This window comes from Nitrosomonas ureae (assembly GCF_001455205.1).
GTDB lineage: Bacteria > Pseudomonadota > Gammaproteobacteria > Burkholderiales > Nitrosomonadaceae > Nitrosomonas > Nitrosomonas ureae.
The window spans coordinates 863,378-921,048 of sequence record NZ_CP013341.1 but is presented as its reverse complement, the minus strand read 5'-3'; the positions used below and the strand labels follow the sequence as shown (position 1 = coordinate 921,048).

Annotated in this window: 47 protein-coding genes (1 of these 47 cut by a window edge); 24 read left to right on the top strand and 23 right to left on the bottom strand. The window is 46.1% G+C overall.

The features are described from left to right. Positions 1 to 961, top strand: partial view of a methyl-accepting chemotaxis protein gene (locus ATY38_RS04345; protein WP_062558226.1) — the 3' portion only. Its footprint begins 758 nt before the window's first position; only the last 961 of its 1,719 coding nucleotides appear in the window; its start codon lies off the left edge, out of view; it ends in the stop codon at positions 959 to 961. A 464-nt stretch (positions 962 to 1,425) separates the two neighbouring features. Here the strand turns inward: ATY38_RS04345 and ATY38_RS04340 are convergent, their stop codons facing one another. The 6 genes from ATY38_RS04340 to ATY38_RS04315 all read right to left on the bottom strand — a co-directional run bounded on the left by ATY38_RS04340 (position 1,426) and on the right by ATY38_RS04315 (position 8,006). Further along, on the bottom strand, positions 1,426 to 2,322 hold the full coding sequence (locus ATY38_RS04340) for a septal ring lytic transglycosylase RlpA family protein (RefSeq protein ID WP_418006991.1): 897 nt from the start codon (positions 2,320 to 2,322) through the stop codon (positions 1,426 to 1,428). Positions 2,323 to 2,390: 68 nt separating this feature from the next. After that, complete coding sequence (rodA, locus tag ATY38_RS04335; protein ID WP_062558224.1) at positions 2,391 to 3,491, bottom strand: rod shape-determining protein RodA; 1,101 nt, start codon at positions 3,489 to 3,491, stop codon at positions 2,391 to 2,393. 48 nt (positions 3,492 to 3,539) lie between these two features. Continuing rightward, positions 3,540 to 5,453 (bottom strand): penicillin-binding protein 2, encoded by a 1,914-nt coding sequence (gene mrdA / locus ATY38_RS04330; RefSeq protein WP_062558223.1) that lies wholly within the window; start codon positions 5,451 to 5,453, stop codon positions 3,540 to 3,542. Then, positions 5,450 to 6,025, bottom strand: coding sequence for a rod shape-determining protein MreD (gene mreD / locus ATY38_RS04325; RefSeq protein ID WP_062558222.1), 576 nt, complete (start codon positions 6,023 to 6,025; stop codon positions 5,450 to 5,452). The genes mrdA and mreD overlap by 4 nt, the downstream gene beginning before the upstream one ends. Continuing rightward, complete coding sequence (gene mreC, locus ATY38_RS04320) at positions 5,982 to 6,872, bottom strand: rod shape-determining protein MreC (protein WP_062558221.1); 891 nt, start codon at positions 6,870 to 6,872, stop codon at positions 5,982 to 5,984. Before mreC ends, mreD begins: the two co-directional genes overlap by 44 nt. A 75-nt stretch (positions 6,873 to 6,947) precedes the next feature. Further along, entirely contained in the window at positions 6,948 to 8,006 is a 1,059-nt protein-coding gene (locus ATY38_RS04315) for a rod shape-determining protein (protein WP_013646303.1), read from the bottom strand. A gap of 130 nt (positions 8,007 to 8,136) precedes the next feature. Between ATY38_RS04315 and gatC the strand changes: the two genes are divergently transcribed. From gatC to gatB, 3 genes are all read left to right on the top strand, one after another. After that, positions 8,137 to 8,424, top strand: a complete 288-nt coding sequence (gatC, locus tag ATY38_RS04310; protein WP_062558220.1) for an Asp-tRNA(Asn)/Glu-tRNA(Gln) amidotransferase subunit GatC — start codon at positions 8,137 to 8,139, stop codon at positions 8,422 to 8,424. 89 nt (positions 8,425 to 8,513) lie between these two features. Next, positions 8,514 to 9,962: an Asp-tRNA(Asn)/Glu-tRNA(Gln) amidotransferase subunit GatA gene (gene gatA / locus ATY38_RS04305; protein ID WP_062558219.1), complete on the top strand. Its 1,449-nt coding sequence runs from the start codon at positions 8,514 to 8,516 to the stop codon at positions 9,960 to 9,962. A gap of 45 nt (positions 9,963 to 10,007) precedes the next feature. Further along, on the top strand, positions 10,008 to 11,447 hold the full coding sequence (gatB, locus tag ATY38_RS04300; protein WP_062558218.1) for an Asp-tRNA(Asn)/Glu-tRNA(Gln) amidotransferase subunit GatB: 1,440 nt from the start codon (positions 10,008 to 10,010) through the stop codon (positions 11,445 to 11,447). A 64-nt stretch (positions 11,448 to 11,511) separates the two neighbouring features. Here the strand turns inward: gatB and ATY38_RS04295 are convergent, their stop codons facing one another. Further along, positions 11,512 to 11,883, bottom strand: a complete 372-nt coding sequence (locus ATY38_RS04295) for a thiol-disulfide oxidoreductase DCC family protein (protein WP_062558217.1) — start codon at positions 11,881 to 11,883, stop codon at positions 11,512 to 11,514. 86 nt (positions 11,884 to 11,969) lie between these two features. Here ATY38_RS04295 and ATY38_RS16030 point away from each other — a divergent pair, with 86 nt between their 5' ends. Both ATY38_RS16030 and ATY38_RS04290 read left to right on the top strand, forming a co-directional pair. Further along, positions 11,970 to 12,122, top strand: a complete 153-nt coding sequence (locus tag ATY38_RS16030) for a hypothetical protein (protein ID WP_158441758.1) — start codon at positions 11,970 to 11,972, stop codon at positions 12,120 to 12,122. A gap of 235 nt (positions 12,123 to 12,357) precedes the next feature. Beyond that, on the top strand, positions 12,358 to 21,018 hold the full coding sequence (locus ATY38_RS04290; RefSeq protein ID WP_201011911.1) for a glycoside hydrolase family 94 protein: 8,661 nt from the start codon (positions 12,358 to 12,360) through the stop codon (positions 21,016 to 21,018). 146 nt (positions 21,019 to 21,164) lie between these two features. Here the strand turns inward: ATY38_RS04290 and ATY38_RS04285 are convergent, their stop codons facing one another. The 3 genes from ATY38_RS04285 to ATY38_RS04275 form a co-directional block, all read right to left on the bottom strand. After that, positions 21,165 to 23,939, bottom strand: coding sequence for a multicopper oxidase domain-containing protein (locus tag ATY38_RS04285; protein WP_235590390.1), 2,775 nt, complete (start codon positions 23,937 to 23,939; stop codon positions 21,165 to 21,167). Positions 23,940 to 23,974: 35 nt separating this feature from the next. Then, positions 23,975 to 24,979, bottom strand: a complete 1,005-nt coding sequence (locus ATY38_RS04280) for a multicopper oxidase domain-containing protein (protein ID WP_062558216.1) — start codon at positions 24,977 to 24,979, stop codon at positions 23,975 to 23,977. Between the two features lie 199 nt (positions 24,980 to 25,178). After that, positions 25,179 to 25,910: a response regulator transcription factor gene (locus tag ATY38_RS04275; protein WP_062558215.1), complete on the bottom strand. Its 732-nt coding sequence runs from the start codon at positions 25,908 to 25,910 to the stop codon at positions 25,179 to 25,181. 446 nt (positions 25,911 to 26,356) lie between these two features. On the opposite strand from ATY38_RS04275, the gene ATY38_RS04270 reads away from it, so the two are divergent. Continuing rightward, positions 26,357 to 27,187, top strand: a complete 831-nt coding sequence (locus ATY38_RS04270; RefSeq protein ID WP_062558214.1) for an inositol monophosphatase family protein — start codon at positions 26,357 to 26,359, stop codon at positions 27,185 to 27,187. A gap of 159 nt (positions 27,188 to 27,346) precedes the next feature. Continuing rightward, complete coding sequence (locus tag ATY38_RS04265) at positions 27,347 to 28,627, top strand: dicarboxylate/amino acid:cation symporter (protein ID WP_235590389.1); 1,281 nt, start codon at positions 27,347 to 27,349, stop codon at positions 28,625 to 28,627. A 59-nt stretch (positions 28,628 to 28,686) separates the two neighbouring features. Here the strand turns inward: ATY38_RS04265 and ATY38_RS04260 are convergent, their stop codons facing one another. From ATY38_RS04260 to ATY38_RS04225, 8 genes are read right to left on the bottom strand one after another with little or no spacing between them, the layout of a single operon-like run. Then, positions 28,687 to 28,887 carry a YbdD/YjiX family protein gene (locus ATY38_RS04260; RefSeq protein WP_062558212.1) on the bottom strand — a complete coding sequence of 67 codons (201 nt, stop codon included), beginning with the start codon at positions 28,885 to 28,887 and terminating at the stop codon, positions 28,687 to 28,689. A gap of 18 nt (positions 28,888 to 28,905) precedes the next feature. Then, the gene (locus tag ATY38_RS04255) at positions 28,906 to 30,978 is read right to left on the bottom strand and encodes a carbon starvation CstA family protein (protein WP_062558211.1); all 2,073 of its coding nucleotides are present in this window, start codon (positions 30,976 to 30,978) and stop codon (positions 28,906 to 28,908) included. A gap of 53 nt (positions 30,979 to 31,031) precedes the next feature. Beyond that, on the bottom strand, positions 31,032 to 31,658 hold the full coding sequence (scpB, locus tag ATY38_RS04250) for an SMC-Scp complex subunit ScpB (RefSeq protein WP_062558210.1): 627 nt from the start codon (positions 31,656 to 31,658) through the stop codon (positions 31,032 to 31,034). Further along, positions 31,624 to 32,439: a segregation and condensation protein A gene (locus ATY38_RS04245; RefSeq protein ID WP_062558209.1), complete on the bottom strand. Its 816-nt coding sequence runs from the start codon at positions 32,437 to 32,439 to the stop codon at positions 31,624 to 31,626. Before ATY38_RS04245 ends, scpB begins: the two co-directional genes overlap by 35 nt. Before the next feature lie 35 nt (positions 32,440 to 32,474). Beyond that, positions 32,475 to 33,677, bottom strand: coding sequence for a tryptophan--tRNA ligase (locus ATY38_RS04240; RefSeq protein WP_062558208.1), 1,203 nt, complete (start codon positions 33,675 to 33,677; stop codon positions 32,475 to 32,477). Positions 33,678 to 33,703: 26 nt separating this feature from the next. After that, a complete protein-coding gene (locus ATY38_RS04235) occupies positions 33,704 to 34,369 on the bottom strand; it encodes a site-2 protease family protein (protein ID WP_062558207.1) in 666 nt (221 codons plus the stop codon). Further along, entirely contained in the window at positions 34,362 to 34,994 is a 633-nt protein-coding gene (locus tag ATY38_RS04230; protein WP_062558206.1) for an L-threonylcarbamoyladenylate synthase, read from the bottom strand. Before ATY38_RS04230 ends, ATY38_RS04235 begins: the two co-directional genes overlap by 8 nt. Positions 34,995 to 35,017: 23 nt before the next feature. Then, positions 35,018 to 35,890 (bottom strand): 3',5'-nucleoside bisphosphate phosphatase, encoded by an 873-nt coding sequence (locus ATY38_RS04225; protein ID WP_062558205.1) that lies wholly within the window; start codon positions 35,888 to 35,890, stop codon positions 35,018 to 35,020. Positions 35,891 to 36,017: 127 nt separating this feature from the next. Between ATY38_RS04225 and ATY38_RS04220 the strand changes: the two genes are divergently transcribed. Next, positions 36,018 to 37,241 carry an NnrS family protein gene (locus ATY38_RS04220; RefSeq protein ID WP_062558204.1) on the top strand — a complete coding sequence of 408 codons (1,224 nt, stop codon included), beginning with the start codon at positions 36,018 to 36,020 and terminating at the stop codon, positions 37,239 to 37,241. 187 nt (positions 37,242 to 37,428) lie between these two features. Further along, positions 37,429 to 37,848, top strand: a complete 420-nt coding sequence (locus tag ATY38_RS04215) for a hypothetical protein (protein WP_062558203.1) — start codon at positions 37,429 to 37,431, stop codon at positions 37,846 to 37,848. Between the two features lie 258 nt (positions 37,849 to 38,106). Here ATY38_RS04215 and ATY38_RS04210 read toward each other — a convergent pair whose 3' ends face one another. The 3 genes from ATY38_RS04210 to ATY38_RS04200 all read right to left on the bottom strand — a co-directional run bounded on the left by ATY38_RS04210 (position 38,107) and on the right by ATY38_RS04200 (position 39,317). Continuing rightward, positions 38,107 to 38,391, bottom strand: a complete 285-nt coding sequence (locus ATY38_RS04210; protein ID WP_062558202.1) for a type II toxin-antitoxin system RelE/ParE family toxin — start codon at positions 38,389 to 38,391, stop codon at positions 38,107 to 38,109. Further along, positions 38,388 to 38,636, bottom strand: a complete 249-nt coding sequence (locus ATY38_RS04205) for a hypothetical protein (protein ID WP_062558201.1) — start codon at positions 38,634 to 38,636, stop codon at positions 38,388 to 38,390. Before ATY38_RS04205 ends, ATY38_RS04210 begins: the two co-directional genes overlap by 4 nt. Before the next feature lie 144 nt (positions 38,637 to 38,780). After that, positions 38,781 to 39,317, bottom strand: coding sequence for a hypothetical protein (locus ATY38_RS04200; protein WP_062558200.1), 537 nt, complete (start codon positions 39,315 to 39,317; stop codon positions 38,781 to 38,783). Positions 39,318 to 39,719: 402 nt separating this feature from the next. Between ATY38_RS04200 and ATY38_RS04195 the strand changes: the two genes are divergently transcribed. From ATY38_RS04195 to ATY38_RS04185, 3 genes are all read left to right on the top strand, one after another. Then, positions 39,720 to 40,937, top strand: coding sequence for a pyridoxal-phosphate-dependent aminotransferase family protein (locus tag ATY38_RS04195; RefSeq protein WP_062558199.1), 1,218 nt, complete (start codon positions 39,720 to 39,722; stop codon positions 40,935 to 40,937). 89 nt (positions 40,938 to 41,026) lie between these two features. Further along, positions 41,027 to 42,040 carry an MraY family glycosyltransferase gene (locus ATY38_RS04190; protein WP_062558198.1) on the top strand — a complete coding sequence of 338 codons (1,014 nt, stop codon included), beginning with the start codon at positions 41,027 to 41,029 and terminating at the stop codon, positions 42,038 to 42,040. A 5-nt stretch (positions 42,041 to 42,045) separates the two neighbouring features. Beyond that, positions 42,046 to 43,935 (top strand): polysaccharide biosynthesis protein, encoded by a 1,890-nt coding sequence (locus ATY38_RS04185; protein WP_062558197.1) that lies wholly within the window; start codon positions 42,046 to 42,048, stop codon positions 43,933 to 43,935. A 28-nt stretch (positions 43,936 to 43,963) separates the two neighbouring features. On the opposite strand, the gene ATY38_RS04180 is transcribed toward ATY38_RS04185, so the two are convergent. Further along, complete coding sequence (locus tag ATY38_RS04180) at positions 43,964 to 45,676, bottom strand: ABC transporter transmembrane domain-containing protein (protein ID WP_062558196.1); 1,713 nt, start codon at positions 45,674 to 45,676, stop codon at positions 43,964 to 43,966. Between the two features lie 150 nt (positions 45,677 to 45,826). Here ATY38_RS04180 and rfbA point away from each other — a divergent pair, with 150 nt between their 5' ends. From rfbA to ATY38_RS04135, 9 genes are all read left to right on the top strand, one after another. Continuing rightward, the gene (gene rfbA / locus ATY38_RS04175; RefSeq protein WP_062558195.1) at positions 45,827 to 46,759 is read left to right on the top strand and encodes a glucose-1-phosphate thymidylyltransferase RfbA; all 933 of its coding nucleotides are present in this window, start codon (positions 45,827 to 45,829) and stop codon (positions 46,757 to 46,759) included. Between the two features lie 16 nt (positions 46,760 to 46,775). Beyond that, positions 46,776 to 47,321, top strand: coding sequence for a dTDP-4-dehydrorhamnose 3,5-epimerase (gene rfbC / locus ATY38_RS04170; RefSeq protein WP_062558194.1), 546 nt, complete (start codon positions 46,776 to 46,778; stop codon positions 47,319 to 47,321). 52 nt (positions 47,322 to 47,373) lie between these two features. Further along, a complete protein-coding gene (gene radA / locus ATY38_RS04165; protein WP_062558193.1) occupies positions 47,374 to 48,723 on the top strand; it encodes a DNA repair protein RadA in 1,350 nt (449 codons plus the stop codon). Between the two features lie 81 nt (positions 48,724 to 48,804). Further along, positions 48,805 to 49,557: an alkaline phytoceramidase gene (locus ATY38_RS04160; protein ID WP_062558192.1), complete on the top strand. Its 753-nt coding sequence runs from the start codon at positions 48,805 to 48,807 to the stop codon at positions 49,555 to 49,557. A 504-nt stretch (positions 49,558 to 50,061) separates the two neighbouring features. Then, a complete protein-coding gene (locus tag ATY38_RS04155; protein WP_062558191.1) occupies positions 50,062 to 51,885 on the top strand; it encodes a fatty acyl-AMP ligase in 1,824 nt (607 codons plus the stop codon). Between the two features lie 5 nt (positions 51,886 to 51,890). Then, positions 51,891 to 52,805 carry an NAD-dependent epimerase/dehydratase family protein gene (locus ATY38_RS04150; protein WP_062558190.1) on the top strand — a complete coding sequence of 305 codons (915 nt, stop codon included), beginning with the start codon at positions 51,891 to 51,893 and terminating at the stop codon, positions 52,803 to 52,805. 29 nt (positions 52,806 to 52,834) lie between these two features. Continuing rightward, positions 52,835 to 53,092, top strand: a complete 258-nt coding sequence (locus ATY38_RS04145) for an acyl carrier protein (protein ID WP_013646339.1) — start codon at positions 52,835 to 52,837, stop codon at positions 53,090 to 53,092. Beyond that, positions 53,092 to 54,285 carry a serine palmitoyltransferase gene (gene spt / locus ATY38_RS04140; protein WP_062558189.1) on the top strand — a complete coding sequence of 398 codons (1,194 nt, stop codon included), beginning with the start codon at positions 53,092 to 53,094 and terminating at the stop codon, positions 54,283 to 54,285. The genes ATY38_RS04145 and spt overlap by 1 nt, the downstream gene beginning before the upstream one ends. Positions 54,286 to 54,307: 22 nt before the next feature. Continuing rightward, positions 54,308 to 55,063, top strand: a complete 756-nt coding sequence (locus ATY38_RS04135; protein ID WP_062558188.1) for a hypothetical protein — start codon at positions 54,308 to 54,310, stop codon at positions 55,061 to 55,063. A 140-nt stretch (positions 55,064 to 55,203) separates the two neighbouring features. On the opposite strand, the gene ATY38_RS04130 is transcribed toward ATY38_RS04135, so the two are convergent. Then, a complete protein-coding gene (locus tag ATY38_RS04130) occupies positions 55,204 to 56,538 on the bottom strand; it encodes a PhoH family protein (protein ID WP_062558187.1) in 1,335 nt (444 codons plus the stop codon). Between the two features lie 324 nt (positions 56,539 to 56,862). Here ATY38_RS04130 and ATY38_RS16400 point away from each other — a divergent pair, with 324 nt between their 5' ends. Further along, the gene (locus ATY38_RS16400; protein ID WP_062558186.1) at positions 56,863 to 57,144 is read left to right on the top strand and encodes a hypothetical protein; all 282 of its coding nucleotides are present in this window, start codon (positions 56,863 to 56,865) and stop codon (positions 57,142 to 57,144) included. Beyond that, a complete protein-coding gene (locus ATY38_RS04120; RefSeq protein ID WP_062558185.1) occupies positions 57,137 to 57,619 on the top strand; it encodes a tyrosine-type recombinase/integrase in 483 nt (160 codons plus the stop codon). Before ATY38_RS16400 ends, ATY38_RS04120 begins: the two co-directional genes overlap by 8 nt. Positions 57,620 to 57,671: the final 52 nt, after the last annotated feature.

The following is a 57,671-nucleotide window of genomic DNA, read 5'->3' as shown; positions in this document are numbered from 1 at the left end:
TATGAATGAAAATTTAACAGATCTAGTGAGTAAAGTGCGCACAGGAACCGATCAGATTGCAACGGCTTCTGGTGAGATTGCCTCAGGTAATTCTGACTTGAGTCAACGTACCGAAGAACAGGCATCCAGTCTGGAAGAAACTGCATCCTCAATGGAAGAGTTGACTTCCACCGTGAAGCAGAATGCCGATAATGCGCGCCAAGCCAATCAACTGGCGGCAGGAGCATCTGAAGTTGCGGTAAAAGGTGGAGCTGTAGTTGGCCAGGTAGTGCAGACCATGAGCGCCATTAATGAAAGTTCCAAGAAAATTGTTGACATTATCAGTGTCATCGATGGCATTGCATTTCAGACCAACATTCTGGCGTTGAATGCTGCGGTAGAAGCGGCACGTGCGGGTGAACAGGGGCGTGGTTTTGCGGTAGTCGCGACGGAAGTGCGTACCTTGGCGCAACGCTCAGCGGCGGCGGCGAAAGAAATCAAGGAATTGATCAGTGATTCAGTAGCTAAAGTGGAAGATGGCACGCGTTTGGTGGATGAGGCGGGTGCCACGATGGATGAGATTGTAACTTCGGTTAAGCGAGTAACCGATATCATGAGTGAGATTTCTGCAGCTTCAAATGAACAAAGTTCAGGGATAGAGCAAGTCAATCAGGCTGTAACGCAGATGGATGAAGTTACCCAGCAAAATGCGGCACTGGTCGAAGAAGCTGCAGCAGCGGCGGAATCAATGAATGATCAGGCACAGGCTCTGACTCAGGCAGTCAGTATTTTTAAAGTATCTGGTGGAGCTGGCCGTGTACAAGGTATGCCAGTTAAAAGAAGCAATCGTACTGCATCAATCGCCAAGTTGCCGAATCGAGGCCCTGCGAAGAAGACAGTGGTGAAATCCAACGATGATTCGGGATCAACTCAGCCACGCAAAGTGGCGTCGGGTGGTGGAGATGATTGGGAAGAGTTTTAGTGTAAAGCTAAACAGGCTAATATAAATTTGGTGGCTACGGCTGAGTAGTCCTACTAAAGGAATCTGGATATGGCACCACTCAATTACTGAGTGGTGCTTTTTTATTCAACCCGAGAACACAATATTGTGTTTTCTCTTAAATCAAAATTTTGCTTGGCAATACACCAATCAAAGTATTTTGAATTTGTGAGTAGGGTTTAACCATATCACCACTGGAGTGTGGCAAAAGTCACAGTCATAGTTTGGATATAAGGGTAAATTCCCTCTCTGTTTTCATCTTCAAAAATACTCAGTAGGTATTACACTTAAAATCAGTTATCGCAATATTGAAATCGGAATGTAAAAATGTATCGATACCTGTACTGAGGAAGATGTTTTACATTTGAACGTTAATTGCGATGGATGATTTTATGACGAGGCCCTTTAATCCCTATTGCTTGCAATAGGGATTTTTTTTACCCGATTTAGTCATTTACCAAGACAGGCGTTATCGCAAGCTGTTGACTAATCGTATTGGCTGCCAACCTGGCAACTGTTGAATCTGGATAAGGGCCAACATGTATTTTGTATAAGCCCTTATTCTTGGTAATATTCACTGTATCTTTGAGTGCCGGAAGTCTCTTATGTATTTGGGAAAGAAAATTCTGTGCATTATCTGATGAGCCGAATGCAGCCAGCTGCAAATAGACCATGTTCATTTCTGCATTACTGTCGGCAACAGGCAGCGAGAGAGATGATTGGGAAGCTGTCAGCACTTTTTGTGCACCATTCGGTATGATGCTCTCAACCTCAACTTGTCCGCTACCACCAGCTAATATTCCCAATTTATATGCAGCAGTATAAGAAAGATCGATAATGCGGTCAGAAAGAAATGGGCCGCGATCATTCAAGCGCACAATCACCGACTTGCCATTCTCCAGATTAGTGACACGGGCATAACTAGGCAACGGCAATGTGGGGTGGGCTGCCGTCATTGCATACATGTCATAAACCTCCCCCACAGCTGTATTGTTACCATGATAGCGACGTCCATACCATGAAGCAATCCCACGTTTCCTGTAAGGCTCCAGGTTAGTCATGGGTTTAAAATGTTTTCCTAATGCGACATAAGGTTGCATATTGGCTGCCCGTAAGGGTTCAGCTTTAGGCACAGCATCCGGAACGAGATGCAGATTGGGAGGGGGATTATCTTCCGGACCATCGTCCAAATAATATCCGCCTCCCCGTCTGGTAATTCCAACTGCGCTAATACCAGATAACTCGGTTGCTATTGTTTTTTTCTGTCCTTGTGCGCTGCTACCACTATATTGTGGTGTGCTGCTGCACGCAGCCAATAATCCAAAAATTAATACAAGCGTCAATCCAAAAATTGATTGGGATAGTACAGAAAAATATTTATACACCTTAAGAAGTGGGGAATCAGAGTTTGTCATGTTTTTACTAGTTTAGGATGTGTGTGAATACTCATCAAAATACCAAAGCCAAGCAACATCGTAACCATGGATGTACCTCCATAACTCATCAGTGGAAGTGGTACACCTACAATCGGAAGAATACCGCTTACCATTCCCATATTAACAAATATATAAGTGCAAAAAGTCAATGTAATCGATCCTGAGATCAAACGTGTAAACTGGGTTGACGCATTTGCCGTAATTGCTATACACCGCCCGATTACTAGCAGATATAATAATAATAATACAGTATTTCCAATTAGCCCAAACTCTTCTGAAAAAACAGCAAAAATAAAGTCGGTGCTTTGTTCTGGCAAAAAATCCAATTGAGTTTGCGTACCATTTTGCCACCCTTTGCCCACCATTCCACCGGAGCCGATTGCAATGGAAGATTGAATGGTATGATAGCCGGCGCCCAAAGGATCCTGTGATGGATCAAGCAATGTCATGATGCGCTGCCGTTGATAATCGTGCATCACCGACCAAAGTACCGGCAAGCTTGCGGCCGCCGCTGTCACTAATCCGACAATAATGCGCCAAGACAATCCGGCTAGAAACAGAACATAAAAGCCGCTGGCAGCAATTAACAAGGCGGTTCCCAAATCCGGTTGTCGCAAGATTAGTAGAACAGGCAATAATAATAATATCGTTGCGCCTAAATAATCTCTCAAACGTAAAGTAATTTCATGCTTATCAAAATACCAGGCCATCATCAACGGTAGCGCGATTTTCATTAGTTCGGATGGCTGAATTCGAGTAACACCGATGCTAAGCCAGCGCCTGGCGCCATTGTTTATTTCTCCGAATAATGCAACGCTGATAAGTAAAATCAACCCCAACATATACATCGGTAATGCCAGACGCATTATTTGTTGCAGGGGAATATTTGCAACCAGCCACATAATTACCAGCGCTATCAATATATTGATCACTTGATTGCTGACTCTGGTTATATTTCCCCCGGTAGCGCTATACAACACAATCAGCCCTATCGCCATCAGTATGAGGATTCCTGCCAACAGAAAGTTATCTATATAGCGCGTAAGGTAGTACCAAATTTTTCTGATTTCAATCATGCATCATGTATGCTGGCCGATTATTAATTGTATATTTATTGATTCTTCTCAGAGATGATCATGCACGTGATTTTTGATCGGATCAATCAGATGTGCAAGATCTGCTTCAGGTAATTTCCCTAATAAAAAATAATCAAATACTTGTCTTGCAATAGGTGCTGCAGTTGAACCGCCGGTACCCGTATTTTCGACTAGAATTGCCAAAGCAATTATGGGGTTTTCTGCTGGTGCATAGGCGATAAACATTGCATGGTCACGGTGACGTTCATTGATCAGTTTTTCATTGTAGCGTTCTCCCTGTTTAATACCGACAACTTGTGATGTGCCGGTCTTGCCGGCAAAAGTATAGTCCGCATTAGCGCCTGCTTTTGCAGCAGTTCCTCCAGGACGGGTAACATCGACAAGCGCACTTTTAACAACTTCAAGATTTTTAGGCTTAAGATTTAAACTATAAAGCAGTTTTGCAGGGATATCCTCAACTTCCCCGGTTTGACTATTCTGAATTTGTTTAACCAAGCGAGGTAAATAGGCTTTACCATTATTTGCGATGATCATCGTGGCGAAAGCGAGCTGAAGGGGTGTAGTCAAATTGTATCCCTGCCCAATGGAAACAGAAATAGTATCCCCGGCATACCATTTTTGTTTATGTTGTCTCATCTTCCAAGCAGAAGAAGGCAATAACCCGGACACCTCTCCTTCAATGTCAATACCTGTTTTCCTTCCTAATCCAAATTGACTGATAAAATTGTGGATATTGTCTATTCCGAGATCGTTGGCAAGACTGTAGTAATAGGTATCGCAAGAAACCACTAAAGACTTGTGCAAATCGACTCTGCCATGTCCCCCCGGTTTCCAGTCCCGGTAGCGTCGACTAACGCCAGGCAAGGAAAAATATCCGGGATCGCTCATGCTATATTCAGCCGTGCGTTTTTCCAGTTCAAGTGCGGCAAGTGCCATAAAGGGCTTAAAGGTTGATCCTGGAGGATATACACCTCGCAGTGCTCGGTTATTGAGAGGGCGATCAATTGAATTGTTAAGCGAATTCCAGCTTTCCTGATCAATGCCGCCGATAAAGAGATTATTGTCATAACCCGGTTTGCTGACGAAAGCAAGCACTTCTCCATTATTGGGATCCAAAGCGACCAGTGCACCGCGGCGATCACCGAATGCCATTTCAGCAATTTCCTGCAGGCCAAGATCTAACGTAAGAATTAAATTATTGCCGGGCGTGGGTGGTGTTCGTGACAAAATTCGAATGGAGCGGCCCGCTGCGTCCGTTTCTACTTCTTCAAATCCTGTGATGCCATGCAGTTGTTTTTCGTAACTCTGCTCAATACCAATTTTGCCAATGTGATGAGAGCCGCGATAATTATGAAGTTCGCCATTACTTTCCAGTTGCTCGAGATCTTGATCATTGATACGGCTGATATAGCCAACCACATGTGAAACCATCTCCTTTTCGGGATATTGACGATATACTTGGGCTTTGATTTCGATACCAGGGAAACGGTAGCGATTGGCTGCAAAAGTTGCAATCTCAACCTCTGTTAAACGATTCCTGATAGGCAGACTCTTGAACCGCTTGCTCTCTTTTAGCAATTTTTTGAACCGCTGACGATCAGTCGGGGTGATTTCAATGATTGCCGCCAATTCATTCAGCGTCGTTTCAAGATCCTGAATTTTACTGGGTACAACTTCCAACGTATATGCTGAATAATTTTGTGCCAATATTCTTCCGTTTCGATCAGAAATCAACCCCCGATAGGGAACCAGTGGTGCAATGGAGATACGATTTGCTTCTGCCAGCGTATGGTAGTGTTCCTGCTGAACAACCTGTAAGAAATAGAAGCGTGCATAAAGCAACAGGAACAGAACAAGAACAAAGCCTGCGCTAACAGTAAGCCGCATACGAAATTTGTGCAGCTCAACCGGATGATTTCTTAGTTCTACACGTTGTCTCATAATGCATTAGAGTCTGGTTTTGGCTTCAATAGCAAGGTCATCAGGAAGGAGGCGGGCGCCCATAGCAAGGCACCTGTCACAGTAGCAAGAAAATATCCCCAGCCAGGCAGTGCTGATCCGTTCGATAATGCTATTAGAATGATGACTATTTGCATTATGAGCAAGAAAAAGCCAATTTGAGGTGCTTGCTTTAGCAAATTGAATAATCGTAAACGCCGACCGAAAATTAGCGTCAGATAAAAAATGACGCAATAGGCCAAAGCATGTTGTCCCAATATCCCGGCATTGCCAACATCCACCATCAATCCCATGCCAAATGCCACGCTCATGCCCAATTTGTAGGGATGATTGACATTCCAGTAGGTTATTGCAAGTGCTACGAAATCAGGGCGCGAGATTAAAAGATCCCCTTGCAATGGCAGAAAATTGAGTATGAGCCCGATTATCAGGCTTGTGGCAATAAACCAATTACCGGCAGGAACATACATATCCTGCCTCAAGTAGTTTTCTTTAATTGAATTGTTCTCTTTAATTCGTTCCGGATCCAATTGTTGACATCTCTTGGGAATCATTAGATTCTGTCTGCGCCAAAGACAAAACTAAAACTTGCCGATTCCGATCCACGCCAGCGATCGGGGTACTGGTAACAAGCGCAAAATCACCCATCGGGTCCTGCTCAATCTTGCGCACAGTTGCAACAGGAATCCCCGGGGGATACACTCCTCCAATTCCTGAGGTAACTAATAAATCATCTTGCTGAATATCCGTATTTACCGACAGATAGCGCAATTCCAGTTCATTGTTTTTGCCAGTTCCGGATATGACTGATCGTAGACCATTGCGAACAACCTGGATCGGAACCGCGTGATCCTTATCTGTCAAGAGTGTTACTTCAGACGACCAGGGATATAACAGGGTAATTTGTCCAATGATACCTTTATCATCAATCACTGCCTGACCCAACTCAATATCATGATAACTACCTTTATTCAAGGTGATTTTATGATTAAACGGATCACGTGGAGTATACTGAATTTCTGCTAATACCACCTTTGTTTTGGTAGTGGTTTCGATTTCCTGTACTGCACCTAACAAGCGGCGTAAGTGCGTATTCTCAGCTTCCAGTGCGTCCAGCCTCAGCAACTGTTCACGACGTTCCAGATAAAGCTGTCTCAATTTGATATTCTCTTCGAGTAAATTGAAACTGGTAATAAATTTTTCAACTTGATCATAGATATCTGCAGGAGTATAAGCGATTCTTTGTAACGGAAATATAATCACGCCAATGGCTTGGCGCAGCTGAGGAAAATATTTGAAATGCGTATCTTCTGCAATCAGCAAGCAGGATAGCATCGCAAATATAAACAATCGTGCAAGCGGGCTTGGACCATGCCTGAAAAACTGTGGCGCTGTTTCCATTAAGTTTCGTCTTCAAGAAAAAGACTTAATTTTGTACTAGAAAGAAAATAAAAGTAAATAATAACTCGACACGAGTTAGTCGCGAGCAAAAATGCCAATGGAGCGATCCATATTTTCCAACGCGATTCCGGCTCCACGTACTACACAGGTCAGTGGATCATCGGCAACGATGACCGATAAACCGGTTTCTTCCATTAATAATCGATCAACATCCCGCAACAAAGCTCCACCCCCGGTCATAACCATGCCTTTATCAGCTATATCCGCGCCCAATTCCGGCGGGGTATGTTCCAAGGCCGATTTAACTGCACTGACAATACTATTGATTGGTTCAGTCAGCGCCTCCAGAATTTCATTACTGGAAATGGTGAAGCTACGCGGTATTCCTTCCGCAAGATTGCGACCTTTTACTTCAATTTCCCGTACTTCGGAGCCGGGAAACGCTGAGCCGATTTCTTTTTTAATGATTTCCGCAGTAACTTCACCGATCAGCATGCCATAATTGCGACGAATATAATTGATGATGGCTTCATCAAACTTATCTCCTCCAACACGTACAGAATTGGAATAAACGATACCGCCCAGAGAAATAACACCCACTTCTGTAGTGCCGCCGCCGATGTCAACCACCATCGAACCCGTCGGAGACTCCACTGGAAGATCAGCTCCCAATGCAGCTGCCATCGGTTCCTCGATCAGCTCAACCTTGCGTGCGCCCGCGCCATAAGCTGCTTCACGAATAGCTCGGCGTTCCACCTGCGTGGAGCCATAGGGTACACAAATTACAATGCGTGGGTTGGCGGAAAATAGGCGTGGCGGATTCACTTTGCGGATAAACATCTTGAGCATCTGCTCCGTCACGGTAAAATCTGCAATCACACCATCTTTCATAGGGCGGATTGCGGTGATGTTGCCCGGAGTACGCCCAAGCATTTGTTTGGCTGCAAGACCCACCTGCTGGATCATTTTTTTTCCGTTGGCTCCACTTTCTTCGCGAATAGCCACTACTGAGGGTTCATCCAGCACAATACCTTGGCCATGGACATATATCAGTGTATTGGCTGTGCCCAAATCAATCGCCATGTCTGTTGAGAAATAGCTTCCAAGAATACTGTTGTTCAAGAAATTAAACATAGTGGCAATATCCAATATTAGTAATTATGATGAGAGCGAATAATAAATAAAACCATCAAAAAATAATACGCCAGTTAAACTGCGGCATGATACCCTAATACTTCTTTGAATATAAGGTTACCTATTTAAAATGACTTTATCTGTTAGTGATGTAAAACGGATTGCTGACCTTGCCTATATTGAGATTAACGATAACGAGGCTAAAGAGGTTTTGGGTCAGTTATCCGGTATTTTTGATCTGATAGAAACCATGCAAGCAGTGGATACTTCAACAGTTGAACCCATGTCTCATGCGCAAAGTGTTTTGCAACGCCTCCGTGATGATGAGGTCACTGAAACTGATCAGCACGAATTATATCAATCGATCGCACCACAAGTCGAAGCCGATCTCTATCTGGTTCCACAAGTCATTGAATAGGCACGTAGCGGGATAAGTCCACAGAATTTCATAGAACTTAAGTACCCCCATTATACGCAACAATTTATTTTTCCTTAATCAATAAATCCATGTTTAATGCCAGTCTTAAACAGCTCTCAAACCAGCTTGCCGAAAAAAAATTTTCCAGCACTGAATTAACCACCCAATTCTTGCGGCGCATTAAACAATTTAATCCTGAATACAACGCTTTTATTACGATCGACGAAGAAATAAGCCTTGCCCAAGCAAAAGCGGCAGACAAAATGATTGCCACGGGGCAGGCCGGTCCATTAACCGGAATTCCAATTGCGCAGAAAGATATTTTTTGCGCCAAAGGCTGGCTGACTACATGCGGCTCAAGGATGCTGTCAAATTTTGTTTCACCGTATGATGCCGGTGTCATTGAACGTTTCAATCAGGCTGGCGCGATCAATATCGGTAAAACCAACATGGATGAGTTCGCCATGGGATCAAGCAATGAAACATCCTATTATGGCATGGTAAAAAACCCCTGGGATATTGCGGCAGTGCCTGGCGGCAGTTCAGGCGGGGCGGCGTGTGCCGTTGCAGCCCGATTAGCACCCGCGGCAACCGGTACCGATACGGGCGGTTCGATTCGCCAACCCGCAGCATTATGCGGTATTTCCGGAATTAAACCGACCTATGGATTGGTGTCGCGCTACGGCATGATCGCCTTTGCCTCCAGTTTGGATCAGGGTGGACCGATGGCTAAGTCAGCCGAAGACCTGGCGTTATTGCTGAATGTCATGACCGGATTCGATCCGCGTGATTCCACCAGCTTGCGGCGGGATGCAGAGGACTACACGCAGGATTTGCAGAAACCTTTAGCCGGTTTGCGCATTGGTCTACCGAAGGAATATTTTGCCGAGGGCATGAGCCAGGATGTCGCAAACGCGATCGAAAAGGCTTTAATCGAGTATCGTAAATTGGGCGCGCAGACTGTCGAAGTTTCATTACCCAATGCACCATTGTCGATTCCGGTTTATTATGTGTTGGCGCCTGCAGAAGCATCGAGCAATTTATCCCGTTTCGATGGGGTGCGCTACGGTTATCGTGCCCCATCATACAGCGATCTGGCGGACATGTACCGCAAAACGCGTGCACAAGGTTTTGGCGCGGAAGTGAAGCGACGAATTCTAATCGGTACTTATGTGTTGTCGCATGGTTATTATGATGCCTACTATATCAAGGCGCAGAAACTGCGCCGCCTGATCGCACAAGATTTTACTGAGGCCTATAAACAATGCGATATCATTATGGGGCCTACCACTCCTACCGTCGCATTTAATCTGGGAGAAAAAAGCGGTGATCCGATCCAAATGTATTTATCGGATATCTATACCAGTGCGGCAAACCTGGCCGGAATGCCGGCGATGTCGATCCCGATCGGTTTTGGTGACAAAAACCGGCCCATCGGTTTACACATCATGGGTAATTATTTTAAGGAAGCACAAATGCTGAATATTGCGCACCAATATCAATTGGTGACAGACTGGCATTTGAAGTTGCCTGTTTAAAGCTATCGTTCATTCATGAAATCAGTCATCTAGCCGGAAATCATCATGCAGTGGGAAATTGTCATCGGTCTGGAAGTACATGCTCAACTTTCAACGCAATCTAAAATCTTCTCGGGCGCATCCACCGCCTATGGCGCCCCGCCGAATACGCAGGCGTGTGTTATTGACTTGGCATTGCCCGGCATTTTGCCGGTACTCAACAAGGGCGCGGTTGAGCGGGCAATCAAGTTTGGCTTGTCGGTGGGTGCCAAAATTAATTCGCCATCTATTTTCGCGCGCAAAAATTATTTTTATCCTGATTTGCCGAAAGGCTATCAAATCAGTCAATACGAATTACCGGTGGTGCAAGGTGGCAACATTCGGATTCCGTCCGATGGCGTAGAAAAAAACATTCGTTTGACTCGAGCGCATCTGGAGGAGGACGCCGGAAAGTCGCTGCACGAGGATTTTCATGGTATGAGTGGGATTGATCTGAATCGGGCTGGTACGCCCTTGCTGGAAATTGTTTCTGAGCCGGATATGCGCAGCAGTGCGGAAGCCGTAACTTATGCGAAAACACTCCATGCTCTGGTGCGTTGGATCGGTATTTGCGATGGCAATATGCAGGAAGGTTCTTTCCGCTGCGATGCCAATGTTTCGGTACGTCCTCGCGGTACAGAAAAACTTGGTACACGCTGCGAAATCAAAAATCTGAATTCATTTCGCTTTCTTGAGAAAGCGATCGATTATGAAGCCAGAAGACAAATTGAAATTCTGGAAGACGGCGGCACTATTCGACAGGAAACTCGTTTGTACGATGCTGGCAAAGATGAAACGCGAACCATGCGTACCAAGGAAGATGCCAACGATTACCGATATTTTCCCGATCCGGATTTATTGCCGCTCGAAATTTCTGCAAGCTGGATTGATCAGGTGCGATCAGCCTTGCCGGAATTGCCTCAAGTGCGACGAGATCGTTATATGTCCGAGTTTGCGCTATCTGCTTATGATGCCTCCGTCTTAACCAGTTCGCGCGAAACTGCAGATTATTTTGAGTCAGCTATCAGGCAATTGCCTGCGCAAGAAAAATTGTGTGCCAACTGGATCATGGGTGAAATCAGCGGACAATTGAATAAAGAAGGACTTGAGATCAGCGCATGTCCAATCACTCCTTCCCAACTCGCTATGCTGCTGGAGCGCATCAGTGATGGCACCATTTCCGGTAAGGCAGCCAAAACGGTATTTGAAAGCATGTGGAATGGTGAGCTGGAAAAGAATGTCGATGCCATTATTGCTGCAAAAGGACTAAAACAAATTTCCGACGATAGCGCTATTGAGAAACTGGTCGATCAAGTACTGGCGGCTAATGCGCAGCAAGTTGCAGACTATCGGAATGGCAAAGAAAAAGCCTTCAACTCACTGGTCGGTCAGATCATGAAAGCAACGCATGGAAAAGCCAATCCAGCACAGGTGAATATTATTCTGAAAAAGAAACTGGAGGAATAACGGCTATATAAAAATATCGATTTAAGCCTGGTCATCGGGCTCAGATCCAGTAGAGGACTATAAGCTACCAACGTTTTTTTACTTTATTCCAGCGATAAAGTGCAGCGGCAAATAAATTATAGCCAAAACTGCATAGCTGCCTGACAATCGGGATTCCAAGCATGCTTGCCTTCCATCGTTCATGGGCGGACGCCCGCCAGATTGCCAGGAAAGCATCGAAGCCGATATGAAGATTGCCCGATTCATCAATAACATGCAGGCGTTCACGAACAAATTCAATATTCGAACTGACTTCGGAAACAAGAGCGCGATGCGTGTGAATATCATTCCACCGAATTTCACAGCGACTTTCTTTGCCCATCTGAGTCTCAATCCCAGCTTTGCATACCGGACAGGCTGAGTTGTAATACACTTTTATTTTCGGCTGACTTGTCATAGTGATTTTCCACGATAAATAGCGAGAAGAATGGGAATCTCCTTTGTGCACAGCATTAAACTTCCGATGGAAGTGTGCTGTCAGAAATGTCGACAGGCCTTCAACGGATTGCCGAATATATAGAAATTTTCTATAACCGGCAGCGTAACATAAAAGATTGGACTATCTATCGCCAGCATAATTTTCGCAGCGATATTATGCAAATCTACACGATACTTAAACCAATGCTTCATTTTTGACAGCACAACTCAAATCTGCTATTGCTGATATTCATACTTATATTGGTTACTATAACACTCAGTGTATTCATGGAACCATATGATGATATAACACCGGTAGAATTTTAAAAACGAATGAATGAAGTATCCGGTTCTATTTGACCTAACAAGTATGCATTAATTTTTGGCAATCAAAGGTTATAAAACCTGTGTGACCCTGATTACCATAAATTCGAACCAGGAGAATGTTATCAACATGAAAGAGTTCGGATTTTCAGCCCGTACACGAGATATACTTCGTGGCGCCCTTGATACGGAATTACTATGCTCCGAGTTGTTCAGCATTGAGCAATTAAAGCGTCATGGGATCATGCTGGCCGGACGATACAAGATCAATCCCAACCCTGGACCCGACCGGTTATTGCCACGATTAGCGGACAATGAGCGGGTTATTTTTGCGGCATATGACATTGTAACTGTGGCAATTGCACCGGGAAAACGAATCATTCCCGCAGAGGCTTGGTTGCTGGATAATTTTTATCTGATCGAACAGCAGATCAATCAAGCGCGGCGACATTTACCACGCGGGTACAGCCGTCAATTGCCGCGGTTGGCGAATAGCTCGTCAGCTGGTTTCCCGCGCATCTATGACTTGGCATTGCAACTCATCTCCCACATGGATGGCCGTATCGATAAGGAAAACGCTACTCAGTTTGTCGCTGCCTACCAGACTGTTGAACCGCTCAAGCTAGGTGAGTTATGGGCATTTCCGATCATGTTGCAATTGGCGCTATTAGAAAATATTCGCCGGGTTGCGCTACGTATTGCCCGGCGACGCGAAGAACTCAATGCAGCCATCAGTTGGGCGGATCGTATGCTCGCGACCGCAGAGAAGGAGCCAAAACAACTGATTCGGTTGCTGGCTGAGTTTGCTAATGCTGACGTGCCTCTGACCGCGCCGTTTGTGGAAGAATTTTATGCTCGACTCCAGGCTCAAGGGCCAGCAATGGCATTTGTTCAAACCTGGGTTGAGCAAAAATTGTTAGAACAAGGGATAACGGCAACTCAATTGTCAGAAGTGGCTGGTCGAACGGCTGCAGCCAATCAGATTTCCATTGCCAACAGTATTGGTAGTCTGCGTTTTATTGGTACCATGGATTGGAGAAATTATGTCGAATCGCTCAGCGTTGTCGAGGAAACATTACGTGAAGATCCTGCGGGGATGCATATTTTCCAGGATTTCGCCACTCGCGATCGCTATCGGCATGTCATTGAGGATGTGGCGAGAAGCAGTTCACGCAGTGAATTGGCGGTGGCACGTGAAGTTATTGCATTGGCGCAGGATGCCGCAGAGCAAGGGGGTATCCAGAACCGTGCAGCGCATGTTGGATATTATCTGATTGATCGCGGCCGGCCAATATTGGAACGCAAAGTCGATTTCCAATTGCCGTGGAAGTTACGCATCAGCCGTGCGAGCCAGCCTCTCAACTTGCTTCTGTATCTTGGTCCGATCTTGTTGCTGACCATTTTGGCAGCATTGGTCGCACTTTTTGCATTCGACGATCTTGGGTCACGAGACTGGCGCTATTGGTTTTTTGCGTTTACTGGCACCATTGGCGCTTCGGCACTGGCAGTTCCACTGGTAAATTTGTTCGTGACGCTTGTTTTGCCGCCACGCCCGTTGCCACGGTTGGATTTTTCCAACGGTATCCCCGCGACTCACCGCACTATGGTGGTCGTTCCCACCTTGCTGAGTACACCGCAGGAGGTTGAAGATCTGCTCGAGGCATTGGAGATCCGCTATCTCGGTAATCGTGATCCCAATCTGTTCTTTGCTCTGCTGACGGATTTCCGTGATGCTGCGCAACGCACGCAGCCGGAGGATGACGCGTTGCTGGTTTATGCCCGTACTGCCGTACAGGCACTCAATGCCACTTACCAAGACGACCGCCCGTGCATTTTCTATTTATTTCATCGCCCACGGGTATGGAATCCACACGAACAAGTATGGATGGGGTATGAACGCAAGCGCGGCAAATTGGAACAATTCAATGCGTTACTTCGCGGCGGCGAAAGAAGCGCATTCTCGGATATTGTCGGAGAGACCTCCATTCTCGCATCAATCCAGTATGTCATCACTTTGGATACCGATACGCAGCTTCCTCGCGATGCAGCACGTTCCTTGATCGGTAACATGGCTCATCCGCTCAATCGCCCGGTATACGACGCTGACCAAGGGCGCATTGTCGAAGGCTACGCGATCCTGCAACCGCGTGTTTCGATCAGCCTGACCAGCGCAAGCCAGTCGTATTTTACAAAATTATTCGCGGGCGAGTCGGGCATTGATCCTTATTCGCGCGAAATATCCGATGTCTACCAGGATATTTTTGGCGAAGGATCATTCATCGGCAAGGGTATTTACGATGTAGATGCCTTTCGGCAGGCCATTGATGGACGTTTTCCCGAGAATCTTATTCTCAGTCATGATTTGCTGGAAAGCGGCTATGCGCGTTGCGCACTGGTGACTGATGTGGATCTCATCGAAGAGCATCCGGCCAGTTATGCTACAGAGGCTAGTCGACGACACCGTTGGATACGCGGTGATTGGCAGCTTGCAGGTTGGTTGCTCCCGCACGTTCCGGGGCCAGCCATTTCCAATAAATCGAAGGCCGAACGGCAACCCAATCCGCTTACCGCATTGTTAATATGGAAAATATTTGACAACCTTCGACGCAGTCTGGTATCGCCGTCTCTGCTGGCATTATTGGCAGGGGGGTGGTTGTTCGGTACTGGGCCCGCATGGTTCTGGATTCTGTTGGTTGCGAGCGTGGTGCTCTTGCCTGTCTTGCTGGGAAGCGTCATCGAATTGATCCGCAAACCACAAGAGCGTGACTGGCTGGTGCATTTGAGTTTGACCAGCAAGTCAGCTGGCCGTCCCATCGTACTTGCTTTGCTGACACTGGTTATGTTGCCTTATGACACCCTGATCAGCTTGAGCGCAATTCTGCGATCGGGTCTGCGTATGTTATTCACGCGACGTAGCCTGATGCTGTGGCATTTACCCTCCTATACGCGCCGCAATGCATGCCGCACATTGTTCGATTTTGTGAAGGAAATGTGGATATCACCTGTTTCGGCAGTTGTTTTAGGGTTGTTATTGTGGAGCAATTCAGTAACAGAAATGTTCTTTTATGCGCCTATCTTGTTAGCCTGGTTGTTGTCACCTATCGTGGGCTGGTGGATCAGCAAACCGCTGATATCTCCGGTACCTCAGCTGACGCTGGATCAGCGCGTGTTCCTGCGTACAGCGGCTCGACGTACGTGGCGCTATTTCGCTCAGTTTGTCGGCCCACAGGACAATTGGTTGCCCCCCGACAATTTTCAGGAATATCCAGCTCAAGTCATTGCCACACGGACATCGCCCACGAATATCGGCATGGCATTGTTAGCCGATCTGGCCGCGTATGATTTTGGTTACATTTCCGCAGGGGAATTTTTACGTCGCATTCAGAACACATTGGAAACAATGGAAAAGTTGGAGCGTTATCTGGGCCATTTTTATAACTGGTATGACACGCGAACATTGAAACCCTTACATCCTCGATATATTTCTTCAGTGGATAGTGGAAATCTAGTCGGCAGTTTGCTCACTTTATTGGCAGGATTGGCTGAGCTGAGAGATCAACCAATCCTGTCACCTAATACATTGCAAGGATTGCAAGATACTTTGCGAGTGCTTGCCGAGCATGTACCCGTCTTACCCGCTTCGGATCTGGCACAGAAAATCAAAGTTCTTGAAGATAACCTGTACAGACTCACATTGAACGAGTCTGTACAAAATCTGGCGATCATCGATAACTTACTGAACGAGATGCAGCGTATTGGCGATGAAATGATGGCTTGTCTGCCCACAGATATCGATATCGACGGCGAATTGTATTACTGGGCACTGGCATTTATTAAGCAAATCAAAGACTTTAAAGATGATCTAAGATATCTGGTACTCGAACCACAATACTTCAAGAATATTCCGACGCTAGCTGAATTGGCTAAAGGCAACACTGCAGGCACAGATACGATGATGCCGGCCGGAGCGTCTAGAGGTGCGCTGGAGCGGATTAAAATGATCAATGTCCTGGCGGACCGTTGTCGCCAACTTGTGGTAATGGATTTTGAATTTCTCTATGATTCAACGCGTGATTTGCTGGCTATCGGCTATGACGTGAGTGAACGGCGGCGCGATCAATCCTGCTATGATTTGCTGGCATCGGAGGCGCGCCTAGCCAGTTTTCTACTCATCGCTCAGGGACAGATCCCGCAGAAGCACTGGTTTGTGCTTGGCCGACTGCTGACTAGTCACGGTGGAGAAATCAGCCTGATCTCCTGGAGTGGTTCGATGTTCGAATACCTCATGCCGTGCTTGATCATGCCGAATTACGAAAACACCTTATTGGAACAAACTTGCAAAGCCGCGGTATTGCGCCAGATTGAATACGGTCGGCAACGCGAAGTACCTTGGGGCATTTCAGAATCTTGCTATAACGCCACCGATATACAACAAATTTATCAATATCGGGCATTTGGTGTGCCGGGACTTGGTTTCAAACGAGGATTGGGAGATGATCTGGTCATCGCACCTTATGCCAGCGCACTGGCATTGATGGTGATGCCGCATGAAGCATGTCGCAACTTGCAGACATTGGCCGCTAATGGCTTGCTCGGTGCTTGTGGGTTCTATGAGGCAGTCGATTACACGCCATCGCGTGTGCCGCGCGGCAAGTCCAGCGCTATTGTACGTACCTACATGGCACATCACCAAGGCATGAGTCTGTTGGCTTTTGAGCAACTATTGCTTAACCGCCCAATGCAGCGCCGTTTTATGTCGGACCCGCTGATTCAAGCGACAAAGTTGTTGCTGCAGGAGCGTATACCGAAGAAAGGGGCAACATTGCATCCGCATGCAGCGGAAGTAAACGCCGCTGCGCGACCAGCGATCGCAGAATCGGGCACGATTATGCGCGTGTTCACCGATTTGAACACACCGATACCGGAAGTCCATTTGTTATCCAATGGCCAGTATCATGTTATGGCGACAAATGCAGGGGGCGGTTACAGTCGATGGCGTGATCTGGCTGTCACTCGTTGGCGCGAAGATGCCACCTCTGATGGCTGGGGCACCTTCATTTACTTGCGTGATCGTGATTCGGGGCATTACTGGTCCACCGCCTATCAGCCCACTCTGCGCGAAGCCGATCATTATGAAGCGATCTTCGTACAGGCACGCGCGGAATACCGTTGCCGTGACCAAGCGATTGAAGCGCACACTGAAATTAGCGTTTCTCCTGAAGATGACGTCGAAATTCGCCGTGTTACCCTCACCAATCAATCGTCGCGTACCCGTCATATTGAAGTAACGAGTTATGCAGAAGTGGTATTGGCACCGTTGAATTCTGATTTGGCTCATCGAGCTTTTAGTAATCTGTTTGTACAAACGGAAATTGTTCGCGACCGGCAGGCGATTCTCTGCACGCGGCGGCGTCGCACGCCGGAAGAGCAGATACCATGGATGTTCCATCTAATGGCAGCTCCAGGTGCGATAATTGATGAGCCATCTTTTGAAACCGACCGTGCCCGATTTATCGGACGGGGGCGAACACCGGCCAATCCGGTGGTGTTGGATGCCGCTAGTCATGTATCAACTTTATCGAACACGGACGGTTCGGTGCTCGATCCGATCGTGGCCATCCGCCGCACCATTACTTTATTGCCAGACGAATCGGCCACGGTGCAAATCATTTCCGGTGTTGCAAGCACGCGTGAAGCGTCTTTGGGATTGTTGGAGAATTATTGTGATCGGCACTTCGTGGAACGTGCTTTTGAAATGGCATGGTTTCAGAGTCAGGAAGTGCTGCGTCATCTTAATATCACCGAAGCTGATGCTCAGATTTACGGCCGCCTTGCCAGCTCTGTCATTTATAACAACGCCATGCGACGCACGGCTCCCAGTATCATTGCACGCAATCAACTGGGTCAATCCGGGCTTTGGCGTTTTGCTATCTCGGGTGATCTACCGATTGTGCTGATCCGAATCGGAAATCTGAATCGAATAGATCTGGTGAAGCAGGCGCTACAGGCCCATGCTTATTGGCGAATGAAAGGATTAATTGCTGATTTGGTGATTGTGAACGAGGATTTCTCTGGTTACCGGGCAGTTTTGCACGATCAGCTCATTGGATTGATTAATGCAGGAGCTGACGCGCAAATAATCGACAAGCCAGGAGGCGTCTTTGTACGACGAACTGAAGAGCTTTCCGAAGATGAGAGAGTCTTGCTTCAAACGGTCGCTCGCATCGTGTTTAGCGATACGGCAGAAACACTGATCGAGCCATTGGAACGCCGCATATCATCTGAACGGATTTCTGATCGCCTGGAACCCCGGTTGCTGCCGATTTTTGAAGAAGTCACCCCATTGGCAAAGCGCGAACGGATTTTCTACAATGGCTTGGGAGGGTTTACGCCCGATGGGCGCGAATATGTCATTACTCTGGAACCGGGTAAAAGTACGCCTGCGCCGTGGGTCAATGTAATCGCCAGCCCGTATATCGGTACGGTAGTCAGCGAGTGCGGCAGCGCATATACGTGGGTGGAGAATGCGCACGAGTTCCGATTGACCACTTGGCACAATGATTCATTAAGCGATAGTAGTGGCGAGATGTTCTATGTCCGTGATGATGATACAGGAATTTTCTGGTCACCAACGCCATTGCCAGCCGGCGGTCAATCCGGATATGTGTGTCGCCATGGGTTTGGGTACAGCGTGTTCGAACATTACCAGACCGGTATTTCTTCTGAACTGTATACGTATGTTGCCATGGACGCACCAGTGAAATTCGTGGTTATCAAACTGCACAACCATTCCAGCCGCACAAGGCGATTGTCGCTGACCGGCTATTGGGAACTGGTACTCGGTGAATGGCGCCACGCCAATCTGATGCACATTGTGACTGAGACGGATCCACACAGTGGAGCACTGTTTGCCCGAAATGCTTATGGCCGCGAATACGCCAAGCGAGTCGTTTTTGCCAAAGTGAGCGAAAGAGAGCGTTCAGTAACTGGGAATCGTACCGAGTTCATTGGTCGCAATGGCTCACTGACCAGTCCAGCGTCGATGCGTCGCAAGCGTTTGTCGGGAAAGACTGGAGCAGGTTTCGATCCGTGCGCAGCGATCCAGACCCAAATCGAATTGGCCGAGGGACAGGAACGCGAAATCGTATTTATATTCGGTGCCGCTCACAATGCTGACGAAGCGCAGCACTTTATTCAGCAATATGGCGCACTCTCGGGTGCCCGGCAGGCACTGGAAGCGGTATGGGGATATTGGAATCATGCATTAGGTGCGGTGCATGTGGAAACACCGGATCCGGCTCTGGATGTCTTGACCAATGGGTGGCTTATCTATCAAACATTGTCCTGCAGACTCTGGGGCCGTAGCGGATATTATCAATCCGGGGGTGCCTACGGTTTTCGTGATCAATTACAGGATACCATGGCATTGATCCATGCGACGCCATGGCTCGCTCGTGAGCAATTAATCCGTTGCGCGGGGCGACAATTTCTTCAAGGTGACGTGCAGCACTGGTGGCATCCTCCCAATGGACAAGGCGTGCGTACTCATTTCTCCGATGATTATCTGTGGTTACCGTACGCTACTTGCCGCTATGTGTTGGCAACTGGTGATACCGGCGTACTTGATGAGTCGATCTATTTCCTGGAAGGCCGCGAGTTGTATCCGGAAGAAGAAGCCTACTACGACCAACCACAACGTTCTGCAGAATCTGCGAGCCTCTATGAACATTGCATGCGTGCCATCAAATATGGCTTGCGATTTGGCGAGCATCAATTACCGTTGATGGGGTGTGGTGATTGGAATGATGGCATGAATCTTGTCGGGCGTGATGGCAAAGGTGAGAGCGTTTGGCTGGCATGGTTCTTATACTCAAATCTTCAGTTGTTTGCTGATCTGGCACGAGCCCGGGGCGATGAAGCTTTTGCCGATATTTGCACCGAGCACGCGAAACAATTACACGAACATATCGAGGCTAATGCCTGGGATGGTGACTGGTATCGACGAGCTTATTTTGACGATGGTACGCCTTTAGGTTCATCCTGTAACGATGAATGTCAGATTGATTCGATCAGTCAAAGCTGGGCAGTTATTTCCAAGGGTGGAGATCTCGTTCGCGCACGTCAAGCGATGGCTGCGGTTGACAAGTACTTGATACGGCGCGATACGCAGTTAATTCAGCTGTTCGATCCCCCCTTCGATAAATCAGAACTTGAGCCCGGGTATATCAAGGGTTATGTACCTGGAATCCGCGAAAATGGGGGTCAATACACGCATGCTGCGATTTGGTCTGCGATGGCATTTGCCATGCTAGGTGACCGGGAACGTACCTGGGAATTGTTTTCCATGCTTAATCCTGTCAATCACGGTCGAACACCTGCCGAGATTGAACGGTACAAAGTCGAGCCGTATGTCATGTGTGCGGATATATACGGCGTAGCACCCCACGTAGGGCGAGGCGGCTGGACTTGGTATACCGGTGCGGCAGGATGGATGTACCGATTGTCCGTGGAAACACTACTGGGTCTGCAATTGGAAGTAAATCATCTGCGCATAACACCATGTATCCCTGCTCATTGGCAATCGTATATCATCCACTACCGTTTTCACGAAACTTTCTATCACATCACTGTCAAATGCGACGATGAAAAGCCAAGCCAGGAGATCCGTGTAACGGTCGATGGTATCTTGGTTAATAACCTGGATAGGGATGAATCAGGCCGGCCACAATGCGTGATTTCCCTTGTAAATGATCACCAGGATCACCACCTTGAGGTGAACATACGCTGCTAGGAAGCGCAGAATAATTTTGTCTGCGCAAAGGGATATGCTGCCTTAGGCGGTGCTCGAAAATTCGCCTATCACTAGGATAGGCCTCATTGATCTTTGCTCCGCCTATCTTGCATCTTTTCTTGCACGCCAAATTATTCAGCGTTTCCTTAGTCTCCGATTGGATTTTGCTGCGCAGTTGTCAAACCTTCTTTCCAGTACGCCGGAAGGTTCTGCACCCAGCCGTTATAAACATTCGGCACAGCTAGAACCCCTTGCCCGCCAAATCCTGGCAAACCGCTGACCATATCATCTTTGGCCGTGCTTGCGGTATCCACCAATGAAACATAGCCAGCAATAGCCGCATCGGATATCTCGCCATCACCATTCGGATCGATATCAACTACTGTGAGTCTGTTACCAAACTTGGTCGTGACATAGGCATAGTATCCTCCCCCTTCCTTAGCTCCAAAATTTGCTCCATGGCAACCAGGATCGCAAGGAAGCGATTTGACAATTTTGTCAGTGGCAGTATCGACGATAACAATCTGTCCACCCGTTGATGCAATCACCACTGCTTTGCCATCCGGAGATACCGGCGATTGAATGGGCAGTACCCCAACTGCAATTACACCATTGCCATCCTTGTCTTCAAAGGTTCCGTCGAGAGGATTATAGTCTTTAATGAGATCAATGGTATCCAATAGCGCGCCAGTATTACCATCAAGCACACTCAGTGAATGATGCAGCAAGTTGGCAGCATAAATTTTGCTGGAATCCGGCATCATGCCAATGGCAATAGGATGAGCGCCCGGAGCGTTATTTCCGGTGGGTGTGCGGGCGTGTATGCCGCCACCTGTTCCATAAATGCCGATATCATTGGTATTGATATTCGGCGTTACAATTTTGGAGCCATCGGCACTGATCCAGTGACCATGCGGATTTGCAGAAATATGCCCGTGATCCTGTGTTGGCATCATTTTGGTTACGTTGGTTGTTCCAGCCGGAATCACAGAAATACCATTTTCACCATTAATCGCAATCGTAATATCATCGGTAGTGGGTACTGTCACGACGTGAGAAGGTGAGTAGCCTACTGTGATATTTTTGATGAGTTCACCGGTTTCACGATCAATCATCGAGAATTTATTATCAAACCACTGGGTTTGATAAATCACCGATTGATCTCGGTTGGACCACATGTTGTGCGGATTATTGTTGTTGATGTGTGGTAGCGCAACTTTGCGTTTGACTGCCCAGGTCGTTGTATCAACCACGGTAGAGGTGCCTGGCTTATACTTGCCGGCTGTTTTCTCGAATTGCGTATTGATCCACACTTCTCCTACACCTTTTTTTACTGGTTCAGTGCCTAAGACGAGTGATTCATTAACAACATTCAGAATCGATAAGGGTGCAGCAAGCCCACCAGGTGTGACATTTCCAAACGGTGCGCCTGAAATTCTCACTGGAAGTGTAGGAAATCTTACATTCCATACACCCGATGAATAATCCTGCCAATTGTCAGGTGCGGTTGCGATAAAAAATGTTTTGAGCAAGCGCACTGCCAGATCACTGCTGGTAGGCAAATTCTTAATACCGGTGACCAGATCGATGGTGTAATCGCTCTGAGGATTACCTAAATCCAGCCCATCAGTTTCCGGATCATCCACAATAACTGCACCAAACATGTACGGATGCACCTTGCAAGTAAATACATACAGCCCTGGAGTATGCAGTGTAACAAACCCGCCACCACGGTAGGCGCTTGTTTGATCGAAAGGCATATGCTGTGCTCCAGTTGGCCATAACAGCGAGCTGATCGTATGCACACCATTGGTATCGGACATAATAAAGTTGACACTGCTGCCCGGGGATATCACTTCCAAGGATCTAGTCTTAATATCTGCGCCCTGGAGCGGAGAGCCCGCAGCGCTCGGCTTACTCAGTTCGACAATGGCATCGCCGCGCGCGCTTCTGAACCAGCTCGCCGGCTCATCGCTGATTTCAAAAGTCACTACCCCAGGTTCATTCGGTTTTGTACCCAGCAAGATATTGCCATACGGTGATGCGCCGACAACACTGGCACCATCTCCACCCAATTCATCTACTATGAAGCTGCCGTGCATGCCTGCTTCCATGTGCGCAATCAGATGACAATGATATTGCCAATTGCCTGTGCCGACGCCAGTGCCCGCTTTGATGGTAAAGGAATGGCTATCGATCCCTTCTTCGAGTAGCTTGGTATCAATCACTTCGCTAGTGCCTGGTTTTAACCATCGATGCGCATGTAAGTGGAAGGTATGCCCAGGTCCGATCGATAGGATATGGAAACGTACGATATCATTCTCAACAGCCCCAGGATTGGGATTTGCCCAGAGTGGTTTTTGTTGCGCACCGCCCGGAATGATTTCGGTTCCCCAGAAGGTTGAACCCACCATAAATAGCACAAATTGTTTATCGATATCGTTTGCTTTGACAGGAATTATGCTACCGTCTCCATTGACATAACTATCTATCGGCCCGTGTGCTTTATCAACAATGATGGCGCCAAACAATCCCAACAATTCCTTACCATTGCTGTTGCCGTGGTAAACGAAGCTGCCTGTTTTGTTAGCCTTGATCTTGTAACTTTTGGTTTTTCCAGGACTAATTTCTCCCGAACCTGACTGTGCAAGGCCGGGTACTTTAAATCCGACTTTGTTGCTGGTGTTATTTGTCAAAGATATATGAACTGTATCACCTTCCTTCACGAACAGGGTTGGCCCAGGTATGACGGCTTCGTTGCCTGCCATTGCGTATGCGATTTGTCCGTTAGGCAGTGTTTCGGCCGTGAGCGAAATGTTATGCGCTGTAGCCAAAGCGAGGGGTGAAATTAAGACTGTGATTACAGCAAAAACAACTATAGTTATTGATTTTCTCAGGCTAAGCATATCTTTAATCCTCATTTTTTATCCTTATTATTTAGTTGCCTAACATGTGCTTACTGGACTAGAAATTTCCCTTCCATACCCAAAAGCTTGTTGGATAAATTATTGTCTCTATAACGCGTGCTATTTTTTGCGATAACACTGAAAACATGTTTTTCCAGCGGGCCGATTGCAACTTGATTAATACGATGAGTGGTTCCGGGATCGATCCATTTATAGCCTTTCAATTCAAAGGTATGAATATCAGTACCTAAAGCGATTAAGTGAAATCTGACATTGGAATTTCTTGTTGCGACCAATGTTGGATTGACACCATGATTGGATTGAATTTTGCTAACGCCATTGATTTCCATGCCCCAAAAAGCATCATCGCCTAAATAAAGCACATATTCTTTGTCATAGCTGGAAACACCGACCGGGTTGACAATGATTGCTCCAAAGAGCCCCTTATGTTCCGCGCCATTATGGGTCTCAAAATTGTGATCGTGATAGGGCCAGGTACCCGCGGTGCCAAGCGCAACATTCCATTGATATTCATATATGACATAGGTTTCTTCAAGCCCGGCACCTGCACCCTCATCAAAGTTTTTGTTAATTACTTTAAGGGTTCCATCGCTAAGAATATCGTAATGAACGCCGTGCACATGAATGCTGACTTGCTTGCTGATTCCAGGGATAGGAATATTGTTGCCAGGAATGGCATTCTCGATTGATATCTTAACCTTGTCCCCTTCGGTTAACTCAATAGTGGGACCGGGGATGGTGGCCTCTGTACTATAACGCGATGTAATATCCAGTCCATCAACTCTATGGCTTAACATTTTGTAAGCCAGCAACTTGTTACCAAAGCCATCATCCTGGGTTTCTTCCGCAGTCAATTGAATAATATGCTCGGCAGCGAAACTCTCAGAGGTCGGAACCAAAGCTGATAATGACAAAGTGAGTGCGAGTGCCACAATAGCTATTTTTATCAATGACTTTTGCGATATGTCCGAGGTGGTTTTAGAGTTTCCTTTGAGCTTCGTATCACACTTAGCTGGAGCGGACTGAAATAACATTTTAATGATCTCCTAATGTAAAAATCGTATATCAAGTGTTCCGGCAGATTAATGCAGGTTATTATTTGGAATTCATGGTTCACTTGGAATTTAAGATTTAGCAGGCCGATTGCAAAAAGAGAAATGCACTCTTAGCCGGGGGAGGATTCTATCAAATCCATTTTCTTCTAAATAGAAGGCATTTGTCCTTAAAATTGGACTAAATTTCGCTACCTTTTGGGCTAAATGTCCCGATCAGGTGGGATTCTTTAAAATAATTATATAAGGGGGCTTTCAAGCATAGTTCAATTTGTTTTTTGACGCCAATTTTTCTATAAATAACAGATAATTGGTTCCGAACGGTTTTTTCTGTCACAAAGAGTTGTGCGCCTATTTCTTTAGCAGATAAACCTTTACATGCGAGATGAGCAACGTGACGTTCGCTGTCGCTTAATCTGGGCTGCTGGGAGGTTGAAGTATCAGTGTGTGGTTTGGTTTCTGCAGCTGGATCAGAATCGAACTGTGCTTGCCATAGCAGTTTGGTGATATTGCGGTCAAACCAGATATGCCCCGTATGAATTGCAATGATTGCTTTTAATAAAAGATCTGTTGAGTTGTTTTTGCTGATCACTCCCACCGCACCGGAGCGGAATGTTTGTAGGTGAGTTTGTTCGTTATTGTGATGAGAAAAAGCCAGTATTTTACTTTGTGGGCAAGTATGCAGCAATTGGATAATATGTTCCACATAGTCATTGCCGCTCAGGAGTAAATCCATCAGGATTATGTCCGGCTTATGCTGTTCGGCCAAATTAAATAAATCGTCGAGTTGACTGGTTTCTGCAACTAAGCGAATGTCAGTGTGATTCTCAAACAATGAACGCAATCCCAAACGTACGAGCTCAAAACTTTCAGCTACCAGAATGCGTATATTTGAATGAGACTGCTCAATCATGCTTTTTATTGTTTGTAAATTGCAAAAGGCTCAGTTGAATGTAGTACTCTCAATCTGAATTATTTTTGAGCATAGAATCGACGATTACATATTACCTATTCGATACGTAATAGCTATCTTTATTGTCATAAAATTGTAACAGATATGCCTATGGTTAAATAGATGGCATTTGTCCCAAAAGGCACGGTAAGATTTTGCGATCTACCGACAGAATAGGCTGATTTTGTGGGGTTCTTGAAGTGCTTTAAGATACGGTTTTTAACCATACATCAATGTATCTTCACCTTGACACAGACTTGATCAGTGGTAATGATCAACGATAAATACAATCAAAGATGTTAACGATGTCAGCTATTGCAGTTCCTTCGTTGCAATAATGGCAGCGGGTAAACGCGATTCATATTAAAATCACTGCTTTTCCTTTCGTTAACTTCTGAATCAAAATCATGCATCCAATGTTGACCATTGCAGTGAAAGCTGCGCGTCGTGCCGGTAATATTATTAATAAGGCTTCCCAGAATCTGGATTTGCTCACGGTGTCAAAGAAATCACACAGCGATTATGTCAGTGAAGTAGACGGCGCAGCTGAAGAAGCCATTATCAAGATCTTGCTCGCAGCCTATCCCGATCATTCAATTCTGGCGGAAGAAAGCGGACTTCAGGGGGATCATAAGCATTCAGACTATCAGTGGATTATCGATCCGCTGGACGGCACGACCAATTTCCTGCATGGTTTTCCAAAATATTCGGTTTCCATCGGATTGAGGCATAAAGGTGTTTTGACGCATGCAGTGGTTTACGATCCGAACAATAATGAATTGTTTACCGCGAGTCGAGGGGGTGGGGCTTTTTTAAATGATCGCCGGATTCGTGTCAGTAAACGCACCAAGCTTGAAGAGTGTTTGATCGGTACCGGTCTGCCATTCCGGGATTTGACCCACATTGATGCTTACTTTGCCATGCTGAGAGATATCGTACCCCGCGTCACGGGGATTCGGCGACCGGGTTCCGCCGCGCTGGATCTGGCTTATGTCGCGGCGGGGCGTTATGATGGTTTTTGGGAAATCGGACTGGCGCCTTGGGATATGGCCGCCGGTTGCTTGCTCATTGCTGAAGCGGGTGGATTGGTGGGTGATCTGGAAGGCAATGGGACGCACTTGGAAAGTGGGCAAATTATTGCCGGAAATCCCAAGGTTTTCGCGCAATTACTTCAGGTGATTGCGCCTCATCTAACCCCCGAGTTGATCGAAGCGCAACGCTCGGCCGAATCCATTTAGCATAAAGTTTTAACGGATCTGCATTTGACTCCAGTTTGCTCGACGAATGCCCAATTATCTTTTGTGTCAGGTGTTTTTGATCACTTAGCCGCATATTTGCCGTCTAATCAGACGCAGTTCAATAACGGACTGCGCTTTTTTTTTCGATAGTTGATGAATATGACTACAAAAATAATTACCTGGATGATTGTCGGCTTATTGCTGGGTAGTTTGATTAATACCTTTGCCGATGATGTCGCGTTCGTTCAGGATTATTTTGTACATGGCGTATTTCATGTAGTGGGGACAATTTTCATTAATTTATTGAAAATGCTGGTTGTTCCATTAGTGGTTTTTTCATTGATTTGTGGTGTTTGCGGTATTGGCGATGTTAAGAAACTGGGCCGGGTGGGTATCAAAGCTTTTAGCCTTTTTCTGCTGACTACTGCACTTGCCATTCTGTTGGCTCTTCTTGTTTCCATCGCTATAAACCCCGGGAAAAATTTTAATCTGATTCCAGGTACCCAGATGGAGTTTGTAGCGCCTGAGTCACCACCCATAACACAAGTTTTTATTGAGCTTGTTCCCGGCAATCCGGTGGCAGCATTTGCAGAAGGCAACATGCTGCAAATTATTTTTTTTACTATTCTGTTTGCAATTTGCTTGCTGATGCTCGGTGAGCGCGGGCGCACTTTAATCGATAGTGCTGAAAAAATGAATGACGTCATGATGAGAATGGTGAATGTTGTCATGTCTATTGCGCCTTATGGGGTATTTGCCTTAATGGCGAAGAATTTTGCGCTGCAAGGAATTGATTTGATTCTGCCGATGATCGGTTATTTTGGGATGGTTGTTTTGGTGCTGATGTGTCATGTAACGGGTACGCTTATGGCGCTATTGAAATTTCTCGGACGAGTCAATCCAATACAGTTTCTTAAGAAAATGCGTACGGCCCAGGCTTTTGCATTTAGTACTTCCAGCTCCGGCGCGACCATACCCATCACGCTGAGCACGGTTGAAAAGCGTATGGGCGTGGATAACTCGACGGCCTCATTTGTTGTACCTTTCGGTGCAACCATCAATATGGATGGCACAGCTATCATGCAAGGTGTTGCAACGGTGTTCATTGCCAATATTTATGGTATTGAGCTGAGCTTGACGGATTATCTGACAGTCATCGGCATGGCGGTACTGGCGTCTATCGGCACTGCGGGGGTACCTGGGGCCGGGCTCATTATGCTGGCCATGGTTCTCAATCAGGTGGGGTTGCCGGTTGAAGGCATTGCGCTGATCATGGGCGTGGATCGTTTGCTGGACATGATGCGCACTGCGGTCAATATCACGGGTGATGCGGTTGTTGCTATGATTGTTGCACGCAGTGAAGACAATGTATCCATGGAGATTTTTAACGATCCCGATGCCGGAGCAGTGAATCTCGTAGAACTGCCTCATGTGAAGTAGTGAAACAGGTGAGTCAAAATCATCGCTAAGACGCTATAATTTCATGATTAAAGGGCCATCTAGCAGCAGCGATTGACCCTTCCTTTACTTCCATAACGAGCTTCCTGGCGCTCGCGAAAAAATTCCGCATGAGACATGATGGATCGGTCAGGATGCGCATTTTTCATGTGTTCAACATACGTGCTGTATTCGGGTACGCCGACCATCAATCGCATGCTTTGTGAAATCCGCTGTATGGTTTGAGTGATTTTTCTGTACATGGTCTTGTTCTCCAATCATTATTTTTCTGATACCGCATGCGCGGGTAAGAGCTCGAAGGGCGCCTCTTGGGTGGTGGGGTGGTGAATAATGCGCGCTTGCAATACAGTTCTGGTCCCGAATATCAGCATGCTGATGAGCACTGTCATAAACAATCCGGCTAGTGTTGCATTCACATAATCGTTAAAAATTACCTGTTGCATCTGTTCCAGCGATTTGGCAGGTGCCAGCACGATACCTTCCATAATTGCATCTTGATATTTGCTGGCATGTGCCAGGAAACCGATGCGCGGATTGGTGTCAAAAATCTTTTGCCAGGCGGCAGTTAATGTACAAATACTGACCCATGTCAGCGGAATAATGGTAATCCACGCAAAACGATCTTGTTTCATTTTGAACAAGACACTGGTGCATAAAATTAATGCAATACCAGCCAGCATTTGATTGGCGATACCAAATAATGGCCATAAGGTATTGATTCCCCCTAACGGATCGATAACACCCTGGTAGAGAAAATATCCCCAACCTGCTACGCACAGACCCGTTGCAGTCAAGCTGGCAACCAGTGAATCGGTGCGTTTCATGACGGGAACAAACGATCCCAGCAAATCTTGCAGCATAAAGCGCCCCGCACGAGTTCCGGCGTCAACCGCAGTCAAAATGAAAAGCGCTTCAAACAAAATCGCAAAGTGATACCAAAAAGCTATCATGGCAGTACCTCCGACAACCTCTGATAAAATCTGCGCCATGCCGACCGCCAACGTAGGTGCACCGCCGGTTCGCGAGATAATGCTGTGTTCGCCTACATTCTGCGCGGTCTGGGTGATCATTTCCGGGGTAACATAGAATCCCCATTGGGAGATGGTTTGTGCAGCGGATTCGGCGGTGGTACCAATAATTGCTGCGGGGCTGTTCATGGCAAAATATACCCCGGGTTCCAAGGTGGCAGCAGCGACCAACGCCATAATGGCGACAAAGGATTCCATCAGCATGGCGCCATAGCCAATAAAACGCGCATCAGTTTCCGATTGAATCATCTTAGGCGTTGTACCGGAGGCTATCAATGAATGAAAGCCGGAAATTGCACCACACGCGATGGTAATAAATAAAAAGGGAAAAAGATTGCCCGACCAAACGGGTCCGGAGCCATCGATAAACTGCGTCAATGCCGGCATTTTCAGTTCCGGTGAAATAAAAATAACACCGACGGCTAATCCCGCAATGGTACCGATCTTAAGGAAAGTCGATAAATAATCGCGTGGCGCCAGTAACAACCAGACGGGTAAAACTGCGGCAATAAAGCCATACGCGATTAATGACCAGGTCAACTGTTCGCCCGTTAACGTAAAGAAATCCGCTAAAACAGGATCTTCCTGGACATATTGACCCACAAGAATGGATAACATCAGCAAGACAAAACCGATGAGTGAAACTTCACCAATTGCACAAGGACGAAGATAACGGGTATAAATTCCCATAAATAGAGCAATGGGAATGGTGGCGGCTACGGTAAAGGTTCCCCACGGTGATTCGGCCAGGGCTTTAACCACAATCAGCGATAATACTGCCAACAAGATCAGCATAATAAAGAAGGTGCCGAACATTGCGATCATGCCGGGCAGTTGTCCGAGTTCCGCCTTAATCAAATCACCCAGTGACCGGCCATTGCGGCGCGTTGATACGAACAGCACAATAAAATCCTGGACTGCGCCGGCAAACACGACACCGACCAGCAACCATAACATGCCTGGCAAATAACCCATTTGCATCGCCAGGATGGGACCAATCAATGGTCCTGCTCCCGCAATGGCTGCAAAATGGTGCCCGAACAACACATATTTGTTGGTCGGCACATGATCCAGGCCATCATTGTGTTTATAGGCCGGTGTCATGCGTCTGGCATCCAGTTTCAATACGCGATTGGCAATGAACAGACTGTAAAAACGAAAGGCGATGATGTAAACGCAAACCGCCGCAATGACAATCCAAATCGCGCCGATCGCTTCACCGCGGTTGAGTGCAATGACGCCGAATGCGAAGGCTCCGGTAAGGGAAAGTATTAGCCAGCCAAGTTTCGCTATTAAATTATTCATTTATCTTGTAGAGTTGATTGAAAGAGAGGGTTGTAAAATTTTACCTGAGCGAACTAATCGTGTGCTTCAGGAACTTCAAAAGGCAAGTCCTGGTTCTTTGCGCCGGAGTCAATCAAAGATTGCATTTCTTCCAATGGCGGTAGTTCTTTCAGTGAACGAAGATTCAGGTCGTTCAGGAAGTGCTGCGTGGTGGCAAACAGTGCGGGTTTTCCAGGTACGTTACGATGTCCGACAGCTTCTATCCAACCGCGCGTCATGAGTGCCTTAAGCACCGAACTGGAAACGCTAACACCGCGAATTTCTTCGATATCACCGCGGGTAACCGGCTGGCGGTATGCAATGATGGCAAGCGTTTCCAGAACCGCACGTGAATAGCGTGGAGCTTTTGGCGGCGTCAATCGCTCCAGATACGGCTGTATGTCCGCTCTGGTCTGGAAACGCCAACCGCTGGCGACTGAGACTAATTCCACGCTGCTATCAAGCCATTTTTCGCGAATTTCTTCCAGTAATTTCGATAACACGCTAGCGCTTAATTCCAGATTGAATAATTTACGTAATTCACTGATGGGCAGAGGTTCCGAAGTTGACAGCAACGCGGCCTCCAGGATTCGCTTGGCTTTTTCCGGGCTCAACGAATCCGGTGTATCAAGCTGATTGAGCGGCATCAATGGAGCGGACATAAATGATCCCGCCATCAAGCGATTGAGAAATTTCCAGCAACAATTCTTTGGCTAATTCCAGAACGGCCAGAAAGGTGACAATGACTTCTGCAAGGGTTGCCGCAGGGCTGAATAAATCGTGAAATTCCACTTGATCGTGTCCACGCAAGTCACGCAGTATTTGGCTCATATAAGCCCGGATGGAAAGCGTTTCGCGTTTGATTTTATGGGGATGGTGGATTTTGGCCCGCGTTAGAATGGCCATCCAGGCATTCCGCAGATCATCCGTGTTGATACCGGGCAACTGAACCGCAACCGGCTGGTCAATTCCTATCTGAATCACGTTGAAGTCACGCCCAGCCTGCGGCAATTCATTGATTCGAGTTGCAGCATGTTTCATTTGCTCGTATTCAAGCAAGCGCCGTACCAGTTCAGCGCGTGGATCATGCTCTTGTTCCGTTTCTATTTTGGGGTTGGGTAATAGCATGCGTGACTTGATTTCAATCAGCAGGGCGGTCATCAGCAAATATTCGGCTGCCAATTCCAGTTGATCCACGCGCATCATTTCCACATAGGCCATATATTGCTGCGTCAACTCCGCCATCGGAATGTCCAGAATATTCAGATTATGCTTGCGAATCAAATACAGCAGTAAGTCCAGCGGGCCTTGAAAGGTGTCCAGGAAGACTTCCAATGCATCGGGCGGGATATACAAATCCTGCGGGATTTCCAGCAGAGGCTCGCCGCAGATTCTGGCAATCGGCTGCAATTCAATGGATTCGATTACTGAATTGTCGTTCATTGATCAATAAGATCGGTCCCGCTTGTGCGTTAACCTTACGAATAACTGAGCCCCATTGCTGTGCGTACGTCGCGCATGGTGTCTTCCGCCAGCTTGTTGGCTTTTTCACAGCCATCTGCAATGATGTTGCGTACCAAGGTCGGATCTTCTTCGTATTTTCTGATGCGTTCCAACATGGGTTCCTGTTCCGCCAGAATTTTGTCGATTACGGGTGTTTTGCAATCAAGACAGCCAATTTCCGCATGCTTGCAGCCATGCTGCACCCATTCCCGTGTGGTTTCGTCGGAATAAACAAGATGGAATTGCCACACCGGACAGCGGGCGGGGTCACCCGGATCGCTACGTCGTACCCGTGCCGGATCGGTTGGCATGGTGCGAACTTTTTTGCGAATGCTCTCCGGATCTTCGCGCAAGCTGATAGTGTTGTTATACGATTTTGACATTTTCTGGCCATCCAGTCCCGGCATTCTGGAAGCTTCCGTCAGTAATGTTGCCGGCTCTGATAGGATCATTTTGCCGCCGCCTTCGAGATAGCCGAATAGTCGTTCACGATCACCCAGACTCAGATTCTGTTGCTCGTTCAGTAATGATCGGGCTTCTTCCAATGCATGTTCATCACCCTGTTCCTGATACAGCGTGCGCAATTCGGTATACAGCTTGGATTTTTTCGAGCCGAGTTTTTTTATGGCTTGTTCTGCTTTTTCTTCAAAACCGAGTTCTTTGCCGTAGATGTGATTAAAGCGGCGGGAAATTTCGCGCGTAAATTCCAGATGCGGCGCCTGATCCTCTCCGACGGGAACAAGATTGGCACGATAAATCAGGATATCCGCGCTTTGCAGCAGCGGATATCCCAGAAAACCGAAGGTGCTGAGATCTTTCTCGGATAGTTTTTCCTGTTGATCTTTATAGGTGGGTACGCGTTCCAGCCAGCCAAGCGGCGTCATCATCGACAGTAACAAATACAACTCGGCGTGAGCAGGCACTTTGGACTGAATGAATAAGATCGCCTGCGATGGATCAACGCCTGCTGCCAGCCAATCCACCACCATATCCCAGACATTCTGTTCAATGATTTCGGGTGAATCGTAATGGGTCGTCAAGGCATGCCAGTCGGCGACGAAGAACAGACATTCGTATTGCTGTTGCAATTTCACCCAATTTTTCAAAACGCCATGATAATGTCCCAAATGCAGGCTGCCGGTGGGGCGCATGCCTGATAATACGCGATCAGCAAACATGTTGATTTTCCAAATGTAAAACGTTATTAAATATAGAGCCCAAAAATTGATACGATCATGATTTTAGCCCATGTAATCATGGGTCCGATCACGGCACCCAGCACGCCGCTGAATAGCAATACCAGCAGTATCATAAAGCCATAAGGCTCAATCCGCGAAAACTGGTAAGCCAATCGATGCGGTAGCAGGCTTACCGCCATGCGGCCTCCATCCAAAGGCGGTAGCGGCAACAGATTGAGTACCATCAGGATAACATTGATTTCAATTCCTGCAATTCCCATCAATGCCAGGGGTTTTGCGAAACTGCTGTCAGGCGAGGCAATGGCGAGTTTGATCATCAAGGCCCAGAAGAATGCCATCAGCAAATTGGCACCGGGCCCGGCGGCAGCTACCCAAAGCATATCGCGCTTGGGCTGGCGCAGGTTGGAAAAATTAACCGGCACCGGCTTGGCCCAACCGAATAAAAAACCCGCGCCGATCGTTAATTTACTTAGAATAAACAATGACAGCGGAACCAGAATGGTACCCACGGGATCGATATGCCGTATTGGGTTGAGGCTGATGCGCCCTTCGTTGTGGGCGGTAAAATCACCGAAATGCCTGGCGATATACCCATGCGCGGCTTCATGCAGGGTGATGGCAAAAATAACGGGAAGCGCATAAATGGCGATACCTTGGATAATTTCATCCATGTTCGATTCCAAATGGATCGAGACTGCCTTTTCCCTGACGCACCAATGCGGGCACATCAGTGGTCAAATCAATCACTGTGGTCATGTCTATGCCGCATGAACCGGCATCCATGACCAATTCGACCTGATGTTCCAACCGCTCGCGGATTTCTTCCGCATCGTTCAGCGGATATTCGTCTTCAGGCAGAATCAGTGTTGAGCTTAGCAAGGGTTCGCCGAGTTCTTCCAATAGCGCTAACACCACCGGATGATCGGGAATGCGCAGGCCGATGGTATTGCGTTTCGGATGCTGCATCCGCCGCGGTACTTCCCGCGTGGCTTGTAAAATAAACGTGTAACTGCCTGGTGTCGTGGCCTTAAGCAGCCGGTACTGGCTGTTATCCACCTTGGCGTAGGTGGAAATTTCCGTTAGATTGCGGCAGACCAGCGTGAAATGATGGCGTTCATCCACTTGCCGGATGGTGCGGATGCGTGTCATCGCGTCTTTGTCTCCCAGATGGCAACCTAACGCATAACAGGAGTCCGTCGGGTATACGATAATTCCGCCTTTCTGGACAATAGCAACGGCTTGCTTGATCAGACGTGCATGCGGAGTGTCCGCGTGAATTGAGAAGAATTGAGCCACAGTAAAACGGTATCAGGGTTAGGTTAAGTAATCAATGGGTTAATGCGCTCGGCTGCCATGTTGTTTTTCCAATGGTGCCAGACCGGGGTACAGCCGTGCGGAAATTCCGGTAGCTGCCCGAGATCGAAATAGCTCTCACCGGGACCATGAAAATCCGAGCCGCACGAAGCCAGAAGATTCCTGTTTTTTGCATGGTGAGCAAAATGCTGCATTTGCTCAGGCGTGTGACTCGATGTGACCACTTCAAGCGCCGATCCGCCCAGCGCGCAGAATTCATCGAGCAGGTCGCTCAAGACATTCTTACCTAAATCATAGCGCGCAGGATGCGCGATCACCGCCTGCCCCCCACTGCCGCAAATCCAGTCCACGGCATCGCTGAGCGAGGCCCATTCGTGAGCTGCATAGCCCGGTTTGCCTTTTACCAGATACTTCTTAAACACGGATTTTACGTCTTTGGCATAACCCTGCTCAACCAGAAAGCGAGCAAAATGCGTGCGTCCGATCAAGCGCCGTTCGCCGACATGGGCATACGCGCCTGCCAGACTATCGGGAATACCGACTTTTTCCAACTCCAGCGCAATATTTTCGGCGCGTTGCGCGCGCCCCGCGCGAATAGCCGTCAAACCTTCGACCAACGGCGCATGGGCCGGATCAATATCCAGTCCGATAATATGCAAAGTACGGCCGCGCCAGCTCACGGAGATTTCCACACCGTTTATAAATGTGATACTTTTGGCTTCGGCCATCTGCCGCGCTTCAGCTAACCCGGTAATATCATCGTGATCGGTTAGCGCCAGTATTTCAACGCCGCGCATGGCGGCACGCTCAACCAGTTGAGCCGGTGGTAAAACGCCATCAGAAATGTTGGAATGACAATGCAGATCAATGTTAAGCATGAGGCAATTCGTAGCAACGCAGGACATGCATGATAGCAAATAACCGCATTGAAGAGAAATCATTGCGTTGGATAATGAAAGAGATAGTTAGTATCCTGAAAGAAGAATCGTTTTACAAGGAACCCCAATGAATAGACTACTGGAAATCCGTGACCATCTTTCCGCTGCTCCGCATCGCAGCTTGTTTTTGGCGGGTGCGTTGCAAGGCGTGTTGACCGTGCTGTGGTGGGTGTTTGACCTGGCCGGGCGTTATGGCCTTGCCGGATCGATGGCTCACTGGAGCATTGCCCCCACCTGGGCGCATGCGTTTCTGATGGTTTATGGTTTTTTCCCGTTCTTTATTTTAGGTTTTTTGTTTACCACATATCCCAACTGGATGAACGGCGATAAAGTGAAACCCCGCGAATATGTCGCCACCTGCGCATTGATGGCAGCAGGTGTGGTACTGTTTTATGTCGGCTTGTTGACGCACAAAGCGATCATCATCCTTGGCATCGAACTGATGCTGATCGGGTGGGGTGTCGCGGTCTATGTGTTATACCGCATCCTGTTGAGCACACCGGATCAGGACAAACGCCATGCCAGGGTCATCAGCATTGCGCTGCTGATGGGCTGGCTGGGCGTGGCGGCGTATTTGCTTTGGCTGGTGACGGAAGATCCGACCATGCTGAACTTTGCGCGTCATACCGGGGTTTGGTTCTTTTTGCTACCGATCGTGCTGACCGTTTCGCATCGCATGATCCCGTTTTTCTCCAGCCGTGTGCTGGACAATTATGAAATGGTGCGGCCCTACTGGATGCTATGGCTGATGCTCGCCTGCATTGCGGCGCACGGCAGCCTGCAATGGCTGGAACTGCCCGCTTATCTGTGGATTGTCGATTTCCCGCTGGCAGGTTGCGCGCTTTATCTGTCGTATCGCTGGGGATTCTTGCGCAGTTTTAGCGTGAGCTTGCTGGCAGTATTGCACTTCTCTTTTGCCTGGCTGGGTGTCGCCATGTTGCTGTATGGTTTGCAAAGCCTGGTGTATTTCGCCTCCGGCAACCTGATTCTGGGTCTCGCTCCATTGCATGCACTGGGCATCGGTTTCTTTGCCAGCATGATCCTGGCGATGGCCTCACGCGTCACCATCGGTCATTCCGGCCGTCCGTTGGAACTGGATCGGTTAACCTGGGTGTTGTTTCTAGGGTTCCAGGCAACCGCCGTGCTGCGGATACTGGCTGACATCATACCGGCGATAGCGCCGTTGCTTTATGTCTTGGCCGCACTTGTGTGGCTGGCTTGCTTTGGGCTCTGGGCGATTAAGTATGCGCCGATTTTTTGGCGACAACGGGTAGATGGGAAGCCGGGGTAGTTTGGATAGTTGGTGGCGGGTAACTAGCCTGCGAAACTAGCGAAGTTTGATATGATGAAACCTAAATTGATTGATGATTCTAAAAGATAACGAGATATTGTAAATTTTGTAATGATTGATGTTATTTTTGATGCAGTATATTGAGTCATTTCGGATGTCTGATTTTAATCTGTTGAGGTAACAACAAATGAACAATAACGAAGCCGCGTTTCTCATACAAACAATGCTGAAGTCAATGCGAGAAAATCCAGCGCAGTTTAATTTTACTGTGAATGTTACGACCGTTGGGGCGATGGGTATTGGTGGCCCGGGTGGCGCAGGTATAGTGGGTATTGCAAATGGTTCAGGGGTGGGAGTGTACGCTTCAGCTTCAGCTTCAGCTCCGTCACAAATGCAAATTCAAATAAGCGAGCAGCGAGCAAATCAGGAACTTAATGCTCAATTTACGAAAATTCAAAGTATTCTTGAATCAATTATCACGGAGCTTGAGAATACTACTATCTCCCGCGAAAAGAGCGAGACTTTTATTGGAAAATTGAAGTCAACTTGGCTTCCTAATGTTGTGATCGCCACAATAGCAGCAATCCTAGAGCAGGTATTCGGTTAACGAGTTCTAACAAAGTGTCATAAAAATAGCAAAATGGTGTTAAGTCATTAATTTTTGAAGAAATCAGACGAATTATATGATATCCCGGAAGCTTATATGATGTTATGGCTAACAACACATCGAATTCGAATAGCTAGACGATTTATCTATCGAAGGTGAATCAAACAGGGAGTAGATCACGTGCCAGGATAACGTTTTGCAATGTGCGCCTTAAGCAACACAGTATCGTTTAAAATTTCTCGGTACGGCCACAGACCGCTATCCCGCTTGATACACATCATCATGGCTCCCGACATTAATCAAAATAATTTCTTTTTCAGTGATCAGAATTTCCAGCGTAATGCGGTAACTGAGATTGATCGATACCGAATGCAGTGCCGACAGCTTGCCTTTGAGCGGGTGAATTCTCAAGGAAGGGTGATAAGGGTTGTGAGCCAGTAATTCTAAAGTTTTGCGATACGGCTCTTTTAATTCCGGGTGTTTTTGTGCAAAGCGTCTGGCGCGTTTCTTATAACTGTCGGTAAAGACGAGCGTGTAGCTCATTTGGAAAATACGTCATCGACATGCTGATCGACAGTATCCTTGCTGAATTGACCGGCTACCGTATCCTGCCGTGCCTGGTAAAGCGCGGCTTCCAGCTCCATCTCACGCAGATAGTGATATTGCTCGATTTTCATCACAACGAAGCATTCCTTGCCGCGTAGGGTAATAATGTCTTCTGTTTTATCCGCAAGGCTTTCTTCGAGACAAGCAATCCCTTTGGTTTTTAGATCGTTGGCTGTAATCATGATGAGTTAGAGTCGTATGGTTAATCATATTGTTGACTATACGATTCAGGGGGGTGGTTTGTCAATTGCATGCAAGGTATTGACAAGAAACAACTCAGTATTTGGGATTATCTAGTTGTTTGGCTAGTGAAAACAAGAACAGAGCTAGAAGCAATGATCAATTTTATCCACTTGGTATAGGCGCTGGGATAGCGAAGCGTTTGAATCCGGTGCATATGCTACCGGTGGATAATCACTTAGCAGGTTTTGATTGCTGCGTATTTCGATTTCGGATTGGGTGTGCTGCTGATTGCTGGCATCTTGGATGATCATGATCCAGTTGCCATTGCCATGGGTGATCGTTTCGTTGATTTTCCCGGAATATTTCGGGTCATGAATCTCGGTGATGTAATACGTTTTTGCGGCTTCATTGTGCATTTGCGGATATCCGTGGACTTGCAGCGATTCATGATAGATAAAGTATGTGGTGATATCACGCCAGGTATGACGATGCCATTTCGGCAGGTAAAATCCGACATCGCTTTCCAGACATTTCACAATTTCCAGATAGTTCTTATCGCTGCTGCGGTTATAAATCACTTTCTGATTAAGCAATTCCTCCCGTGCGGGTGCTGTCATGCAAGCGGGTAACAAGAGCGCGCATAACAAAACCATCAAACGTTTTTGGGGAGAAAAATGCATAGAAGTTTTAACCGATCCTAGAGTTTCCAATTTTTTGAGAAGGATAATTGGATGAGCAAATTGAATGGTATCAGATACTATTTTGTATTGTACACATGAACGAAAGGTTCAATCTATACTCGACTGTCTTTTTGAGTGGGCATTTCTTATTTTTTGTTTTACTCACAGGAAGAGGGAGCAAGGTGTGGTTTCCTAAATACCGTGTTTAAGGAAGGCCGAAAAGAGGTGTATGCGTTCTGCGGATAATGGCCCGATCTTTCATATCGTTATGAAAAATTCTTGGCTTATCCATAAGGATAATTTATTGAGCCTACCTTGGTTTATAGTAAACTCTCGTTTCGCTTGTTAAAATTAATTTTTTACAAAAATAAATCAGACTCTATTTTTTACTTAGGATTGTTCATGAATACCGAAGATTTTCGTCCCGAAAAAGAAGTTAAAGTTTTTTATCCACCGCAGCGGGTTTTGATGGGGCCCGGACCATCGGATACGCACCCGCGCGTGTTGAATGCCATGGCGCGCCCGACTCTGGGGCATCTGGATCCCGTTTTTACCGAGATGATGGAAGAAATTAAAAGCTTGATGCGCTATGCTTTCCAAACCAAAAATCGCATGACTTTCCCGGTTTCGGGGCCCGGATCGGTGGGCATGGAGATGTGTTTTGTCAATATGATCGAGCCGGGTGACAAAGTGATCGTTTGCAGCAACGGGGTATTTGGTGGACGTATGGTCGAGAATGTCGAGCGTCATGGCGGCGTTGCCGTGACGGTCAATGACAAATGGGGAGAACCGGTCGATCCACAGAAAGTTGAAGATGCGTTGAAAAAAAATCCCGATACCAAGATTATCGCGTTTGTGCACGCTGAGACATCAACAGGTGCTTCATCGGATGCCAAAACGCTGTGCGAGATCGCACGAAAGCACGATTGCATGACCATTGTCGATACGGTCACATCGCTGGGTGGAACGCCGATCAAGGTTGACGAATGGGGAATTGATGCGATCTATTCCGGTAGTCAGAAGTGTTTATCCTGCCCTCCCGGTTTGTCGCCGGTGAGTTTTTCCGAACGTGTAACCGAGCTGGTTAAGAATCGCAAGACCAAGGTGCACAGTTGGTTCATGGATATCAGCTTGTTGTTGAATTACTGGGGATCGGCTGCGCGTACTTATCATCATACTGCGCCAACCAATGCATTGTATGCATTACATGAATCTCTGCTGATGCTGGCGGAAGAAGGCCTGGAACATTCCTGGGCGCGTCATCGTTATAATTATGAAGCGTTAAAAGACGGTTTTGCGACATTGGGTATGGATTATGTGGTTGCAGAGCCCTATCGCCTGCCGCAATTGAATTCCGTTTTTGTGCCGGCCGGTGTGGATGAAAAAGAGGTGCGTCGCCGTCTGCTGGCTGAATATAGCCTTGAAATTGGTGCCGGATTGGGTGATTTTGCCGGAAAAGTATGGCGTTTTGGATTGATGGGCACATCCTGTCGGGTGGATAACGTAATTTTCTGCTTGAATGCGTTGGAAACTGTTTTATCCGATATGGGATTGAAAGTAGAGCGCGGCGCTGCTGCTGCGGCAGCGCATAAGAGCTATGCTGCACATCCGATGTTCTAAGACCCTATTCAGTTAGTTGCAATAGGATAATTTGAAACCACTTTCTTGTCGGGTGCGATGGGGAAGTGGTTCGTTTTTTGTAATCCGGCATGGATAATCCGGTCACTATGGTTTTGGATTTTCCTTTATCGATAGTTGTGGCGGTACCGCTATTATCGTTTTTGTTATCATTCTTCGCCATTTTATGGTTGATTAAGATAAAAGCGGACTGGGTTCTGGATCAACCCAATGAACGTTCGCTTCATTTGGCACCCGTTTCACGCATTGGCGGCTTGGGTCTGCTTTCCGGGGTGATCGTATCCTGGTTGTGTTTCTCGATTGCGATACCTGATTCGATATTGATGGGTATAGGGATGTTGATGGTAATATCATTGGCCGATGATGTGCGGCGAGTTCCGGTGTGGTGTCGATTGATGGTTCACGCAGTTGTTGCTATAAGCTTTTCCATTGGATTTTTATCGGATGCTTATGGATGGGGGGTTATGCTTCTCATGGCTGTGGCGGTTATCTGGATGTCGAATCTTTATAATTTCATGGATGGTTCTGATGGTCTGGCGGGTGGAATGGCGGTGATTGGATTCGGAATCTACGGTTGGCTTGCATATGCGGCAGGCAATAATGATTTTGCTGCGGTAAATTTTTCCCTGGCTGCAGCGGCACTGGCTTTTTTAATACACAATTTTTATCCGGCGCGTATTTTTATGGGAGATGTGGGATCGATCCCTCTTGGATATCTGGCGGCGGTGATAGGCGTGTTGGGATGGCTTGACCATCTGTGGTCGCTGTGGGTGCCGGTACTTATTTTCTCGCCTTTTATCGCGGATGCAACCGTAACATTGATGAAGCGAGTATTTCAAGGAAAAAGAATCTGGCAAGCGCATCGTGAGCACTATTATCAGCGCATGGTACAAAGCGGCCTGGGTCATAAGGATACTGCGCTCGTAGCTTACGGGCTGATGCTGGCGGCAGGGGCAAGTGCGGTATGGGCCAATGCACAAGATGTCGCGTTACAGGTTCGGATTGTGGCGGTTTGGGGATGTGTATATCTGGCATTAATGGTTCTTTCTGATAGGAGTCAGAAGATTCCTCCCGATCGAGGATAAGGGATATGTTTGCCAACCGATACGGGATCCGTACTTTTATCGCTTTTACTCATGACTTTATTGCTGTCGCTGTAGCTTGGTGGTTGGCTTATTTATGCCGTTTCAATTTTGATATCCCGGCGGTGTCAGTCATATTTTTATTGCAGACGCTACCCTGGATCGTGCTGATCCAAGGCGGAGCTTTTTTGTGGTTCGGGCTTTATCGCGGGTTGTGGCGTTATGCCAGTTTGCCGGATTTAAAGAGAATCGTTGTTGCTGTCGCTGTGGGTTCGGTAGCGGTAACCTTGATGTTGTGGTTATTCGGCCTGTTGCGAAATGTGCCCGGTGCGGTAATCATGCTGGCTCCTTTGTTATTGCTGTTGATCATGGGTGGCAGCCGCTTGATATATCGCGCATGGAAAGAACGCCGCCTGTACAGTCTGGAAAGTTATGAAGCGAAGCTGGTATTGATTCTGGGTGCTGGCAGCACGGCTGTGAATCTGGTGAAAGCTTTAACCGGAAGCCGTGAGTGGCATGTGGTAGGTATGCTGGATGATGATCCCAGAAAATTAGGTACGCGTTTGCAAGGCGTGCGTGTGCGCGGGATGATCAAAGAACTTCCGCAATGGGTGCAGAAACTGAATGTCGGGCATGTGATTATTGCCATACCATCCGTTTCTCGGCGAATACACCGGCAGGCTTTGGAAATGTGTTCGGAAATCGGTGTGAAAGCGATGACAGTGCCATCCTATGCGGATTTGATCAGCGGTAAGACAACGGTGTCACAAATTCGTGAAATCCAATTGGATGATTTGCTGGGTAGGGCGCCTGTGGTTCTGGATGACGACGGTTTGCATGATTTACTGACGGGGAAGGTGATTTTGGTGACAGGGGCAGGCGGTTCGATTGGTTCGGAGTTATGCCGCCAGCTCGTCTCGTTTGAACCAAAGCATATTGTTTTCGTTGAATTAAGTGAGTTCTCGCTCTATACCATTCAGGAAGAGTTTTTGGCGCGTTATCCAGCGATGAGTATGTCGTTTGTAATTGGTGATATCAAGGATCACGCCCGGATGACACAATTATTTACGCAATTTCATCCTACCGTGGTTTTTCATGCTGCTGCGTACAAGCATGTGCCGCTGATGGAGCAAGAAAATGCATGCCAGGCTATTTTGAATAATGTGTTGGGTACTTATGTGCTGGCTCAGGTGGCGATTAATTTTGCGGTAGATAAATTTGTTTTGATTTCCACCGATAAGGCGGTTAATCCCGTGAGCGTCATGGGTTCCAGCAAGCGTTTGGCAGAAATGGTTTGCCAGGCTTTACAACAATCAATTTCAAAGCATGTCAATGCTGATCGGGATCATCCAACGCGCCAAACCTGTTTTGTTATGGTGCGGTTTGGCAATGTACTGGGCAGTACCGGCAGTGTAATACCAAAATTCCGTGAACAGATTGCCAAAGGCGGCCCGATTACCATCACCCATCCAGACATGACACGTTACTTCATGTCCATTCCGGAAGCTGCGCAACTGGTTTTACAGGCCGGACTGATGGGGGGTACGCAAGGTGGCGGTGAAATTTTTGTGCTGGATATGGGGGATCCCGTCAAGATCGTTGATCTGGCCAATGATTTGATCCATTTATCCGGCTTGGCGGAAGGGGATATTCGTATTGAATTTACGGGATTGCGCCCGGGTGAAAAGATACATGAGGAATTACTGGCGACGAGTGAAAGTACGCTTCCGACACCCCATCAAAAATTACGTATTGCCCAGGCATGTCAGGTTGATGAGCAGTGGTTGTCGGAGTTGGTGGCTTGGTTGGATAAAGTGACCGTACTAAGCGATCAGGAAGTCCGTGATGAGCTGATTAGGTGGGTGCCCGAATACACTCATAAGGAAGTGAGGCATTGAGTTATTAAAGATTTCTGAAGAATCGATGCTAATGATTGATAATCCGGGTTTCCTGCCTTAACTGAGAATGGTCCATGGTTTTCAAGTTTTCTGTGATGCATCCATTTTCCAGAACTACAATTCGATCAATCTTTTTTAATTGTGGAACCTGTTGATTGAAAATCAACGTGGTGCGATTTTGTATCAATTTTTCTAGAGCGGAGAGCAGTTCTGCGGAATCAGGTTCTTGTGTTGCAAATACTTCATCCAGAATTAATAGGGGGGCATTTTTTAAAAATGCCCGTGCGATGGCGAGTTGAATCAATTGTTTTTTGCTGATTTCATTGCCATCATTGTTAATTTGAGTTTGTAAGCCTTCAGGCATTCGACGAATAAATTCCATAGCATGGGAAGCATGTGCGGCAGCAGTGATTTTTGCTTCATTGGCGCAACGCATTGCGCCGTAGGCGATGTTGCCGGCAATTCTTTCGTCGAGCAGGAAGGGATCGGTGGATACCAGGGAAATATTTCTATATATTTGATTTATAGTTATTTTGTCGAGCGAGTATTCATCCAGTAATATTCTTCCGTTAGAAGGTTGCCGCAGACGGAGTATCAAATCAATGAGTACATTCTTTTCAGTTTCCGTATAACCCTTAATAACAATAACTTCTGATGGCTTAATCGTTAAGTTTATATGGCTCAGAATAGGTTTTGTTTGGATTGAGTCATTGAGGCGTATTTGTTCAAATACCAGTTTGCCGCGGATCTGCTGAATACTGAGAGTGCCTATATCCTGTTCGGGAGCGAGATCCAGAAACGAGAAAGTAGCTTCTATCATTTTCCGGTCGTGTTCAAGTTCTCTGGGAATACTTGCAATTCGCCGAAGCGGGAAAATAAGGAGTAATGCAATGGCTATCAATGCGCCTGCTTCGGATAAGCTCAGCGTATTATTCGTAGCCTGTAATGCCATAATGTAAGTAACAGCGGTAAGCATCAATGCCGCGATAAGCTGACTTGTAGGGATAGCCATGGCCACGATTTTTGCGGATTGCATTTCTGTGTGAAACAGCGTTTCTGAAATTCTTCCAAGACGTTGGCTTTCGTCGGCTTGTCCGCCATCCAGCCTGATTTTCCGGTAATGTTTGACTGACTGTGTAATGTGGCCGATCAAATCTCTCAAAGTTAATAAGTTATGTTGATCGGTTTTGCTGAAATAACTGCGAATCATTTCATGCACTAATATGATGAATGGTGTTACCAGCAATAATAACAACGAGAATTCCTGGTTAAGATATAGTGCGCAGATCAATAATCCCATGATAGAAAGACAATCCTGCACTAACTGGGCAATGTGACGAACTGTGGTCTGAGTGATTCTACTGATGTGAGATACCAATGTGTCGATTTGATTATTGTGGTTAAGATAAGCGTAATAATTTACCGGCAGCGACACAAGCCTGTGAAAAAAATCCATGCGCAAGTCAGTTCCCAGTTTGCCGCTGATCGTGCTGATGTAATAAATACTGATGTAACCAAAAATCCAACGTACGACAAATAATGCAATGATTGTCAATGATACCTGTTGTACCAATGATAAATCCTTCAGAACAAATATGCTTGCTAGCATTTTTTCAATCAGTAGGGGTAGATAAGCCATACTTGCCGCCAAGATCAGCATGGCAAATAAAATGTATAAAAGCGGTCTCCCATAGGGTGCAAGTTTTTTAAGCAAACGAAGATAGAGTTGCGGAAGGGTCATAAGTGTAATTCTACATCAACATACTGTGGTTATTGCATCGTGTAATTTGCTGGAATATGAACCGGATATAGTACAATCGCTGTTCTTTTTAGTGAATGGGGCCGGATGGAAGCGAGCTTTAACAAGTTTGTGAACATCACGGGGTTATGAATGCCAATATTATATACTTCTGACAAAACAAGGGACTTTCCAGGAGCAGTTGTTCCCCGGCGCAAGGGTATCGTGCTTGCGGGCGGTTCCGGAACGCGACTTTATCCCGTCACACAAACGGTATCCAAGCAATTGTTGCCGGTTTTCGATAAGCCTATGATTTATTACCCGCTTAGTACGTTGATGCTGGCGGGTATTCGAGAGATTCTGGTAATTTCTACGCCACGTGATGTTGTCAATTATCAACAATTATTGCGTGATGGAAATCAATGGGGATTGAGTATCAGCTATGCTGAGCAACCTTCACCCGATGGTCTGGCGCAGGCCTTTCTGATTGGCGAGTCATTCATAGGTAACGATTGTTCAGCGTTGGTATTGGGCGATAATATTTTTTATGGACATGATTTTCATGACTTGCTGTTGAGCGCGATGCTGCGTACTAGCGGGGCCAGCGTATTCGCCTATCACGTGCACGATCCGGATCGATATGGTGTGGTTGAGTTTGATGCTGCCGGTAAGGTGTTGAATTTGGTGGAAAAGCCTCAACATCCCAAATCTAATTATGCGGTAACAGGACTCTATTTTTATGATCAGCATGTGGTTGATTACGCTAAAAGCCTGAAACCTTCCAGCCGCAACGAGCTGGAAATTACTGACTTGAATCGTGTTTATCTTGAACATTCTGCGCTTAATGTTGAAATCATGCGGCGCGGTTATGCTTGGCTCGATACCGGTACGCATGAATCCTTGCTCGACGCAAGTCAGTTTGTTGCGACCATCGAGCGCCGACAGGGATTGAAAATTGCTTGTCCGGAAGAAATCGCATTTTTGCGCGGTTGGATTAGTGCGGTACAGCTGGAGACCCTGGCAACACCACTGGCAAAGAATGGATATGGCCAGTACTTGTTGCATGTATTGAAACGTGAATTTTGACTTAGGTATATATCGGATGAAATCGACCCCACTTGCAATTCCGGATGTTCTGCTGATTGAACCCAAGGTTTTCGGCGATGAACGCGGATTTTTCTATGAGAGTTTTAATCAACGTAGTTTTGAGTCAGTTATTGGAAGATCAGTGCAATTTGTGCAAAGCAATCATTCGCGCTCTGCGCGCAATGTTTTGCGTGGCTTGCATTATCAGATCAAACAGGCGCAAGGGAAACTTGCGCGCGTGGTAGCAGGGGAGGTATTTGATATAGCTGTGGATATTCGTCGCTCTTCACCGACTTTTGGAAAATGGGTGGGTGGAATACTGAGCGCCGAGAACAAAAATCAATTATGGATTCCACCTGGCTTCGCGCATGGTTTCGTTGTGCTGTCCGATTACGCCGAGTTTCTGTATAACACCACTGATTACTGGGCACCCGAGCACGAGCGTTGTATTGTTTGGAATGATCCCACGCTGGCCATTGACTGGCCGATTATCGGATCACCGGTACTGTCCGACAAAGATGCATGCGGAGCAACTTTCGAGAAGGCTGAGGTCTATGATTAGCTTGCAATTCTCAGTAGCGAAATTGCAAACATAATCGAATTTTTCTGAATTAATGGCCAAACAAAAAAACATTTTTTCTTGCATTGAGTGTGGTGGGCAAACCCTCAAATGGCAAGGTCAATGTCCGCATTGCCAGGCATGGAACACTTTGATAGAAACGCTGACAGAGAAAGCTGTGTCGCGTTTCAGTCCAGTATCGGAAATCGGTCAGGTACAAAACTTAAGTACTATCGAGGCGCGAGAAGAAGCGCGCTACCCGACCGGTATTGAAGAGCTTGATCGTGTGCTGGGCGGTGGATTAGTGCATGGGGGTGTGGTGTTGCTGGGAGGAGATCCGGGGATCGGTAAATCAACCTTGTTGTTGCAAGCATTGTCTTTTATGTCGGCGCAGCATTCAGTATTGTACATAAGCGGTGAGGAATCCGCGCAGCAAGTGGCGCTGCGTGCTAAACGATTGGCGCTGAACGTACAGTCGGTCGAGTTGTATGCAGAAATTCAATTAGAGAAAATCCAGGCTGTCTTGGTGGAGCGTAAACCATCGGTGGCGGTGATCGATTCGATTCAAACTATCTATTCCGAGGTGTTGCAATCAGCGCCGGGATCGGTTGCACAAGTGCGTGAATGTGCAGCGCAATTAACGCGCTTGGCTAAATCGAGCGGTATCTGCATTATTTTAGTCGGCCATGTTACCAAAGAGGGTGCGTTGGCCGGTCCGCGCGTACTGGAGCATATGGTCGACACTGTGTTGTATTTTGAAGGTGATATGCACTCCAGTTTTCGCATGGTTCGCGCATTCAAGAATCGTTTTGGCGCGATTAATGAATTAGGTGTTTTTGCGATGAGCGAGAAAGGATTGCGCGAAGTGAAGAATCCATCAGCATTGTTTCTTTCGCATCATGACAAGCAAGTACCGGGATCATGCATTATGGTTACGCAAGAAGGCACGCGCCCGCTATTGGTGGAAATTCAGGCTTTGGTCGACGAAGCACGCTCGCCCAATCCGCGACGACTTTGTGTCGGATTAGAACAAAACAGACTGGCAATGCTATTGGCAGTATTGCATCGCCATGCAGGCATTCCTTGCTATGATCAGGATGTTTTTGTTAATGCCGTAGGGGGCGTAAAAATTACTGAACCAGGTGCCGATCTTGCAGTTATGTTGGCGGTGGTTTCATCTCTAAGAAATAAACCGATAGCGGAAAAAATGATTGTGATCGGTGAGATTGGTTTGGCCGGAGAAATACGCCCGGTGCAACGCGGGCAGGAGCGACTTAAAGAGGCCGCGAAACTTGGCTTTAAGCAGGCTATTATTCCATTAGCCAATAAACCCAAGCAGGCCATTGCAGGCATCAATATCATTGCTGTTGGCCGGATCGGAGAAGCTGTTGGCCAGATGTATTGAAATGCTTTATAGGTCAACTGACAAGGAATTCAGAATGATGCCAGGTCTAATAGAGTGAATTTGCAGCGACAGCTTTGGATAATGGGCGGATTATCAGTGGTAGTCATCATTGCGGCTATGTTGCTGCCGCCTATTCCGCAGTCCGTCGAATATCATCTCTTCGCTGATCGACGTGATTTCTTTGGCATTCCTAATTTCAGCGATGTAGTATCCAATTTGGGTTTTTTGCTCAGCGGAGGCGCTGGATTAATGTTTCTGTGGCGAGTTCAGCGAATGCCAACGCAAACTACATTTCATCACGGTAAAGAAAGCTTGCCATACTGGGTGTTGTTTTCCAGTATAGCCTTGGTCGCATTTGGTTCCATCTATTATCACTGGGCGCCGGATATCCATCGTTTGCTGTGGGATAGAATACCTATTGTCATTGCTATAGCCGCGCTGCTGTCTGCAACTTTGATCGAGCGTGGGAGTGCAAATATAGGCCTAAGAGTGTTACCGTTATTGGTAATTTTGGCGGTGTTAAGCGTGCTGTATTGGTATTGGACCGAACAGCAGGGCAGGGGTAACCTAAACTTTTATATCGTGATGCAGTTTTATCTGATTTTGCTGATTATCTGGATCAGCCTGCGTTTTTCATCACGCTACAGCCATGGTCGCGATATCTATCAGGTCATTGCGTTATACGCGTTTGCGAAGGTGGCCGAGTTATTGGATCAATCAATTTTTGCTTGGACGGATGGCTGGGTTAGCGGGCATACGTTAAAACATCTGATTGCTGCGTATGCCGCTTATCGAATTGTACAGACATTGCAAAAAAGGGTGTTGTTAGGATGATGTGTCGGACTGACAGTTTATATATCAGCTGCAGATGTGAGTTAAATAAATGAATATTACAAATTTTGATAGTCAATGCTGAAAAAACATCGGGATTTAATTTTATGTGCAGTTTTGTGATGCATCAGAATCCATCGGTATAGGATAGGGAAACTTAATCCAAATAAAAAGAGAGTACGAAATAAAAATATCGATCAAAGAGAGCGGATACAGAATGTGATTTGATCAGAGCTCTCACAGTGTCATTTAAACGGGTGTTGTTTTGATGCAACACCAATCTAATATTGCCTTGACAGGAAAAAGCACCTTATATAAGCTGCTTAGTGGTCAAATATGACACACTTATATTTGTTAAGCAATGTCAGCGGTAAGCGTTTGAATGAAAATTTTCCAGCCAGAAAAAATGCATTATTTAAAATTTAATAATAAAAATTGGCACGCTCAACCAGAATTTCTTGCAAAAATGAGCAAGATGACAAGTACAATTACTTCGAGGGGAAGATCTTGAGTTCGACAATAATCAAGTTGAACGCTCCGCTAACGCAAGCGTTTGATTTTCAGCCTTCAAGCGAATTGCATCTAACACCGACACCGACACTCAATACGCTAATTCAGCAGTTAGCTGGCTTTGATACGCTAACAAGTGCTTTAGAATATGCAGCGAAGGGAGTAACGGGGTATAACTTTTATGACGCAAAGGGAAATGTTCGTTCAGTTCTGCCATACAAGATACTTAGGCAGAATGCTCGTATTTTGGCTAAGCGTTTGTTCGGTTTTGATTTGCCCCGGGGTAGCCGGGTAGCGATCATCGCTGATACCTCTCCGGAATTTGTTGAGTTGTTTTTTGCATGCCGCTATGCTGGGTTAGTTCCATTTGCAATGCCGATTCCGGTTAATCTCGGAAGCCATGCAATATATGTTCAGCAATTGAGGGGTATGCTTGAAAGTAGTCAAGCGAGTATTGCACTAGCTAATATTGATTACATTAATTTTCTTGATGAGGCGGTAATAGGTGCAACCAGCATTCGCTGGACGGGAACACCGGGAAAATTAAATGAGCTTCCTATACATGATGTAGAACTGCAGCCTAATCATCCAGATGAAACTGCGTATTTGCAATTTACATCAGGTAGTACGCGCACCCCACGTGGTGTAGTTATAACGGAACGAGCCTTGATGTGTAATTTACAGGGTATCGTGCGTAACGGTTTGGAAATAAGATCTGATGATCGTTCTGCATCGTGGTTGCCTTTTTATCATGATATGGGGTTGGTTGGGCTCGTTCTGGCTCCGATGGTTACACAGATTTCAGTAGATTATTTAGCAACTCGGGATTTTGCAATTCGTCCATTGCAGTGGCTGCGGCTAATTAGCAGGAATCGCTGTACGGTTGCATTCAGCCAACCATTTGGCCTTAAGCTATGTACACTTCGTGTGCGAGAATCTGATCTAAAAGAATTGGATTTGAGTTGTTGGCGAGCAGCTGGTATCGGCGCAGAAATGATTCGTCCCGAAACTTTAAGAAACTTCGCTGAGAAATTTTCATCAGCCGGCTTTGATGAGAATGCTTTTTTGCCATGTTATGGACTTGCAGAATCAACACTTGCTGTTACATTTTCAAAAATCAATACAGGATGTAATAGTCTGCAAGTAGATAGTAAGACCCTGATTGATAAAAAAATGGCAGTGAGATTGCAAGCTGATGGTCGAAAACAAAATGAATTTGTAAATTGCGGGCGTCCATTGCCCGGGCATATCGTTAAAATAATTGGCGAAGATGGTCATCAATTATCTGAGATGATGGTTGGAAGCGTACTGGTGCAGGGCGATAGCGTAATGACTGGTTATTATAATAACCCAGAAGAGACGAACAAGGCACTTAAGCCTGGAAATTGGCTCGATACTGGCGATATTGGTTTTCTGTTTGAAGGTGATTTGTTTATAACCGGACGTCGTACCGATGTGATTATAGTTAATGGTCGCAATATTCGAGCGCAAGATATCGAAGAGCTAGCCGAACAGCAACCGGAAGTCAGGTCGCGTGAGGCATCTGCTTTTGGAGTTAATGATGAAGATGGTACCACGACTATTGTACTAGTGATTGAATGCAGACTTACCTCTCCAACAGAACGTCAATCACTGACTACTAGATTGCAGCAGCTTGTTTATATGGCATTTGGAGTCAATTGTGTTGTTGAGCTTGTACCGCCGCATACCTTGCCAAGGACCTCATCTGGTAAGCTTTCGCGTTTTGCGGCTAGACAGGGATATATTCAGAGAACTCAATTAGTTGATCAATTATCTTTTGTAGAGTCAGGCGACAGATAAAAGATATGCGAAAATTAGTAGCTGTAACAGGTGCTACTGGTTTTATTGGCAGCGTACTAATTCAAAGACTCATTCAAGATGGATGGATAGTTCGTGCACTTACTCGGACTATCCGTTTTTCAGATACCGAATTAATTCAGTGGATCCAAGGTGACTTAGAAGATTTAAATGCATTGCATCGTCTAGTTGATGGTGTGGCGTGTGTAATTCATTGTGCTGCAACAGTAAAAGGAAGCTCTTTTCAAGAATTTGAGCGTACCAATATTACAGGAACAGAGAATATTCTGCATATCCTGGTAAAACAAAAGCTTTTCCCTCGCTTCTTATTAATTTCTTCCTTAGCAGCACGCCAACCAGAATTATCCTGGTACGCTCAAAGCAAATATTTATCAGAGCAGAAACTTATTGAACTTTCAAGCCAACTGCAATGGACAATCTTTCGTCCTACAGCTGTTTATGGTCCGGGTGATAAAGAAATGAAGCCGCTTTTTCAATCGATACACCGCGGATTTCTTCCGGTTGTTGGGAAAATGCAAAACAGATTTGGATTAATACATGTATGTGATTTGGTTTCAGCTATTCAAGCCTGGTTAAATTCCAAGAATCCGATCAATGGAATCTTTGAACTCGATGATGGTACACCTGATGGATATAGTTATCAGAGCCTTAAAGTCATAGCACAGCAAGTATGGAAGCGCACAGTATATTGTATTGTGATCCCAGATCTGCTTATCCGGTGTATCGCATTGATTAATCTCTGGTTTGCCCGTTTCTTTCAATACTCACCTATGTTGACCCCGGGAAAGGTTAATGAATTACAGCATGAAGACTGGGTATGCAATAATACCCCTTTGACTAATGCGTTACCTGAATGGCATCCCAGAATTCGTTTACAAGATGTATTATCTGAAGTAATTTAATTTCAAAATTAACTGCACTGAAATAACCTATGACTGAAAGTAATTATGATGAGATCATGAAGTTGCTCTGTGACCGTCTAAGCGATTTAACCAATGCGGATGTATTGATTACCCCGGAAACAAACCTGATCAGCCAATTATCGATTGATTCCATCAAACTGCTCAATCTGATTATGGAAATTGAAGATGCTTTTGATATTTCAATTCCTATAAATGCGTTGACAGATGTTCAAACAGTTCGTGAATTAGTTGATTTGGTACATAAAATTAAAACGACATCATCATAATGAATTTACTTGAAAAGCTAGATGCTGCTGCTGCTGCCAGAAAAGCACTTTTGCCTGATGGAGTGGGCGCGTTTGGTATCCCAATCGAAGAGGTTTTTTCGGCCACTGAAGCTCGAATTGGGGATCGTCGCGTACTTTTGATGGGTACAAATAATTACTTGGGTTTAACTTTTGCTCCGGAATGTATTCGTGCGGCACATGATGCAATTGATAAAGAAGGAACGGGAACCACGGGTTCACGGATGGCGAATGGGAGTTATTTTGGTCATCGAGCATTAGAGAGAGAATTTGCTGATTTTTATCAATGCAGCTCGGGCATTGTTTTTACAACGGGCTATCAAGCGAACTTAGGCGTTATTTCTGGTCTGGTTGGTCCCGGTGATACGGTGCTGATTGATGGCGATTCTCATGCGAGTATTTACGATGGTTGTATTCTGAGCGGTGCGAATATTATTCGTTTCAAACATAATGATATGGCCGACATGGAGAAACGATTGCGTCGTCTGGGTAATAGTGTTGAAACTACGCTCATTATTGCTGAAGGTATATATAGTATGCTTGGAGATCAGGCGCTCTTGGCTGATATCGTGCAATTGAAGAATAAATATGGTGGGCTATTGCTACTTGACGAGGCTCACTCGCTCGGTGTTTTAGGTAAAACAGGTCAAGGTCTTGTTGAGGAAACGGGATTGTTAAATGAGGTTGACTTTATTACAGGAACCTTTAGCAAGAGCCTATGCAGTATTGGCGGATTTTGCGTGAGTAATCATCCGCAGCTTGAACAATTACGGTATGTTAGTCATCCTTATATTTTTACTGCATCGCCATCACCGGCAACAATTGCTTCAACACGAGCGGCCCTCGAACTACTTAGAAAAGGAAGTCATTTGCGTGACAAATTATGGAGCAATTGCCGACAACTCTATTCGCAGCTTAAAGAAGTAGGCTATAAGTTAGGGCCGGATCCGGGGCCGGTCATCGCTGCCGTTGTTGAAACGCCAGGACAAGCACTTCTACTCTGGCAACAATTGCTCGAACATAATATTTATGTAAATCTAATTTTGCCGCCAGCGGCGCCCGAAGGTAAATCACTTGTGCGTTGCAGCGTAAATGCTGCACATACAATGGAGCAAATCAAGTATGTAGGTGATACTTTTGCTAAGCTATATAGCCTGATAAACGCTAAAACATAAATTTCCCTCTATTGATCTATTGATGTATCTGCCATTCTCAGGCAATAAAGAAAAAGTTATGAATGGGGCCTTGTCACCGGATTATGCAGTGGGTCGGACATACTTGACGCTTACACGAGGTCTTACGATGAAAATGATGCAGGGATTAGTAATAACATTATTTTCTGTTCTTTTGCAAGGTTATGCTCTGGCAACAAGTATTGTGTACGATGGATTTACCTGCCTGAATGCAGTTGATTCCAATGATCCAACCCCCAGTATTACGCCGATTCAAAGTAAGTTTGAGGTCATAGAAAATGTCGGGGAAGGGATATATCGTTTAAGTTTGACAGGCGGTATCCCTCGTTTTGTTAATAACAATCAGAATGTGTGTATCGATAGTGCAACGGCGATTGGATACGCAGGAATTCCTGCGGTTGATGGTTTGCCCCGCCCACTGACATCCATCGATGCCACGGCCTATTTCAACGGCCAAGAATTAATTATTGTGATCAGCTCAATGTATACCGACTTGAGCGCGAGAGGGACTCCATTTCTGCCTTTTACTACAAGCTCTGTATTTGCATTTACAAACATGCTCATCATGGAATTTAATCCTAATTTATCTTCGTTTAGCTTGAAGAAAGCACTACGCAATCGTGGATTTACACAGACCAGTGAATCAAGAAATTTAATAGCGCCGTTTCAAGAGACAATTTTGCCATCTTTTAATGAGACGGCACGAGACACTCCCCGGATACTTACTCCGGTATCCAATATAGATTTCTTGCTGCAGTAAGCAGGCGCGCAATTACTGGGTTGCAAAGTTATTACTATATCCGAGGTGCAGATAACATTGATTGGATGATACATCCAAGATATCGATTGCTGGTCAGGATTGATGCTTTTACGCGTTGTAGTGAGTAACAATTTTCCGCTTTATAGCAACTGATTAGCCAAATTCGCAAGGTTTGAGCGCTCACCTTTTTCCAGTCGCACATGCGCATAAATATCGTGATGCCTGATTTTATCGATCAGATAGGATAGGCCATTACTTTGGGAATCAAGATAGGGGGTATCTATTTGATAAATATCACCGGTAAATACAATTTTAGTGTTTTCACCGGCGCGCGTGATGATCGTTTTTACTTCATGAGGCGTGAGATTTTGTGCTTCATCCACAATAAAAAAAACATTTGAAATACTGCGTCCGCGGATATAAGCAAGCGGAGTAATTTTTAGTTTTTCCTGATCAACGGCATCCGTAATCTGCTTATATTCTTTATCTTTCTCAGTGAACAAGCTTTTAATGAATTTAAGGTTATCCCACAGCGGCTCCATATAGGGATTAAGCTTAGAAACGATATCGCCCGGCAAGAAACCAATGTCTTTATTGCTTAAAGGCACAATTGGGCGTGCCAAGTATATCTGCTTGAAATGTCTTTTCTGGTCAAGGGCACCGGCAAGTGCGAGTAAGGTTTTTCCTGTTCCGGCAACACCCTGCAGGGTGGCAAGTTTGACATTCGGATTGGTAATTGCATGCAAAGCAAATACTTGCTCGGCATTTCTAGGTGTAATCCGGAAGGCGGATTCTTTTTCAATACGCTCAATTCGTTGGGATAAAGGATTATAAAATACCAAAACAGAAGTCCGGCTGCTCTTCAGAATAAAATAATGATTGGGTATGGGATCTTGTATACCGATATCGGCGGGCATACAAAAATTCTGGGTATAAATGTTGTCGATAATCCCTTTCGTTAATCCCTCGATTATTGTTTTACCTGTATACAAAGATTCAAGATTTTTGATTTTCCCCGTTTCAAAATCTTCCGCTGGAATATTCAGGGATTTTGCTTTGAGCCGAAGATTGATATCCTTGGATACCAAGACTATTTTTCTGCCCGGATATTCTTCGTTCAGTGAAATTACTGTATTTAGAATACGATGATCGGCTGTGTTTTCTCCAAATACCTCGGTGGCATCCGGTCCTATGGTCTTTCCTTGCATGCACACTTTGAAATGACCGTGATTAGGCTGATCAATGGGAATCCAATTTTGCAACGAATGATTTGCCGACAATTTATCCATAATTCGTATGAATTCTCTGGCTTCAAAGTTCTTGATGTCATTGCCTTTCTTAAAATGGTCAAGCTCTTCCACTACGGTAATCGGAATGGCTACATCATTTTCTTCAAAACTGTAAATTGCACCATGGTTGTATAAGATAACCGAAGTATCAAGAACGAATATTTTCTTTTTTTCCTTTGCTGGCATAAAAAAATTGAATCATTAGAAAGTGAATCGGTCCGGCTACTCCGGAGAGTCAGTAGTTTGAGTGAGGTAGTTTAGCCTGACACTTTTTGTTGACTATAATACGCCTTTTCCAATTCTGCTTGTGGGATGTTGCCAATCGACTCCAGCAACCGGTAGGAGTTATTCCGAAGTAGTCAGTACGACACTGAAACAAGCCTTTGATGATTTCCTTAACACCCGAAAGAATCTCAAAGAGCGAACGCTTTATGATTACCGATGATTGTTGAAAGTCGCATTTGTCGACTGAAAAAAAAGCAATAGGCAATAATCAACATCAACAAAGATATGGTCAGCAAGCGTCAGAACAAAATCGGTACAGAACGAGGCGAGGGCTATGCCAATCTGCCAATGCATTTTTTACGTGCCTTGTTTAATTTTGCCATCGCGCAATACAAAGATGGCAACGGACATTCAATTTTACGGGAAAACCCCGTGATGCGGCTGACGCAAACACGCGCCTGGTATCGGTTAGATCGGCATCAAATTTCATCAGCTGGCACTTTGGTATCAAGCGGTTATTTCACTCAAGCAAGATCAAAATTCAAGCCAATCCGCTCTGGTGGCTGATTATCTTTTATTTCTCTTATTTACGGGACTAAGACGCCAGGAAGTTGCAGCTCTGAAGTGGTCAGCTATTGATTTGAATGACCTATCTTTCACGTTAAAGGATACTAAAAATAGAGAACCGTTGACACTGCCACTGACTGATTTTATTGTCCAACTGTTGGAAAGTAGAAAAGTTATCAAATATTCTGAATATGTGTTTGCTGGTGATGGAAAGGCTGGGTATTTGATAGAAACTCGCCGTCAGGTGCAGAAAGTTACAGAATTTTCAGGTGTGATTTTCACACTACATGACTTTCGGCGTACTTTTATTACCATAACTGAAAACATTGACATATCAGCCTATGCACTTAAACGCTTAGTAAATCACAAGATGTCCAGCGATGTTACCGCGAGCTATATTGTTAATGATGTAGAGCGTTTAAGGAGGCCCATGGAGCAGATATCCTTAAAACTATTACAGCTCCTCAAAGTTTAAGAAGAAAATAAAATTAACCACTTTTCGGTAGATCAAAGTGCTTCTACATAAT

What these genes read in the sequence shown, in the direction of transcription:
- mreC (WP_062558221.1), bottom strand. Translation starts at nt 6,872, where the DNA reads ATGGAAACAGCGCCACAGTTTTTCAGGCATGGTCCAAGCCCGCTTGCA.
- ATY38_RS04130 (WP_062558187.1), bottom strand. Translation starts at nt 56,538, where the DNA reads ATGCCAGCAAAGGAAAAAAAGAAAATATTCGTTCTTGATACTTCGGTT.
- ATY38_RS16030 (WP_158441758.1), top strand. Translation starts at nt 11,970, where the DNA reads ATGTCGACAGGCCTTCAACGGATTGCCGAATATATAGAAATTTTCTAT.
- ATY38_RS04260 (WP_062558212.1), bottom strand. Translation starts at nt 28,887, where the DNA reads ATGTACAGAAAAATCACTCAAACCATACAGCGGATTTCACAAAGCATG.
- ATY38_RS04295 (WP_062558217.1), bottom strand. Translation starts at nt 11,883, where the DNA reads ATGACAAGTCAGCCGAAAATAAAAGTGTATTACAACTCAGCCTGTCCG.
- ATY38_RS04220 (WP_062558204.1), top strand. Translation starts at nt 36,018, where the DNA reads ATGAATAGACTACTGGAAATCCGTGACCATCTTTCCGCTGCTCCGCAT.
- ATY38_RS04150 (WP_062558190.1), top strand. Translation starts at nt 51,891, where the DNA reads ATGCGAAAATTAGTAGCTGTAACAGGTGCTACTGGTTTTATTGGCAGC.
- scpB (WP_062558210.1), bottom strand. Translation starts at nt 31,658, where the DNA reads ATGTCCGCTCCATTGATGCCGCTCAATCAGCTTGATACACCGGATTCG.
- mrdA (WP_062558223.1), bottom strand. Translation starts at nt 5,453, where the DNA reads ATGAGACAACGTGTAGAACTAAGAAATCATCCGGTTGAGCTGCACAAA.
- gatB (WP_062558218.1), top strand. Translation starts at nt 10,008, where the DNA reads ATGCAGTGGGAAATTGTCATCGGTCTGGAAGTACATGCTCAACTTTCA.
- ATY38_RS04245 (WP_062558209.1), bottom strand. Translation starts at nt 32,439, where the DNA reads ATGAACGACAATTCAGTAATCGAATCCATTGAATTGCAGCCGATTGCC.
- ATY38_RS04215 (WP_062558203.1), top strand. Translation starts at nt 37,429, where the DNA reads ATGAACAATAACGAAGCCGCGTTTCTCATACAAACAATGCTGAAGTCA.
- ATY38_RS04240 (WP_062558208.1), bottom strand. Translation starts at nt 33,677, where the DNA reads ATGTTTGCTGATCGCGTATTATCAGGCATGCGCCCCACCGGCAGCCTG.
- ATY38_RS16400 (WP_062558186.1), top strand. Translation starts at nt 56,863, where the DNA reads ATGGTCAGCAAGCGTCAGAACAAAATCGGTACAGAACGAGGCGAGGGC.
- ATY38_RS04265 (WP_235590389.1), top strand. Translation starts at nt 27,347, where the DNA reads ATGACTACAAAAATAATTACCTGGATGATTGTCGGCTTATTGCTGGGT.
- ATY38_RS04190 (WP_062558198.1), top strand. Translation starts at nt 41,027, where the DNA reads ATGGATAATCCGGTCACTATGGTTTTGGATTTTCCTTTATCGATAGTT.
- ATY38_RS04285 (WP_235590390.1), bottom strand. Translation starts at nt 23,939, where the DNA reads ATGAGGATTAAAGATATGCTTAGCCTGAGAAAATCAATAACTATAGTT.
- gatA (WP_062558219.1), top strand. Translation starts at nt 8,514, where the DNA reads ATGTTTAATGCCAGTCTTAAACAGCTCTCAAACCAGCTTGCCGAAAAA.
- ATY38_RS04135 (WP_062558188.1), top strand. Translation starts at nt 54,308, where the DNA reads ATGTATCTGCCATTCTCAGGCAATAAAGAAAAAGTTATGAATGGGGCC.
- mreD (WP_062558222.1), bottom strand. Translation starts at nt 6,025, where the DNA reads ATGATTCCCAAGAGATGTCAACAATTGGATCCGGAACGAATTAAAGAG.
- ATY38_RS04145 (WP_013646339.1), top strand. Translation starts at nt 52,835, where the DNA reads ATGACTGAAAGTAATTATGATGAGATCATGAAGTTGCTCTGTGACCGT.
- ATY38_RS04160 (WP_062558192.1), top strand. Translation starts at nt 48,805, where the DNA reads ATGGGCGGATTATCAGTGGTAGTCATCATTGCGGCTATGTTGCTGCCG.
- ATY38_RS04275 (WP_062558215.1), bottom strand. Translation starts at nt 25,910, where the DNA reads ATGATTGAGCAGTCTCATTCAAATATACGCATTCTGGTAGCTGAAAGT.
- ATY38_RS04235 (WP_062558207.1), bottom strand. Translation starts at nt 34,369, where the DNA reads ATGGATGAAATTATCCAAGGTATCGCCATTTATGCGCTTCCCGTTATT.
- ATY38_RS04315 (WP_013646303.1), bottom strand. Translation starts at nt 8,006, where the DNA reads ATGTTTAATTTCTTGAACAACAGTATTCTTGGAAGCTATTTCTCAACA.
- ATY38_RS04195 (WP_062558199.1), top strand. Translation starts at nt 39,720, where the DNA reads ATGAATACCGAAGATTTTCGTCCCGAAAAAGAAGTTAAAGTTTTTTAT.
- ATY38_RS04200 (WP_062558200.1), bottom strand. Translation starts at nt 39,317, where the DNA reads ATGCATTTTTCTCCCCAAAAACGTTTGATGGTTTTGTTATGCGCGCTC.
- rfbC (WP_062558194.1), top strand. Translation starts at nt 46,776, where the DNA reads ATGAAATCGACCCCACTTGCAATTCCGGATGTTCTGCTGATTGAACCC.
- ATY38_RS04225 (WP_062558205.1), bottom strand. Translation starts at nt 35,890, where the DNA reads ATGCTTAACATTGATCTGCATTGTCATTCCAACATTTCTGATGGCGTT.
- radA (WP_062558193.1), top strand. Translation starts at nt 47,374, where the DNA reads ATGGCCAAACAAAAAAACATTTTTTCTTGCATTGAGTGTGGTGGGCAA.
- rfbA (WP_062558195.1), top strand. Translation starts at nt 45,827, where the DNA reads ATGCCAATATTATATACTTCTGACAAAACAAGGGACTTTCCAGGAGCA.
- spt (WP_062558189.1), top strand. Translation starts at nt 53,092, where the DNA reads ATGAATTTACTTGAAAAGCTAGATGCTGCTGCTGCTGCCAGAAAAGCA.
- ATY38_RS04255 (WP_062558211.1), bottom strand. Translation starts at nt 30,978, where the DNA reads ATGAATAATTTAATAGCGAAACTTGGCTGGCTAATACTTTCCCTTACC.
- ATY38_RS04205 (WP_062558201.1), bottom strand. Translation starts at nt 38,636, where the DNA reads ATGATTACAGCCAACGATCTAAAAACCAAAGGGATTGCTTGTCTCGAA.
- rodA (WP_062558224.1), bottom strand. Translation starts at nt 3,491, where the DNA reads ATGATTGAAATCAGAAAAATTTGGTACTACCTTACGCGCTATATAGAT.
- ATY38_RS04210 (WP_062558202.1), bottom strand. Translation starts at nt 38,391, where the DNA reads ATGAGCTACACGCTCGTCTTTACCGACAGTTATAAGAAACGCGCCAGA.
- gatC (WP_062558220.1), top strand. Translation starts at nt 8,137, where the DNA reads ATGACTTTATCTGTTAGTGATGTAAAACGGATTGCTGACCTTGCCTAT.
- ATY38_RS04290 (WP_201011911.1), top strand. Translation starts at nt 12,358, where the DNA reads ATGAAAGAGTTCGGATTTTCAGCCCGTACACGAGATATACTTCGTGGC.
- ATY38_RS04280 (WP_062558216.1), bottom strand. Translation starts at nt 24,979, where the DNA reads ATGTTATTTCAGTCCGCTCCAGCTAAGTGTGATACGAAGCTCAAAGGA.
- ATY38_RS04270 (WP_062558214.1), top strand. Translation starts at nt 26,357, where the DNA reads ATGCATCCAATGTTGACCATTGCAGTGAAAGCTGCGCGTCGTGCCGGT.
- ATY38_RS04180 (WP_062558196.1), bottom strand. Translation starts at nt 45,676, where the DNA reads ATGACCCTTCCGCAACTCTATCTTCGTTTGCTTAAAAAACTTGCACCC.
- ATY38_RS04185 (WP_062558197.1), top strand. Translation starts at nt 42,046, where the DNA reads ATGTTTGCCAACCGATACGGGATCCGTACTTTTATCGCTTTTACTCAT.